Origin of the sequence: Streptomyces sp. NPDC005263, assembly GCF_042872365.1 — a bacterium.
GTDB lineage: Bacteria > Actinomycetota > Actinomycetes > Streptomycetales > Streptomycetaceae > Streptomyces.
Genome location: NZ_JBIAKJ010000011.1, coordinates 168,910 through 226,580, shown reverse-complemented (window position 1 = coordinate 226,580; position 57,671 = coordinate 168,910). Strand labels below are relative to the sequence as shown.

The window sequence follows — 57,671 nt, the reverse complement described above, 5'->3', positions numbered from 1 at the left end:
GACATACTGGAACAGGACGTAGACCACGGCCACGACCAGCACGAGTGAGATCAACGCCCTCACCCATGCGTTCCCCGGCAGATGCCGCCAGATCCAGCCGTACATGCCGTCCCTTCCGTCGCACCACGGCACCAGACTCACGCCGTACCGCACCAGACTAACGGCGTAGAGCCCGAGGTTTCCCTGCCTCCACAGGCTGTGTGGAGTCCAGATGCGCCCAGACAATCAGCCGATGGCTGTGCCCCCACTCCGGATCGCAAGTGGTCAGCGTGAGGTAACGGCCCGGACGCGTATACCCCGACTTACGTGGCACAGGGTCGATCACCTCGATGTCCGAGGGAACGGTTTTGTAAGGACCTTTGTCGATCCGATACGTGAACCAGGTCGACCCGTCCGTGAGCACCACCGCGTCACCGCGGCGCAGCTCGGGAAAGTCCTTGAAAGGATCGCCGTACGTGCGCCGATGGCCGGCGACCGCGAAGTTGCCCTTCTGCCCCAGTCGCGCGGTGTTCGCGTAGTGACCGAGCCCCTTCTTCAGGGTGCCGGTGGCGGTGTTCTCCAGGACCGGCTTGTTCCACGTGAAACCAAGCCGCGGGATGTACATGATCGCGAAGGGCTTCCCGCCCTTGTACGACGTCGGCGGCGCAGCGGGCTCCAAGGCGCCGGATCCCCCAGATGCACCGGGGGTGGCTGCCGTGCCGGTCGGGGTGGCCGTGTGAGGCGACGTCGTCGCCGTGGGACGCACGCTGCCCCGCGACCACTGCTCCTGCAACTGGTCGATCTGGTCGTCCATGACGTGATCGGCCTTCACGCCGGTCCAGAACAGCACATAGGCGACGAACAGCACGATCAGTGCGCCAAGGGTGATACAGAGCTCGCTGAGGGTCCTGACGATCACCCGCACCGACACAGAGCCCCCCGGCGGCTACTCCACAGGCTTCGCGTACTGCAGATCCACTGTGCCCGAGTAGCCGGGCAGAGTCACCCGTCCGTCCTCTTCGACTTTCCATCCGAGCCCGTAGACGTTGACGTACACCATGTAGTTCTGGATCGCCGCTGACGCGGTCAGCGCCTTCTGCAGCTTCTCCGGGTCACCGACCGCCGTGATCTTGTACGGCGGCGAGTAGACGCGGCCCTGGAGGATCAGGGTGTTGCCCACGCAGCGCACGGCACTGGTGGAGATCAACCGTTGGTCCATGACCTTGATGCCCTGGGCGCCGCCCTGCCACAGGGCGTTCACCACCGCCTGGAGGTCCTGCTGGTGGATGACCAGGTAGTCGGGCTGCGGCTCGGGATAGCCCGGGAGTTTGGCGGTGGCGTCCGGCGGGGCGTCATTGAGGGTGACCGAGAGCGCCTTTCCCGTCAGTTTCTCGGTGCCCGCGCCCTTCTCCAGGGCGGACAGCTTGTCGTCCTGGGCCTTGGTGCTGCCGTCGTCCCGCTCGGCGAGCGACTCGATGTCGTTACGCAAGGCCGCGTTGGACTCGTCGAGCTTGCCGTTCTTGCCGCTGCGCTCATGGATGAGGTCCGACAGCTTCAGCAAGGACGTGTCCGTCCGGATATTGGTGCCCTTGGCCGTGTTGAAACTGGTGAAGAAAATGAGCCCGGCGAGAGCGAAGACGCCCGCCGTGAGCACCCGCACCGGCCGGAAACCTCGTCTCCGGGCAGGACTGGATCCCGTCCCGGGGAAGTCGGCAGAATTGCTCAACGTACCCTTATCTCCTTCGGCACCGCGGAAGCACTACGCTAACGGACGCCCGGGGGAGCACTCGGTGTCCCCTTGTACGCTGCCTCGGAGCCAGCCCCGTACCCTGCGCGGCCACGCAGCGCATCGACAGGAGAGACCCTCGTGCCGAAGTCACGTATCCGCAAGAAGGCCGACTACACGCCGCCGCCGGCGAAGCAGGCGACCGCCATCAAGCTGACCAACCGGGCCTGGGTGGCGCCGGTGATGCTGGCCATGTTCCTCATCGGCCTGGCCTGGATCGTCGTCTTCTATGTGACCGACGGTTCGCTGCCCATCGACCAGCTCGGCAACTGGAACATCGTGGTGGGCTTCGGGTTCATCGCCGCAGGATTCGGCGTCTCGACCCAGTGGAAGTAGCGGCCACAGGCAGGTGAACGCACCTCTGCCCAGGGCTATCCACTGAGTTATCCACAGCCACTGTCCACACGGTGGGGAAAAGAAAAGACGATCTGTGGATAACTCATCGGGTGTTGACGCCGGTGTGACTGACTGACCGGTAATCGAAAACGTGTTCACACCCCGCTGACCTGCAGAAACATGGGTCAACTGCAGAGGATGCGCGCGTTCTTGCACGGTATGCACAAGATCCGACACTCACTGTGGACAACCGGCGCTCAGCTGCCTGGAAGGTCGGCTCAGGTGAGCTGGGCCGACCTCAGCACGGTCATGACCACGATCACGGCCAGGACCAGCGCGCAGGTGCCGTACTGGACCAGGGCGCGGCGCTCGCGCGGGGTGTTGATCATGGCGTAGCCCGTGATGACACCGGCGACGAGGCCACCGATGTGGGCCTGCCAGGAGATGTTGAAGGCAGGGTTGAAGGTGAAGATCAGGTTGATCACCAGCAGGGCGATGATCGGCCGCATGTCGTAGTTGCGCCGCCGTACGAGAACGGCGGTGGCACCGAAGAGGCCGAAGATGGCGCCGGAGGCGCCGAGTGTGGCCGTGCTGGGGGACGCGAGCAGATAGGCGAGGGCGCTGCCCGCGAGGCCCGAGATGAAGTAGACCGCGAGATAGCGGGCCCTGCCGAGGGCTGCTTCCAGGGGGCCGCCGAGCCACCACAGGCTGAGCATGTTGAACCCGATGTGCCAGTACTCCTGGTGCGTGAACATCGAGGTCACCAGTCGGTACCACTCGCCGTCGGCGACGCCCATGGTCGGCGTGTACGGTGCCGGAGGCCACGCGCCGACGAGCACCAGGTGGTTCAGCAGCGACGGGGAGATCTGGACGGCGATGAACACCGCGAGGTTGATGCCGATCAGGATTTTGGTGAACAGGCGGGGGTCGGCCGCGACGGTGCCACCGGCGAGGGTGCGGGGCTGGGAGGCCGCCGGGGCGTGTCCTGTGCCGGAGCCGTTGCGGACGCAGTCGGGGCACTGGAAGCCGACGGAGGCGCTGACCATGCACTCCGGGCAGATCGGTCGCTCGCAGCGAGTGCAGCGGATGCCGGTCTCACGGTTCGGGTGCCGGTAGCAGCCGGGCGTGCTCTGCGCGCCTTGTGAACTGCTTGCCGCCTGGTCCATGACATCCCCTAAGTCGTCGTCCGCACATGCACCACCCCGCCCATCCTTACGGATGAGCGGGGCGATTGGTTCCCTTCGCGCAGGCCGGGGAGGTGTGGGCCGGCCGCGCGGGTCCCGAGGTCTCAGCCCTGGCGGGTCTCGACGACGACCGACTCGATGACGACGTCCTGGACCGGGCGGTCGTTGGGGCGGGTCGTCGCGACGGCGGCGATGGCGTCGACGACCTTCTGGCCGGCCGGGTCGGTGATCTCGCCGAAGATGGTGTGCTTGCGGTTCAACCATGCCGTGGGGGAGACGGTGATGAAGAACTGCGAGCCGTTGGTGCCCGGGCCGGCGTTGGCCATGGCCAGCAGGTACGGCTTGTTGAAGGAGAGGTCGGGGTGGAACTCGTCCTCGAACTCGTATCCCGGGCCGCCGATGCCGGTGCCCAGGGGGTCACCGCCCTGGATCATGAAGCCGCTGATGACGCGGTGGAAGATCGTGCCGTCGTAGAGCTTCTTGGTGGACTTCTCTCCGGTGGCCGGGTGGGTCCACTCGCGCTCGCCCTGGGCGAGCTCGACGAAGTTCCGGACCGTTTTCGGGGCGTGGTTCGGCAGGAGCCGGACCTCGATGTCGCCGTGGTTCGTCTTCAGGGTGGCGTAGAGCTGCTCGGCCACGATCTGCCTTCCGTTGTCTTCCTGTGCCCCACCGATCCTTGCATGGTTCGCGCCTTGCGTCGCCTGGCACCCGCCCGTGCGTCCGGCTTCGGCGGTTTCGCTTACAGAAATCCGGTCAAGTGGTTACGGGGCGGGGGCGGCGCGTGGCGATCCGTGGCATTGTCGGCATTGTCGGTGACACGTTCTTGTTGTCTGTATTCGTCCTCTAGTACGCGTGATCAGCTCTTGAGTGCTTCTTGATCGGGTTTGGCACGAAGTCGGCGGCCATGACCCGGATGCCTGCCCTCACATGACCAGGCTCGTCCGAACATGCATGATCCGTAAAAGGGTGGAAAGTCGAAATACCGTACGCCACCGAGGAGGAGGATCCCGTGACCCGCATCGACAGCGTGCGCGCCGCGACCGGCTCGGCGAAGGACAGCGTGCTGCACGCCGCGGAAGTGGTGGCGCCCTACGCCGACACGGCCAAGGACAGGACCGCGCACTACGCCCACGAGGCACGCGTACGGCTCGCGCCGAAGGTGACGCAGGCCGCCGAACAGGCTCGCGTCCAGTACGACGCTCATCTCGCGCCGCGTCTGGACCAGGCCCGCTCGCAGGCTCTCGCCCATGTCCCGCCGAAGGTCGACCAGGCCGCCCACGAGGCTGCCACACGTACCCGGAAGGTCGCCAAGCAGGCCGCCGACTACTCCCTGCCGAAGATCGGGCTGGCGGTGGCCGCGGCGGGGCCGGTCCGGAACGAGGCTGCCGCACGCAGTACCGCCGCACTGGCCGCCCTGCGCGGTCAGGTCTCGCCGAAGCAGATTCAGAAGCTGGTCCGCAAGCAGGAGCGGCGTGCGCGGGCAGGACGGCTCGCCAAGGCGCTGGCTGTCGCGGGCCTCGTGGCGGGCGGCGCCTTCGCCGCCTGGAAGTGGTGGGACAAGCAGGCCAACCCTGACTGGTTGGTCGAGCCGCCCGCCGCGACGGAGGTCCCCGAAGCGTCCCGGCTGACCTCGGTGGACGGTAGCGGCAAGTCCGTACTCGACCCCGAGGTGCAGGCCAAGGAGGCTGAGGAGAGCGCCGACCGCGACGAAGGGCAGTGACGATTTCACCGTCGCCCGTGCCGTGGGGCAGGAGACCGTGTGGTCTCCTGCCCCACGGCACGTTGTGCCGGGCGGGCGGTTTCACGTGAAACACGAGCCGTTTTCGGCGGCCGACCGACGTGCCACGAGCACCCCACACCGCGCGCAAAAGACCCCTCCAACCACGTTCCCGCAGGTTGGAGGGATCTTGTTGTGGAGCCTAGGGGAGTCGAACCCCTGACATCTGCCATGCAAAGACAGCGCTCTACCAACTGAGCTAAGGCCCCAAAGGTGAACAACCACCGGAACAATCACGTACCGGTAGGTGCCGCAGACCAGAGTACCGGGTCACCCCCGTGATTCCACAAAAGGATTGGGGTCCCGGCGAACAAACACTCTCCGTAAGATGCTCCGCGTGGTTCGCTACCGCGAACCACGGTTTTTGGGGAAGCGATGGGGAGACGCAATGGACGCCGCACAGCAGGAAGCGACCGCGAGAGCGCGGGAACTGCAGCGGAACTGGTACGGGGAGCCGCTGGGGGCACTCTTCCGTAAGCTCATCGACGATCTTGGCCTCAACCAGGCTCGTCTCGCGGGGGTACTGGGACTGTCAGCGCCGATGCTGTCTCAGCTGATGAGCGGTCAGCGGGCGAAGATCGGCAATCCCGCGGTGGTCCAGCGGGTGCAGCTGCTGCAGGACCTGGCGGGGCAGGTCGCGGACGGCAGCGTCAGTGCGGCCGAGGCGACCGAGCGCATGGAAGAGATCAAGAAGTCGCAGGGGGGCTCGGTGCTCAACAACACCACACAGACGACGAGCAGTTCGGGGGCGCCCACGGTCAAGCGGGTGGTCCGCGAGATCCAGTCGCTGCTGCGCTCGGTGGCAGCCGCGGGAGACATCATCGAGGCGGCTGACACCCTCACCTCGACCCACCCGGAGCTGGCAGAGTTCCTCCGGGTGTACGGCGCCGGCCGCACCTCCGACGCTGTCACGCACTACCAGTCCCACCAGAGCTGAGCCCGCGGCCCGGTCGCCGAAGGGGGTTCGGCGGCCGGGCCGACGGCCCAGGAGGCACGAGAGGGTCGTGTCCGTCGGGGGAGACGCGTGGGGGCGTGTCATTCACTGAAGACGGCATGGAGGGGTCGTATCGCTCATCGAGGGGGAAGCAAGGGGAGGTAAGGGGGATCCGAAGGGGGAGGAGCGACGCACGGCCATGGGTGAGGTCTTCGCCGGACGGTACGAACTGGTCGATCCGATCGGACGCGGAGGGGTCGGCGCGGTGTGGCGCGCCTGGGACCATCGCCGCCGACGGTATGTGGCCGCCAAGGTCCTGCAACAGCGGGACGCGCACGCCCTGTTGCGCTTCGTGCGTGAACAGGCGCTCAGGATCGACCACCCCCATGTGCTCGCGCCCGCCAGCTGGGCGGCCGATGACGACAAGGTCCTGTTCACCATGGACCTGGTCGCGGGCGGCTCTTTGGTCCACCTCGTCGGTGACTACGGTCCGCTGCCTCCGTCCTTCGTCTGTACTCTGCTCGACCAGCTCCTGGCTGGACTTGCCGCGGTGCACGCGGAAGGCGTGGTCCACCGCGACGTCAAGCCCGCGAACATCCTGCTCGAGGCCACCGGCACGAGTCGTCCCCGACTGCGTCTGTCGGACTTCGGTATCGCGATGCGCCTGGGCGAACCCCGTCTGACGGAGACCAACCTTGTGGTCGGGACGCCCGGTTACATCGCACCCGAGCAGATGCTGGGCGCGGACCCGGACTTCCCCGCGGATCTGTTCGCGGTCGGACTGGTCGCCCTGTATCTCCTGGAGGGCGCCAAGCCGGACGCCAAGGCCCTCGTGGAGTATTTCGCTGTCCATGGCACCCCGAGCGCACCCAAGAGCGTCCCAGAGCCGCTCTGGCAGGTCGTCGCCTCGATGCTGCAACCGGATCCCCAGGCTCGTTTCCGCACGGCCACGGGGGCGCGTAAGGCGCTCGCGTCCGCCGCTGAGCTCCTGCCGGAGCCGGGCTCCGACGACGAACAGATCGAGATCTTCGATCAACTCGGCTCTCTGCCAACGGGTTTCGCCCCTGAGGGCCCTCTCAAACAGGCACCGGGCGTGGACACGGCCAGCACAGGCTCAAGGACCGTCGGCACCGACGCGGGCAACGCTCACGGCCTCGGCCGTACCGCCGCCCCGGAGTCGGACGCCGGCGCGAAGCCGCTCACCATGTCGGACACCGGCAGCTTCCATCTGCCCCCGCCTCAGCCCACGACGACCTCCTCCCGAACAGGCGCCCCACCGGCTCCACAACCGCACCCCGCGCCCCCTCAACCCCAGTCCCACCCCCGCGCTCACCCACAGGCACAGGCACAGGCACAGGCACAGGCACAGGCACACCAGAATCAACCGGAGCAGTCCGCCGGCCACTCCCCCCACGACCGGACCCACCTGCTCTCCTCCCCCCGACCGCCTGCTCCCCGGTATCCTGCCCACTCGCCAACAACAGCTCTGCACCAGCGCGTTGACGTCTCCACTGTCGCGTACACCGCTCAGGCCGAGCAGGTTCCCCCTGCTGCGCGGGACAGCGCGCACGTCACGCAACCGCGTCATCGAGCCGCCCGCCGCCGCTCCGGCCCGTCGGCCAAGGTGGCGATCCCGCTCCTGCTTCTCGCGCTGGCCTGTTACGCCGCGGGTTTCTGGGCCCTCACCCGTCTCTGATCCGGTGTCCCGCGACGCTGAGCCCGGGCCCGAGCTCCGTCCGACCTGCGGGGCCGCAAACGCCCTGCGGGAGGGGACTGAGACCCGGCCTACTGGACTCCAGCTCTCCGGCGCCCCAGCAGCGTCCACACCCCGAGCCCCATCAGCAGCGCGGTCCCCGTGCCGATCCCACCCGCCGCGAGGAGCCTCATCGCGGTGTCGTCGTCCGTCGAGGTCGGGCCGTCCGCGGCCGCCGTCTCCCGGTCTCGTGCCGTGACGCCGAAGACGCCCCGTGGATCGGGCTCCCCCGCGTATCCGGGGCCGGCCGTCGACGTGCCCGTAACCCGCACCCGCAGGGTCAGGTCGTAGGGCCCCTCGCCGAATCTGTCGGCCACCTGCTCCGAGAGGTGCACGGCGAGGTAGTACGAGCCCGCGAACCGCATCCCGCTGACCCGGTCGGAGACGTCGTACCGGTTGGCGTACTCGACCGGCGGCAACGGTTCGAGCTCCGCCGCGCGCTGGCTGCCGTCGTAGACCACGCTCGCGTCGTCGACGAGACCGCGCACGGGGTTGTAGAGGGACACCACCAGCGCCCTGGCCACCAGGCCGTTGTCGGCGTCGGAACTGCCCAGCTCGGCGGTGGTGTACAGCTGCTGCCCCCAGTCCACGGGCACCGCGTAGAACAACGTCTCCCCGGGCAGGATGTCGTCGCGCCAGACTCCCTGTCCCACGGGTGTCGCCCCGGCGAAGCCCGAGGAGCCCCGCCGCGACGTGGCCTCGCCGGTCACAGGGGTGGGCGGGGCGGAGTTCCAGTCCTCGGGTGCACTCGTCGCACCGTCGTTCTTCAGGGCGGGCTCCGAGGCCGTGGCGAGTTCCAGTCCCCAGGTGTCCGACGAGGACCCCGCTCGGTGAACGCGCTCGACGAGGACGTAGTACGCCCCGGCCTCCTCGCACCGGGACCCGGCGCGCGAGGTGTCCCGTGCGCCCAGGGCGGTGAGGGGGCGGGGCCGACGGTCGGTGCCGACGCTGGCGGTGTCGATGGAACAGAAGTGGCTGTCGGCGTCCTGCACCGACACCTTGATGCCGTCCGTCGCGGAGACCGTCGTACCGGAGCCGGGGACGGCGGTGACCGACACGTACACGGTCGAGGCGGCGTCGAGGTCGAGGCGGTAGTAGACCTTGCCGTCGACGGGGAGGGAGCTCCGGTACGTCGAACCGGGAGCCAGGGCGGTGGCGTTGCCGGTGTCGGACGAGCCGGCGACGGACCGGTCGTTCGGGTCGAAGCCGTAGGAGTCCCATGGTCCGGCCGCATGCGCGGGCAGTGCGGACACCACCGCGGTCAGGCACAGTGCCGCACCCGCGGCGGCAGCCGTCCTGAGGACGGCGATCACTCGCCGGGCAGCCGCGTGCGGAGGCGCCGGCGGACGACCGTCACTGTGCCGTCTCCACCCCGTACGCCGCCCCATGACGCGCCACCCCACTCGTCGTTGCCCGGGCCCTTAGACCGTGTGACCGTCGCCCATCCTGCCCCTTCGGACGGCACACCATCCGCTTAATCCGTACGGGCGTCCGAAACAACCCGGCGGCGGCGTGCGCGGTGGCGCGCCGAGCACTGCCACAGGATTCGAGCCCGCGCAACACAAAACCCCGACCGCGATCGCGGCCGGGGTCTCTGTTCAGAATCGGTCGGTACTCACGAACCCGTGGGCACGGAGTCAGTCGCCTCCGTCCACAGATCCTGCTCGGCGCGATCCGCCTGGATCTGGCGGTACACGAGGAGCCCGCCGATGGCGGCCAGTGCGACCAGGAGAAGCTTCTTCACCGCGCGACCTCGTCTTTCCTTGACGTAGGGGACCTCTGGCGCCCGACTATACACACCGACCGAGACCGATCGGTGACCTGCGTGGGGCCTCAACTCCCGTGCGGAACATGCCAGTACAACTGGACCATCACCCTCCGATCAGAGGGTGATCACATCCGTACAGACGGTGACTAATCGGTGTTTTCTGTCCGTATCGCCGCTTTCTGGTCCTTCTTGCACCCATCCGAGTGGTGTTCATCCGAAGATCGACGCGCCACGGGCGTCAGTCCACCACTTCTTCGCCCCCATACACATCATGAGGGAAGTACGCAAATCGCCCAACCCGAAAGTGAGGGGCCATGGCCCAGAACAAGGTCATGAACCTGTGGACCGCCTTCGTCACCGCCTTGCTCGCACTGTGCGCCGCGCTCGGACTCATCACGACCACCGCCGCCGCGGCCGTACCGCAGACCGAGCCGACCCGCAACAGCACGACGGAGCGGGCGACGCCCTCGGTGATGACTCCCGGGTACGTGCCCTGGTCCTACGCCAAGGATCTGCCCCCCACGATGAAACAGCGCATCCGAGCCGAGGCCCACGGCAAGACTCCCAGTTGCCGCCACCGGCCCCTCACGGACATCGACGCGGCGGTTTCGGCGGGCGGCGCGACACCTGATACGGCGGCGGACGCCACCGACACAACCTGCGAGTCCGTCGCCACCCCGGACGAGCCCGCCACACCCCTCCAGCGCTGACAGCGCGGAGAGCGCTCGAATACCGACACCACTGACAGCTCTGGCAGCTCTGACATCACCGTCCGCGCGGTACCCGACGTACTCCGCGGCCCCCAGCAGCTGTGTCATGCCTTCTCTCACGTCCCTGACGGCACGGCGATCTTGCGTACACGCCCTGGAGAAGGAACCCGAGACCCCCAGCCGGACATGGCTGGGGGTCTTTCTCTTTCCTGAGCCGATCCTCGGACTCCCCCGAGGAACCCCTTCGCTGAGCCTGCCGACACGGCGGTCCTGACGGCACGGCGGTCGGTGTCAGCCGTACACGTCGAAGGCCCCCAACCGTGATCGGTTGGGGGCCTTCGTGCTGGTGGGGCTAACAGGATTTGAACCTGTGGCCTCATCCTTATCAGGGATGCGCTCTAACCAACTGAGCTATAGCCCCGCCGCGCTCTGCGGTGTGTGTCCCGCGCGCTGACCCCTGAAGATTAGCGCACGACGTGGGCAGTCCCAAAATCGGTTCCCGGGGGACGGTCACCGAAGGTCGGGGGTGTGGTCACTCGTCCTCGGCCAGCGTCAGCTCGACGCCCCCGACGAAGCCGGCGGAGAGGTTGTAGATGAACGCGCCGAGCGTCGCCAGTGCCGTCGCGAGAACGACGTCGATGACCGCGATGATCGCCGCGAACAGCAGGACGTTGGGCAACGACAGGAATGACTGCAGGTCGAAGCCGTTCGACTCGTTCGAGCCTGTCGCCTCCGAGATCGTGCCGCCGACCGTCGAGAACACGCCCATCGCGTCCATGACCATCCACAGCACCGCGGCCGCCACGATCGTGCAGATGCCCAGCGCGATGGAGAGCAGGAAGCTGACCTTCATCACCGACCACGGGTCGGCCTTGGCCACCCGCAGACGGGCCTTGCGGGTACGGGGCATGGTGCTCGCGCCGGTGCGCGGGCGTCGTACCCCGGCGGCCTGCGCCTGCGTCGCGTAGGCCTGCGGCGGGCGGTACGGCTCACCGGGCTGCTGCGGCTGCCGTTCCCCCGGCAGCGGAGAGGCCGCGGCCGGTGGCTGGACCGGCGGCTGAGCCTGGGTGCCCGGAGCGGCCGGGGCCTGGCTCGCGGCGGTGGTCTGCCGCTGGGCCTGCGGACCTCGGGTGTCCGTCACAGTTCCCCCCTGGGATCCATGCGTGTCGGGCGAGCGCGACTCGGTCGCGGGAGACTTGATCGCCTGCAGGTTGGTCGTATGCGGGTCTGTCGCGCGTGCGTCCGCCGTGCGCGCATCCCCCATGCGCGGATTCGCCGTGCGCGATTCTGCCGCGTTCGCGGCGGAGCCACGGCCTCCGCCGCCCGTCTCCGAACCGGTGGAAGAACCGGTAGAGGCTTTGGACGATCCGGCGCCCGTGGCTCCGCTCACGATGACTCTCTCCTCGTGCTACTCGGTCGAGGGCACCCCGCCCTCGTCCGTGCCGGTGGTCGCGGCATCTTCGACGGTCTCGTCGACGACGATGTCGCCGTCGACCTCCTCCGCCTCGCGTCCCGCCTCGGCGTTACGTGCGATGCCGACTACGGCATCGCGCTTGCCCAGGTTGATCAGTTGGACGCCCATGGTGTCACGGCCCGTCTCCCTGACTTCGCTGACTCGCGTACGAATCACACCGCCGGACAGCGTGATGGCGAGGATCTCGTCGGCCTCCTCGACCACCAGCGCACCGACGAGCGATCCACGATCCTCAACGATCTTGGCGGCCTTGATGCCGAGGCCGCCGCGACCCTGGACGCGGTACTCGTCGACGGCGGTCCGCTTCGCATACCCGCCGTCCGTAGCAGTGAACACGAACGTACCGGGTCGAACAACATTCATCGAGAGCAGTTGATCGCCCTCGCGGAAACTCATGCCCTTGACACCCGAGGTGGCACGGCCCATGGGGCGCAGTGCTTCGTCCGTTGCCGTGAACCGGATCGACTGTGCCTTTTTGCTGATCAGCAGCAGATCGTCCTCGGCCGAGACCAGTTCCGCTCCGATCAGTTCGTCGTCCGAACCGTCCTCCGTCTCACGGAGGTTGATCGCGATGACGCCACCAGCGCGCGGTGAATCGTAATCTTTCAGAGGCGTCTTCTTCACCAGACCGCCCTTGGTGGCCAGCACCAGGTACGGGGCCACCTCGTACGTCCGGATCGCGAGGATCTCGGCGATCGCCTCGTCCGGCTGGAAGGCCAGCAGGTTGGCGACATGCTGGCCACGCGCGTCCCGCCCGGCGTCCGGCAGTTCGTACGCCTTGGCCCGGTACACCCGGCCCTTGTTGGTGAAGAACAGCAGCCAGTGGTGCGTGGTCGAGACGAAGAAGTGGTCGACGATGTCGTCTTCCTTGAGCTTCGCGCCTCGTACGCCCTTGCCGCCCCGCTTCTGGGCCCGGTAGTCGTCCGTCTTGGTGCGCTTGACGTAGCCGCCGCGCGTGACGGTGACGACGATGTCCTCCTCGGCGATCAGGTCCTCGATGGACATGTCGCCGTCGTAGGGCATCAGCATCGTCTTGCGGTCGTCGCCGTACTTCTCGACGATCGCGGCGAGTTCCTCGCTGACGATGCCGCGCTGGCGGACCGGGGACGCGAGGATCTGGTTGTACTCGTTGATCTTCGCCTGGAGTTCGTCGTGCTCCTGGACGATCTTCTGACGCTCCAGGGCGGCCAGTCGACGCAGCTGCATCTCGAGGATGGCGTTGGCCTGGATCTCGTCGATCTCCAGGAGGTCCATCAGGCCCGTGCGCGCGATCTCGACCGTGTCGCTGGCCCGGATCAGCGCGATGACCTCGTCGATGGCGTCCAGGGCCTTCAGCAGACCGCGCAGGATGTGCGCCCGCTCCTCGGCCTTGCGCAGCCGGAAACGCGTCCGGCGGACGATGACCTCGATCTGGTGCGTCACCCAGTGGCGGATGAACGCGTCGAGCGACAGGGTGCGCGGAACGCCGTCGACCAGCGCCAGCATGTTGGCGCCGAAGTTGGACTGCAGGTCGGTGTGCTTGTACAGGTTGTTCAGCACGACCTTGGCGACCGCGTCCCGCTTGAGCACGATGACGAGACGCTGTCCCGTACGGGAGCTGGTCTCGTCCCGGACGTCCGCGATGCCGCCGATCTTGCCGTCCTTCACCAGGTCGGCGATCTTCTGCGCGAGGTTGTCGGGGTTGGTCTGGTACGGCAGTTCCGTGACCACCAGGCACTGGCGGTTCTGGATCTCCTCGACCTCGACGACGGCGCGCATGGTGATCGAGCCGCGGCCCGTGCGGTAGGCCTCCTCGATGCCCTTGCGGCCCACCACCAGCGCACCGGTGGGGAAGTCGGGGCCCTTGATGCGCTCGATCAGCGCGTCCAGGAGCTCCTCGTGCGAGGCCTCCGGGTTCTCCAGGTACCACTGGGCGCCGGCCGCCACCTCGCGCAGGTTGTGCGGCGGGATGTTGGTCGCCATGCCGACCGCGATACCGGCGGAGCCGTTGATCAGCAGGTTCGGGAAGCGGGCCGGCAGGACCGTCGGCTCCTGGGAGCGGCCGTCGTAGTTGTCCGTGAAGTCGACGGTCTCCTCGTCGATGTCACGGACCATCTCCATGGACAGCGGCGCCATCTTGCACTCGGTGTAGCGCATGGCCGCCGCCGGGTCGTTGCCCGGGGAGCCGAAGTTGCCGTTGGAGTCCACCAGCGGCATCCGCATCGACCACGGCTGCGCGAGGCGGACCAGCGCGTCGTAGATCGAGGAGTCGCCGTGCGGGTGGTAGTTGCCCATGACGTCGCCGACGACACGGGCGCACTTGTAGAAGCCGCGCTCGGGACGGTAGCCGCCGTCGTACATGGCGTACAGGACGCGGCGGTGGACGGGCTTGAGGCCGTCCCGGACGTCGGGCAGCGCACGCGAGACGATGACGGACATCGCGTAGTCGAGGTACGAACGCTGCATCTCCGTCTCGAGCCCGACGGGCTCGACACGCTGGGCGATGACGCCGCCCTCTTCTGAGGTGACGGGAGTGTTCTCGTCGGCCATTGCTGGTGGGGATCCTTCCTGGTGCGGTCAGCTGAGACCGACTCAGATGTCGAGGAAGCGGACGTCCTTGGCGTTGCGCTGGATGAACTGGCGGCGCGCCTCGACGTCCTCGCCCATGAGGACCGAGAACAGGTCGTCGGCCTGGGCGGCGTCGTCGAGGGTGACCTGGCCGAGGACGCGGTGCTCCTGGTCCATGGTCGTGATGCGCAGTTCCTCGGCGTTCATCTCGCCGAGACCCTTGAAGCGCTGGATCGAGTCCTCGCGGATGCGCTTGCCGCGCTGGCGGCCCATCTCGATCAGGGCGTCGCGCTCCCGGTCGGAGTACGCGTACTCGGCGTCCTCCCGGCCCCACTTGATCTTGTAGAGCGGGGGGCGGGAGAGGAACACGTGACCGGCCTCGACCAGCGGCCGCATGAAGCGGAACAGGAAGGTCAGCAGCAGGGTGTTGATGTGCTGGCCGTCGACGTCGGCGTCCGCCATCAGGATGATCTTGTGATAGCGCAGCCTCTCGATGTCGAAGTCCTCGTGGACTCCGGTACCGAAGGCGGAGATCAGCGCCTGGATCTCCTGGTTCTGCAGGATCTTGTCGATCCGCGCCTTCTCCACGTTGAGGATCTTGCCGCGGATCGGGAGGATCGCCTGGTACTGCGGGTTGCGGCCGGACTTGGCCGAGCCGCCGGCGGAGTCTCCCTCGACGATGAAGATCTCGCACTTGATGGGGTCGTTCGACTGGCAGTCGGAGAGCTTGCCCGGCAGCGACGCCGACTCCAGCAGGCCCTTGCGACGGGTGAGGTCACGGGCCTTGCGGGCCGCCACGCGCGCGGTGGCCGCCTGGATGCCCTTGCGGACGATGTCCGCGGCCTCGACCGGGTTGCGGTCCAGCCAGTCGTTGAGGTGCTCGTAGACCGCCTTCTGGACGAAGGTCTTCGCCTCCGTGTTGCCCAGCTTGGTCTTGGTCTGGCCCTCGAACTGCGGTTCGCTGAGCTTCACCGAGATGATCGCGGTCAGACCCTCGCGGATGTCGTCACCCGTGAGGTTGTCGTCCTTCTCACGCAGCAGCTTCTTCTCGCGCGCGTACTTGTTGATCAGGTTGGTGAGCGCCGAGCGGAAGCCCTCTTCGTGCGTACCGCCCTCGTGCGTGTGGATGATGTTGGCGAAGGAGTACACACCCTCGCTGTAACCGCTGTTCCACTGCATGGCGACTTCGAGGGACAGGCTCTTGTCCTTGTCCTCGGCCTCGAGGTCGATCACCGTCGGGTGCACCGCTTCGCCCTTGCGGGAGTTGAGGTACTTCACGAAGTCGACGATGCCGCCTTCGTAGTGGTACGTGACGGTCTTGACCTCGTCCTTCTCGTCCGCGCCTGCCTCGTCCGCCCCGGCGGTGGCCTTCGCCGACTCGCGCTCGTCGGTGAGTTTGATCGTCAAACCCTTGTTGAGGAACGCCATTTCCTGGAAACGCCGCGAGAGCGTCTCGAAGGAGTAGTCCGTGGTCTCGAAGATGTCCGCGTCGGCCCAGAAGGTGACCGACGTACCGGTCTTCTCGATGGCCTCGTGCTTGACGAGCGGCGCGGTGGGGACGCCCATCTTGTAGTCCTGCGTCCAGCGGTGGCCGTCGGTCCTGACCTCCACGGCGACCTTCGCGGACAGCGCGTTCACGACGGAGACACCCACGCCGTGCAGACCGCCGGAGACCGCGTAGCCGCCGCCGCCGAACTTGCCGCCCGCGTGCAGCACGGTCAGCACGACCTCGAGGGCCGGTTTGCCCTCGGAGGCGACGATGCCGACCGGGATGCCACGGCCGTTGTCGACGACGCGGACGCCGCCGTCGGCGAGGATCGTGACGTCGATGGTGTCCGCGTGGCCGGCCAGCGCCTCGTCGACCGAGTTGTCGACGACCTCGTACACAAGGTGGTGCAGGCCGCGCTCACCGGTCGAGCCGATGTACATACCGGGTCGCTTGCGGACCGCGTCCAGACCCTCGAGGACGGTGATGGCGCTGGCGTCGTACGAGGCGGTGACCTCGCCGTTCGAGGCGGTGACCTCGACCTTCGAGGTGCTGGCCTCGCCGTTCGCGCCGGCGTCGGTGGACGGGATGTTCTCGTTGGGGTTGCCGGAATCGGCCACGAAGCGCCCTTTCTGGCACAGCACGAGCCAGGCTCGTCGGCGGGTTGCCGGAGCGGCTGCGGCATGTTGCGTTGGTAAGCCTTGATCAGCGTTGCTCAGCTTGTCCCGGACGGTCCCCACGTTTGGGGCGGGATTAGCTCCCAGTCTACCGGTAGCGCCGACACTGATGGGGGTTTGCCGGTACCTGAGTCCTCATGTGGCGCCCTGAACCGGCGTCTTCCGGGTCCCCATATACGGAGCGGGGCTCCAAGAGGCTCACAGCGGCACTCAGCGCTTCCGGCTGTCAACCCTTTGCTACTTGGGAGTCAGGTCGATGTTCGCAACCGCGTTCGGTTACCCGGCGGGCGCTCCGACGACGCCGCCAATCACCGCAGATGTGAGGCAGGTCACCCGTAGGTGTCGCCGGGACCGGTGCTTCCTGGGGCCCGCAAGGGGCCGTAGCGGCGCGGGGGGCCACCGGGACCGTTCACCTTGATCAACTTCACCGCGCCATGGCCGAGATCCTCGTTGAGGCGGGCGACCAGCGTCGGCGCGAGCAGACGCAGGTTCGTCGCCCAGGCCGTGGAGTCACAGCGCACGACAAGGGTCCGCTCGTCCTCGTCGTACTTCTCCGGCACACAGTGCTTGGCGACGTCCTCGCCGACGATCTGCGGCCAGCGGCCCATCACACCGCCCACCGCGGCCGGCGCCTCCCAACCCCGCTCGGTGATCAGCCGGTTGATGGCGGCACCGAAGGCCATGGGGTCGCGCCGGTCGGCACGCGCGCCGGAGCGCAGCCCGCCCCGCCGCGCCTGCTTCTTCTGCTGAGCCGCGTCGCCACGCGCGCGTGCCTGCTCCTTCGCCGCCCTGAGCGCCACGCGTGCGAGGTCGACCCCGGAGGGCTGTGGCCCCTTGCCCTCGCTCTGGCCGGGGACCTCGGCCGCGGGGCGCGCGGACCGGGACAGCGGCTCGTCGGCGCTCATACGCGCTCCACCGCCCCGTCCGACACGGCAAACCGCGTCCCCGCCAGGACGTGCGGCACGTCGTCGTCGACCGCCGCCGTCACCAGGACCTGCTCGCCGGGCGCGACCAGTTCGGCCAGGCGTTCGCGACGGCGGGTGTCCAGCTCGGCGAAGACGTCGTCGAGGACCAGCACCGGCTCGTTGCCCTCGGCCCTCAGGAGGTCGTACGACGCCAGGCGCAGCGCCAGCGCGTAGGACCACGACTCACCGTGCGAGGCGTACCCCTTGGCCGGCAACTGACCGAGTTTCAGAAGCAGATCGTCCCGATGCGGCCCCACGAGGGTGACACCCCGCTCGATCTCCTGCTTGCGGGCCTCGGCGAGCGCCGCCATCAACTGCTCGTACAGGTCTTCCCGCGTATGGGCCTCACCCGGCGCCGACGGCTTGTAGTCGAGGGCCACCGGGCCGCCGCCGGGTGCCAGCTGCTCGTACGCCTTGTCGGCGAGCGGCTGGATCGCGGCGATCAGATCCAGCCGCTGGGCGAGCAGTTCGGCGCCCACCCGGGCGAGGTGCTGGTCCCAGACGTCGAGCGTGGACAGGTCCATGGAGCGGCCGCCGTGCCGCCGGGCGAGCGCGGCGGACTTCAGCAGGGTGTTGCGCTGCTTGAGAACGCGCTCGTAATCGGAACGGACGCCGGCGATGCGCGGGGAGCGGGCGGTGATCAACTCGTCGAGGAAGCGGCGGCGCTCACCGGGGTCGCCCTTGACCAGGGCGAGGTCCTCGGGCGCGAACAGCACGGTCCGCACGATCCCGAGCACATCACGCGGCCGGACCTGCGAGGACCTGTTGATACGGGCACGGTTGGCCTTGCCGGGGTTGAGCTCCAGCTCGACCAGCTGCTGCCGTTCGCCCTGCTTGACCTGGGCACGGACGACCGCGCGGTCGGCGCCCATGCGGACCAGCGGGGCGTCGGAGGAGACGCGGTGGCTGCCCAGGGTGGCGAGGTAGCCCACCGCCTCGACCAGGTTCGTCTTGCCCTGCCCGTTCGGGCCGACGAAGGCGGTGACGCCCGGGTCGAGCGGGACCTCGACCCGGGCGTACGAGCGGAAGTCGGCCAGCGACAGATGCGTGACGTGCATGGTCGTCCACCGACCTCCCCCGGGATTGTGGACCGCTGAGCGGCCCTGTGGATCACTTCGGATTACTTCGTCTCGACCGCGTGGCCACCGAACTGGTTACGCAGCGCGGCGATCATCTTCATCTGCGGAGAGTCCTCCTGGCGCGAGGAGAACCGCGCGAAGAGGGAGGCCGTGATCGCGGGCAGCGGCACGGCGTTGTCGATGGCGGCTTCCACAGTCCAGCGGCCTTCACCGGAGTCCTGTGCGAAACCCCGCAGCCTGTCCAGGTGCTCGTCCTCGTCGAGGGCGTTCACCGCGAGGTCCAGCAGCCAGGAACGGATGACCGTGCCCTCCTGCCAGGAGCGGAAGACCTCCCGGACGTCGGTCACGGAGTGGACCTTCTCCAGCAGTTCCCAGCCCTCGGCGTAGGCCTGCATCATCGCGTACTCGATGCCGTTGTGGACCATCTTCGCGAAGTGGCCCGCGCCGACCTTGCCGGCGTGCACCGCGCCGACGTCGCCCTCGGGCTTCAGGGCGTCGAAGATCGGCTGCACCTTGGCGACGTTCTGCACGTCACCGCCGTACATCAGCGCGTAGCCGTTCTCCAGCCCCCAGACGCCGCCGGAGACGCCGCAGTCGACGAAGCCGATGCCCTTGGCCGCCAGCTCCTCGGCGTGCTTCTCGTCGTCCGTCCAGCGGGAGTTCCCGCCGTCCACGACGACATCCCCCGGCTCCAGCAGCTCGGCGAGCTCGTCGACGGTCGTCTGGGTCGGGCCGCCGGCCGGGACCATCACCCAGATCACACGCGGGCCCTCGAGCTTTCCCACAAGCTCCGAGAGGCTGTGGACATCGGCGAGGTCCGGGTTGCGGTCGTATCCGATGACGGTGTGACCTGCGCGGCGTATCCGCTCGCGCATGTTGCCGCCCATCTTGCCGAGGCCGACGAGACCGAGCTCCATCAGTGGTTCCTTAGGTTTTGCGAGTGGCGTGACGGCACATACGTGCCGCGGCACGTTCGTACCTGCGTCCGAGCCTAAACCCGGACGCTCGCTCACATCTGTGGGCATACGCGCTCATACGTACGCCCCGACCTGCGGGTTCTCCGACGGGCGTGATCAGCCGCTCAGGCGCACCGGCATGATCAGGTACTTGTAGGCCTCGTCCGCCTCGGCGTCCAGGGCGGGCTTGCCGCTCAGCAGCGCGGGCTTCGTGGACGTCGTGAAGGAGAGCTGGGCCACCGGGGAGTCGATGGCGCTCAGGCCGTCCAGCAGGAAGGTCGGGTTGAAGGCGATGGAGACGTCGTCGCCCTCCAGCTGGGCGTCGACACGCTCCACAGCCTGTGCGTCGTCGCTGGAGCCCGCCTCCAGGATCAGCACGCCCTGCTCGAAGCTGAGCCGCACCGGCGTGTTCCGCTCGGCGACCAGGGCGACACGCTTGACGGCCTCCACGAAGGGGGCGGTCTCGATCACGGCGACGGAGTTGAACTCCGTCGGGAACAGCGAACGGTACTTCGGGAGGTCGCCCTCCAGCAGGCGGGTCGTCGTGCGACGGCCGGCGCCCTCGAAACCGATCAGGCCCTCGCCCGCGCCGGAACCGGACAGCGCCAGGATGACGCTGTCGCCGCTCGTGAGGGCCTTGGCGGTGTCCAGGAGCGTCTTGGCGGGCACCAGGGCCACCGCGGAGGCCTCCGGGTTCTCCGGCTTCCACAGGAACTCGCGGACGGCGAAGCGGTAGCGGTCGGTGGACGCCAGCGTGACCGTGTCGCCCTCGATCTCGATGCGCACACCGGTGAGGACGGGCAGCGTGTCGTCGCGTCCGGCGGCGATGGCGACCTGGGCCGCGGCGGCGGCGAAGACCTCACCGGGGACGGTGCCCGTGGCGTTCGGCATCTGCGGCAGGGCCGGGTACTCCTCCACAGGCAGGGTGTGGAGTGTGAATCGCGAGGAGCCGCAGACCACCGTCGCCCGTACACCGTCTGTGGAAATCTCCACCGGGCGGTTGGGGAGGGCGCGGGAGATGTCGGCCAGCAGTCGGCCCGAGACGAGGACCGTGCCCTCCTCGTCGACCTCCGCCTCCACGGAGACCCGCGCCGAGACCTCGTAGTCGAAGCTGGACAGGCTCAGCTGGCCGTCCTCGGCCTTCAGCAGAAGGCCGGCGAGGACAGGCGCCGGCGGACGGGCCGGGAGGCTGCGAGCCGCCCAGGCGACTGCCTCCGCGAGTACGTCGCGTTCCACCCGGATCTTCACTGTTGCCGCCTCCTGCTGTTGCCGGCGCTTCTCGCCCTGCCTGGCTTCGTCGTCTGTCGCGGTGTCGTCGGTCCCTGTGACGGGAAGGACACCGGGGAACAGTCTGACGCACGGCACTGACAGTAGGTGCCTCTCGGGGTCAAGTCGTGACGAGGGGCAGTCGGGAGCCGGACAGCGAGTTGTGCACAGGACCCCCTTCGAAACGGATTCCCAGCTCTCTCTAGTTGGGAGTAGTAGTAGGGGCTGTGGATACCGTGGATAACCTCGTTTATGCAGGTCAGCCGGGAAATTTTGTCCACGGGCCCTGTGGGCGGAGACGGTGGACAACCGGGCCTGTCTGTGGAGAACGAAAAGTTCTGCACACTCCATGCACAGCCTGAGGGGAGTTCTCCCCAGCGCCGTCCCCAGCTTTACCCGGCTTTCCCACAGCCCAACCCGGCACCTTCGTGTGACGCCTTTCACTCGACTCGGTGATCAGGCGCGTCGCGTTGCCGAACAGTGGACAGTCATGTGGAGAAGCACCGGATCACTGGGGACAACCGTCCTCAGCCTGTGGGTTGTCGGTGGACAACTCGATGCACAGCCTGTGGATCACTACTTTGTCCACAGCCTGTGGAGATCGTTCGTCCACCAATCCACAACCACCTGACCTGGTCCGATGGTCTGCCGACGGACACCGCTGTGGACACGATCTGGACAACTCCCCAGTCCCCAGGGTGTGGACGCGAAAAAGTCGCCAGATCTGTGGAGGGAGACCGTAACCCGGCAGGTAATCGAACAGAGGGCGAGAGCGCGACATGACGAAGGGCGTCCCCGGAAGAGTCCGGGGACGCCCTCAGCGACGGTCTCGGCGGCGGTCAGCCGTTCTTGATGCGGTTCGTCAGCTCGGTCACCTGGTTGTAGATGGAGCGCCGCTCGGCCATCAGATTGCGGATCTTGCGGTCCGCGTGCATGACGGTCGTGTGGTCGCGGCCGCCGAACAGCGCGCCGATCTTCGGCAGGGAGAGGTCGGTGAGCTCTCGGCACAGGTACATGGCGATCTGGCGGGCCGTGACGAGCGCGCGGCCGCGCGAGGTGCCGCACAGGTCCTCGACGGTGAGCCCGAAGTAGTCGGCGGTCGCGCTCATGATCGCCGTGGAGGTGATCTCGGGGGCCGAGTCCTCGCCGCCGGGGATCAGGTCCTTGAGGACGATCTCCGTGAGGCCGAGGTCCACCGGCTGCCGGTTGAGGGACGCGAAGGCCGTCACCCGGATCAGCGCGCCCTCCAGCTCGCGGATGTTGCGCGAGATCCGGGACGCGATGAACTCCAGAACCTCGGGCGGGGCGTTGAGCTGCTCCTGGACCGCCTTCTTGCGCAGGATCGCGATGCGGGTCTCCAGCTCGGGCGGCTGGACGTCGGTGATCAGGCCCCACTCGAAACGGTTCCGCAGCCTGTCCTCCAGGGTCACCAGCTGCTTGGGCGGCCGGTCGCTGGAGAGCACGATCTGCTTGTTGGCGTTGTGGAGCGTGTTGAAGGTGTGGAAGAACTCCTCCTGCGTCGACTCCTTGTCCGCCAGGAACTGGATGTCGTCGACGAGCAGGATGTCCATCTCGCGGTAGCGCTTGCGGAAGCTGTCGCCCTTGCCGTCGCGGATCGAGTTGATGAACTCGTTGGTGAACTCCTCCGAGCTCACATAGCGGACCCGGGTGCCCGGGTAGAGGCTGCGCGCGTAGTGCCCGATGGCGTGCAGCAGGTGCGTTTTGCCGAGACCGGACTCCCCGTAGATGAAGAGCGGGTTGTACGCCTTGGCCGGCGCCTCGGCGACGGCCACCGCTGCCGCGTGTGCGAAGCGGTTGGAGGCGCCGATGACGAACGTGTCGAAGAGGTACTTCGGATTCAGGCGCGCGGTCGGCTCGCCGGGGCCGGTCGCCGGCGCGGGCTGCGCGGCCAGCGGGCCGGGAGCGCCGTTGGCGGGCAGCGAGGAACCGACCGGGCCGCCGCGGTGGACGCGTCCGGAGCCGGACGGGCCGTCCGACCGGTCCCGGCGGCCGTCGCGGGGGTCGTAGTCGCCGCGCGGTTGGTCGTACTCCGACCGCTGGTCGTAGTCGGGGCGCTGGTCGTAGTCCGGGCGCTGCCCGTCGTACGCGGAGCGCTCCGTGGGCTGCTGGCGGTAGTCCTGGGGGTACGAGTCCTGTGACGGGGGTCGGTAGGCGTCCTGCGGCGGGGGCCCGTAGGAGTCCTGCGGCGGCGACGCGTACGGGTCGCGCTCCGGGAAGCCGAGCCGCTGCTGCTGCCAGCTGTACTCGTCCTGCGGCGGGCGCGGCCAGGCGCCGGGCTCGGGACGCTGGTACTCGGAGGGGTAGGCGGGGCGGGCGGTCGGGAGCTGGTCCGGCCGGGGAGAGTGGGGCGAGTGGGAGGTGCGGTCGCGGTCGGCCTGCGGTCCGGGGCGCTGCTCGGAGCGGCCCGGCATGTGGTCGTCGGCGCGGTGGCGGCCGTATCCGCCCTCGTACGGGGCGGCGGGGGGCTCGGGGTCCTCGTAGCGCGACGGGGGCCGGGCGGGCGCCGCCGGTGTGGGCGCGGGCTCGCCCGCGGAGTCGTCGACGGTGATCGCGATCCGGATCGGTCGGCCGCACTCGCGGCTCAGCGTCTCACTGACCACGGGCGCGAGGCGCCCTTCGAGCACGCCTTTCGCAAATTCGTTCGGTACGGCGAGCAGGGCGGTGTCCGCCACCAGGGCCAGGGGCTGGCAGCGCCGGATCCAGTGTTCGTCCTTGGTCTCGACACCCTGCCCTCTGCCCTCGCCGAGGAGTTGTTCCAGTACTCGTGGCCACACTGCGGCAAGATCGGCAGGTACATCAGCCACAGGGCACGCTCTCTCATGGGTCCCACGAACGTGTGGTTCGGGACGGGTCGGGATTCAAATGGGGTGGGGCAGAGACAAGGGAACGAATCGGAGTTCAGTCACGGTAGTCAGGGCGACGGGTACGGTTCAAGTTGTTGTCCCCAGGCTGTGGATAGTGTCTCCCGGCGCCCCCTGGTTTGACCGGATGGCGTAGCCGCGCGTACCGTAACCAGGTCGAGTTGTCGATGGCTGCTGCCGCCTGCCTCCGATGGGCACAGATCATTTGGGTGATCGGTCAGCGGTGCACTCGGGCGTAACGCGAGCTACTCGTGGGCGCACGGTGACAGCCAGGACGGCACCCCGAAAACCCCGATTTATCTCTGGAGCCCCCGAGTGAGCAAGCGCACCTTCCAGCCGAACAACCGTCGTCGCGCCAAGACCCACGGCTTCCGCCTGCGGATGCGCACCCGTGCCGGCCGCGCGATTCTCGCGAACCGCCGCAGCAAGGGTCGCGCCAGCCTGTCCGCCTGATCCCGATCAGGTCATGACGTCGTGCTGCCTACCGAGCATCGGCTGAGGCGGCGCGAGGACTTCGCGACCGCGGTACGGCGGGGTCGTCGGGCTGGACGCCCGACTCTCGTCGTCCACTTTCGTAGCGGTGCCACGGACCCGCACGCGCCTGGGGAGAGCGCTTCCCCGACGCGTGCGGGTTTCGTCGTCAGCAAGGCCGTGGGCGGTGCGGTGGTGCGTAACAAGGTGAAGCGCAGGCTTCGTCATCTGATGCGCGATCGAGTCGCCCTGCTGCCCCCCGGTAGCCTGGTAGTCGTACGAGCGTTGCCCGGCGCGGGTGACGCCGACCACGCACTACTGGCCCGAGACCTGGACGCCGCCATCGAGCGGCTGCTGGGAGGGGGCGCGCGATGAAGTACCCGCTGCTGGCACTGATCAAGCTGTACCAGTGGACCATCAGTCCGTTGCTCGGGCCGGTGTGCAAGTACTACCCGTCGTGCTCCCACTACGGCTACCAGGCCATCGACCGCCATGGTGCGGTCAAGGGCACGGCACTCACGGCCTGGCGCATCCTGCGATGCAATCCGTGGTCGCTGGGCGGTGTGGACCATGTCCCGCCGCGCAAGCGTCCGCGGTGGCACGAAATGCTGCGTAACGCCTGGCGTGCACGCAAGGGCGGGCCCTCCTCCGCCGAACCGGCCACCGAGGGGCAGGCTCCCGCGAGCCCGGCCGCAGAGACCCCGTCCCATGCCCAAGGAGCATGATTAGTGGACACGATTGCCAGCTTCTTCAGCTTCATCACGACACCTGTCTCCTGGGTCATCGTCCAGTTCCACACGGTGTACGGGTCCATTTTCGGCCCTGACACAGGGTGGGCCTGGGGCCTGTCCATCGTGTCGCTGGTGATCCTGATCCGCATCTGCCTGATCCCGCTCTTCGTGAAGCAGATCAAGGCGACCCGGGCCATGCAGACGCTGCAGCCCGAGATGAAGAAGATCCAGGAGCGCTACAAGAACGACAAGCAGCGTCAGTCCGAAGAGATGATGAAGCTGTACAAGGAGACGGGCACCAACCCGCTCTCCTCGTGCCTTCCCATCTTGGCGCAGTCCCCGTTCTTCTTCGCCCTGTACCACGTGCTCAACGGCATCGCGAACAACGACACCATCGGTGTCATCAACACGAGCCTGCTGCAGAGCGCTCAGAAGGCGCACATCTTCGGTGCACCGCTGGCCGCGAAGTTCACCGACAGCGCGGCGGATGTCGCTGCGCTCGACGCGTCGCTGACCACGGTCCGCATCGTGACCGCGGTCATGATCGTCATGATGTCGGCGTCGCAGTTCTACACACAGCGTCAGCTGATGACGAAGAACGTCGACACCACGGTGAAGACGCCGTTCATGCAGCAGCAGAAGATGCTGATGTACGTCTTCCCGGTCATGTTCGCCGTCTTCGGCATCAACTTCCCGGTCGGTGTTCTCGTCTACTGGCTGACCACCAACGTGTGGACCATGGGCCAGCAGATGTACGTCATCCACAACAACCCGACCCCGGGTTCCAAGGCCCAGGCCTCGTACCTGGAGCGTCTCTACAAGCACGTCACGCACCACGGCAAGACGCGCAGCCGGGGTGAGAGGGCCATCGTCAAGGCCATCGTGTCCAAGGGGCGCGACCGCAACGAGTTCGAGCGCAAGTTCATCAACGGCCTGAACAAGGCGGGCTTCACGGCTCAGGCGGACGGCACGGTGGTGAGGGGCGTGGCCCAGGCCGAGGCCGACCAGGTCGAGGACGGCACGTCGACGAGCGCCGCCGCTCCCAAGAGGCAGCAGCCGAAGCGGCAGAGCAAGTCCCAGCGCCAGTCCGGAGCCGCGAAGGCAGCCGGCGAGACCACGTCGCTGAGCAAGTCCGACGAACCCGAGGACACCAAGCCCGCCGCCAAGAACGCCCCGCAGAAGCCTGGTGGCGGCACCCGCAGCAAGGCCCAGTCCGGACAGCGCAAGGGCCCGCAGCGGCCCAAGTCCCCGTCCAAGAAGTAAGAAGGAGTCCATCCCGTGACGGAAGGCACCACCTCCGCCGCTGCCGAGGGTGCAGACACCCTGACCCGCCTGGAGCAGGAGGGCGAGATCGCGGCGGACTACCTTGAGGGTCTGCTGGACATCGCCGATCTCGACGGCGACATCGACATGGACGTCGAGGCCGACCGAGCCGCTGTCTCGATCATCAGCGACACGAGTGGCCGTGACCTGCAGAAGCTGGTGGGTCGTGACGGCGAGGTGCTGGAAGCCCTGCAGGAGCTCACGCGCCTGGCCGTGCACCGGGAGACCGGTGACCGGAGCCGGCTGATGCTGGACATCGCGGGCTACCGTGCCATGAAGCGCGCCGAGCTGTCCGAGCTGGGCGCCAAGGCCGCCGCCGAGGTCCGGAGCTCGGGCGAGGCCGTGAAGATGAAGCCGATGACGCCGTTCGAGCGCAAGGTCGTGCATGACGCGGTCAAGGCCGCCGGCCTGCGTAGCGAGTCAGAGGGTGAGGAGCCACAGCGCTTCGTCGTTGTGCTTCCCGCCTGATCGGTCCGTACGTTTTTCCGGCCCCGTCTGTTGCGCAGGCGGGGCCGAACTTTGTCAGCCTGATAGTTCTGGTGGTTCTGGAGTCGGCGCCGGTGCGCCGTGCCGTACGGAAGGACGGTTCCCCGTGACGGAGGCAGCGGAGCTTCCCCCCGCGCCCGAGCAGGCGCGCGAGGTCTTCGGTGATCGCTTCGCAGACGCGGTCCGCTACGCGGAACTGCTCGCCGAGGCGGGTGTGCAGCGCGGTCTCATCGGGCCGCGTGAGGTGCCCCGCCTGTGGGAGCGGCATCTGCTGAACTGCGCGGTGCTCTCGGAGGTCGTACCCGAGGGCGTAACCGTGTGCGATGTCGGCTCTGGCGCCGGACTGCCCGGGATTCCCCTGGCGCTGGTCCGGGAGGACCTGAAGATCACACTCCTGGAGCCGTTGCTGCGGCGCACCAACTTTCTGACCGAGGTCGTCGAGCTGCTGGGACTGGACCATGTGACGGTCCTCCGCGGGCGGGCCGAAGAGGTCATGGGCACCATCACGCCTGTCCATGTGGTGACGGCACGGGCCGTGGCCCCCTTGGACCGTCTCGCGACCTGGGGCATTCCGCTGCTGCGCCCGTACGGCGAGATGCTCGCGCTGAAGGGCGACACTGCCGAGGAGGAGCTGAAGAGCGCGTCGACGGCTCTGAGTAAGCTGGGTGCCGTCGAGACGTCGATCCTGCATGTCGGGGAGGGCACGGTCGATCCGCTGTCCACGGTGGTGCGCGTGGAGGTCGGCGAGAGCCCGGGGGGTGTGCGGTTCGCGGCCAAGCGAGCCAAAGCGGCCCGCACGGGACGAGCGCGTCGGCGTCGCGGGTAACTGCTGGGGGTTGTGAGCACGGATCCGTCCTGGCGGCGAGACGTGTACTCCACACAAGCTGCCAAACCTTCGCATGCGGAGTGTCGCGGCAGTTCGGCCCTCTTCGCTGTGCATCGTGTTTCACGTGAAACGTCGCTCACTGCTGCACGGCATCATCAGTCGGGGCCGGGCCGCGGCCGAACCCCGCGACCGAAAGCCTCTCGGTTCACTCCGAGAGGGTGTGGAGTTGTCCACAGAGGTGGATTTCTCCACAGAACAACAGGCCTCACTGGTTCACGACCCGGGAGACATGGGAGGCTCTGTTCATTGCGAGCCTGAAGTCGAGGAGAGTGAATCCTTGCGGTCCAACGCCAACATTGCGGGACCGATGACCGATCCGGTCCCCGGTCCCCGTACCGAGTCGTTGGGGGAAGATGTTTCACGTGAAACACCGCCTCCGATGGACGACACTCCGATCGGTCGTGCTGCCCAATTGGCAGTAGAGGCTCTGGGCCGCGCCGGCGAGGGTCTGCCGCGTCCTGAGCAGACCAGAGTCATGGTGGTCGCCAACCAGAAGGGTGGGGTGGGCAAGACGACCACGACCGTCAATCTTGCCGCTTCGTTGGCTCTGCACGGTGGCCGTGTGCTCGTGGTCGACCTCGACCCACAGGGCAACGCCTCCACCGCGTTGGGTATCGACCACCATGCCGAAGTCCCGTCCATTTACGACGTGCTGGTCGACAGCAGGCCACTCTCCGACGTCGTCCAGCCGGTCCCTGATGTCGAGGGGCTCTTCTGCGCACCCGCCACCATCGATCTCGCCGGTGCGGAGATCGAGCTGGTGTCTCTGGTTGCCCGTGAGAGTCGGCTGCAGCGAGCGATCCAGGCGTATGAGCAGCCGTTGGACTACATCCTCATCGACTGCCCGCCCTCGCTCGGTCTGCTCACCGTCAACGCGCTGGTCGCGGGCCAGGAGGTCCTCATCCCGATCCAGTGCGAGTACTACGCACTGGAGGGCCTGGGTCAACTTCTGCGCAACGTCGACCTGGTGCGGGGGCACCTCAACCCCGCCCTGCATGTGTCGACCATTCTGCTCACCATGTACGACGGCCGGACGCGCCTCGCGTCACAGGTCGCGGACGAGGTGCGCACCCACTTCGGCGACGAGGTGCTGCGGACGAGCATTCCCCGCTCGGTCCGTATCTCCGAGGCGCCGAGCTACGGGCAGACGGTCCTGACCTACGATCCAGGATCGAGTGGTGCCCTGTCTTATCTTGAGGCGGCACGAGAAATCGCGCTGAAGGGTGTCGGTGTCTCCTACGACGCGACACACGCGCACATCGGCGCACAGAACGACCCGAGCATGGTGGAGGGGATCCAGTGAGCGAGCGACGGAGGGGGTTGGGCCGTGGTCTCGGCGCACTGATCCCTGCTGCACCGACAGAGAAGCAGGTGGCTCAGGCTGCGATGGGGAGCGCCGCTTCGACATCCCCGGCGGCGGTGCCGGTACTGACCACAGACCGCGGGGTGGCCGCAGCCAAGGTGGCCACGCTGCCGACTGCGTCACAGGAAACTGAGGACTCATCGGCGAGCGCTGCCGCGGAGTTGCCGACGGCTCCCGTGGGCGCTCACTTTGCGGAGCTTCCCCTCGACTTCATCACGCCGAACCCGCGACAGCCGCGTGAGGTCTTCGACGAGGACGCGCTTCAGGAGCTGGTCACCTCCATCAAGGAGGTCGGTCTCCTCCAGCCTGTCGTCGTACGACAGCTCGGTCCCGTGCGTTACGAGCTCATCATGGGCGAGCGGCGCTGGCGGGCCTGCCGTGAGGCGGGGCTGGAAGCGATCCCGGCGATCGTCCGGGCCACCGACGACGAGAAGCTTCTCCTGGACGCCCTCCTGGAGAACCTGCACCGGGCGCAGCTGAACCCGCTGGAGGAGGCCGCCGCCTACGACCAGCTGCTGAAGGATTTCCACTGCACGCACGACCAGCTGGCGGACCGCATCGGTCGCTCCCGCCCGCAGGTCTCCAACACGCTGCGTCTGCTGAAGCTCTCCTCGGCGGTCCAGAAGCGGGTGGCTGCCGGAGTGCTGTCGGCGGGACATGCCAGGGCGCTGCTCTCCGTCGAGGACTCGGAGGAGCAGGATCGGCTGGCCCACCGAATCGTTGCCGAGGGACTCTCGGTGCGAGCTGTCGAGGAGATCGTGACCTTGATGGGCTCGCGGCCGCAGAAGGCCCAGAGGTCCAAGGGGCCGCGGGCCGGTGCCCTGGTCTCGCCGGCGCTGTCCGACCTTGCGACCCGCCTCTCGGATCGCTTCGAGACGCGGGTGAAGGTCGACCTCGGCCAGAAGAAGGGGAAGATCACCGTGGAGTTCGCCTCCATGGAGGACCTGGAGCGGATCCTCAGCAGCCTTGCTCCTGGAGAAGGACCGGTTCTTCAGAAGAGCCTTCTGGACGGTGACTCCGAGGACTCGGAGGACTGATTCTCAGGCCGCGGAGTGAGAATGCGCGGTCGACAGGGCGGGTTGTGTCCATGTGTACGGGACACGGCCCGCCCTTTGCTTTCAGGCGGTATCGGTGAAATCGCATCGTCGATACGATGCGTTCGGGTATGGCCCATCCGCCCGGCAGCACCTCTGAGGGGAGAGACCGGGGTTATGCGAACGGTCAGCCGAACCGGACTAATGAGCGCGGGCCTTGGGCTGGGCGCGGTCGGCGGCTTCGTCGGCAGCCTGCTCAGGGAACGGAGCGCTCTGACTGCCGCCCGCGACGCGGCGGGTGAAGGAAGCGAGGAACAGCCTTTATGGGGCGCCGGCTCGTACCGCTCACGCTGGACAACCTTCAGGACCTCCCCAAGCGCTGTCGCGCGTGTGTCTTCTGGGAGTTGGATCCAGTCAGTGGCCAAGCAGCGATAAAGGCGGGAACGCCCGCCCTGGAGAAGGAAGCCTGGATCTCCGCCGTCCTGCTGGACTGGGGTTCCTGCGGAAGAGTCGTGTATGTGGACGACGTGCCGGTGGGCTTCGTGCTCTACGCCCCTCCGGCCTATGTCCCCCGAGCGACAGCGTTCCCCACGAGTCCGGTCTCGCCCGACGCGGTGCAGCTGATGACGTCGTTCATCATGCCGGGGTACCAGGGGCAGGGCCTTGGGCGTGTGATGGTGCAGACGGTGGCCAAGGACCTGTTGCGGCGGGGCTTCAAGGCGATTGAGGCGTTCGGCGACGCGCGTTGGAAGGAACCGGCCTGTCTGTTGCCTGCAGACCATCTTCTGGCGGTGGGCTTCAAAACAGTTCGGCCGCATCCCACGTACCCACGCCTGCGACTGGAGTTGCGGACCACCCTCTCCTGGAAAGAGGACGTGGAGATGGCACTGGACCGGTTGCTGGGGGCAGTTCAGAAGGAACCGGCACTGCGCCCGCTCTAACACGATGGGGCCGGCCCTGCCGGGCCGGCCCCATCGTGTTTCACGTGAAACTTCACTCGGCGATGAAGTCCTCAAGGTCGCGGACGATCGCGGCCTTCGGCTTGGCACCGACGATGGTCTTGGCGACCTCGCCACCCTGGTAGACGTTCAGCGTCGGAATGGACATGACGCCGTACTTGGCGGCCGTACCCGGGTTCTCGTCGATGTTCAGCTTGACGACCTCGATCTTGTCGCCGTACTCGGTGGCGATCGCCTCGAGGGACGGCGCGATCTGGCGGCACGGACCGCACCAGGCGGCCCAGAAGTCCACCAGAACAGGCTTGTCGCTCTTGAGGACGTCCTGCTCGAAGGAGTCGTCGGTCACATTCTTCAGGGTGCCGGCCACGGCGGGCTCCTTAACTGGTTGTGCGTGGGGTGGGTTGGGTCAGACGGAGGTCTTCTCGGGCTCGGCCTTCTCTTCGTCCGCGAGGGCGGCGAGGTACCGCTCGGCGTCGAGGGCGGCCGAGCAGCCGGTGCCGGCGGCGGTGATGGCCTGACGGTAGGTGTGGTCGACGACGTCGCCTGCGCCGAAGACACCGGTCAGGTTCGTCCGAGTGGAGGGCGCCTCTACCTTCAGGTAACCCTCCTCGTCCAGCTCCAGCTGTCCCTTGAAGAGTTCGGTGCGCGGGTCGTGGCCGATCGCGATGAACAGGCCGGTCACCGCGAGGTCCGAGAGTTCGCCGGTCTTGAGGTTGCGCAGCTTCAGACTGGCCAGCTTCTGGTCGCCCTGTACCTCGGCGACCTCGCTGTCCCACACGAACTTGATCTTCGGGTCCGCGAAGGCGCGTTCCTGCATCGCCTTGGAGGCGCGCAGGGTGTCCCGGCGGTGGACGATGGTCACGGACTTGGCGAAGCGTGAGAGGAAAGTGGCTTCCTCCATCGCGGTGTCGCCGCCACCGATCACGGCGATGTCCTGGTCCTTGAAGAAGAAGCCGTCACACGTGGCGCACCACGAGACACCTCGACCCGACAGAGCGTCCTCGTTCGGTAGACCGAGCTTGCGGTGCTGCGAACCAGTGGTGACGATGACGGCCTTGGCCTTGTGAACGGTGCCGGCCGTGTCGGTGACGGTTTTGATGTCACCACTCAGGTCGACGGCGACGATGTCGTCCGGGATGAGCTCGGCGCCGAAGCGCTCGGCCTGGGCACGCATGTTGTCCATGAGCTCGGGACCCATGACGCCGTCCTGGAAGCCCGGGAAGTTCTCCACCTCAGTGGTGTTCATCAGCGCACCACCCGCGGTGACGGCGCCCTCGAACACCAGCGGCTTCAGCGACGCGCGCGCGGTGTAGAGCGCCGCCGTGTAGCCGGCCGGCCCGGAGCCGATGATGATCACGTTACGGACGTCGGTCACGGCTTGATTCCTCGTCTCTGGACAGCGTCGTAGAACCGGGGGAGCTCCTCTCAGAACTCTCACCCCACCCAACGGATCCTAAGGGTCGCGCATTCCCGCTGTGTCCGGGCACACGGAGAGACGTCACCGCTCGGGGTGCCACGGGAGCCGAAGGGCGAAGCGTGTGCCCTCACGGCGGAGTGCGGGACTCGCTCCGGAGGGCGCTCAGGACCGCGCGTAGGACTGCTTCAGCAGAACCTTGGCCTTGCCGACGGAAGGGTCTGCCACGCAGGCTGTGTCCATGATGTAGGCCATCACGTGGGAGGTGTCGGACGTGTCGGGGAGCACCACGAGCAGGGCGTCCGTTCCCTTGTAGGTCCCAGGCTCGCTCGCGAGTGCCGAGTCGCTGCGGCCGATGCCCTTCTGGACGCAGCCGGGCACCGGGATCGGGTCCCGAAGGATCTTGGGCTCGTTGCCCGGGACGGACTCCGAGCCGCGGGTGTGCGGCGAGCGGGATCCGCTCCCTCCGCTCCGGCTCGTGGCGAGCAGATCGGTGACCTGCTTCTCCAGCTTGCCCTCCGCGAAGGTGTCGGCAGAGGTGGAGTGCTGCCCACCCGCCTCGGGGCCGGACGGCTTGCCGTCGTTCATGGACGACAGCAGCACGGAGCCGAATCCCAGGGCGGCGGCCGTGAACACGGCCCCGAGAACGACACCCCTGCGTCGGCCGCCCATCTGACGCTTACGCCCCGGTCCGGTCGTCGATACATGGGCGCGGCCCGAGGGACGGTCGGCTGCCGCCGATGTTTCACGTGAAACACGCGAGCTGCCGTCCGCCGTGGAGGAGTCGGACTGGATTGTCGCGGCAACGGGCGGCTGCGAGTCCACGGCTTCGGGCGCCGTGGCGTGCAACAGGGCCTCCGCGGCGAGGGCCGCGTCGATCCGGCTGGTGACGTCTGCGGGCATGCGTGGGGGACCCGGCAGGGTTCCGAGCAACCCGCGGATCTCCTCCAGCGAGGCGTAGACGTCCGCGCAGAGTTCACACTCGTCCAGATGCCGTCGTACGTCCGCGGCCTGTGACGGTTCGAGCAGGCCCTCGGTGAGGTCGGAGATCTCCGCGACGTCCGGGTGCCCGGCCGTCTCTGTCGTGGATGTCACGCTCGCCCACCTCCGCCCTTCACCGCGGCTGAATCGCTTGGCCCTGCGTCCGGGGGACCTGTCTCACGTGGTCCCGCTGCGGGTGGGACGGATGTCCCCTGCGTCCGGTTCCGCCCCGCGCCTGCTTGTCTGCCGTCGCCGGTGTTGTCCGGCCGCAGATGGGTGAGGAGGGGGAGGAGCCTGGCTCGGCCTCGGGCGCAGCGGCTCTTCACCGTCCCGGTCGGCACATCGAGCATGCGGGCGGCTTCCGCGACCGGATAGCCCTGCATGTCCACGAGGACGAGCGCGGCGCGCTGGTCTGGCGGAAGGGTGCCCAGTGCCTCCACCAGCTGACGGTGGAGATCCTTGCGCTCTGCGGGTGCCGAGGCCGACTCGTGCGGCTCCAGCAGCTGCTCCATGCGCTCGGTGTCATCGACCGGCGACGTCTTGCGTGAGGCCGCCTTACGAGCACGGTCCAGACACGCGTTCACCGTGATCCGGTGCAGCCAGGTCGTGACGGCCGACTGGCCCCGGAAGGTGTGGGCGGCCCGGTACGCCGACACGAGGGCGTCCTGGACGGCGTCAGCGGCCTCCTCGCGGTCCCCCAGTGTCCGCAGGGCGACAGCCCAGAGCCGGTCGCGGTGCCGCCGCACGATCTCGCCGAACGCCTCCGGATCGCCTTCTACGTGGAGGGCCAGGAGGTCCTGATCGCTCGTGTCGCCGTACGCGGTGTCATCTGCCATCGGGCCCCCTTCCCCTTGGCTACTGCTCAGCCAGTGAACTTCACGTCGGTAATGGCCTGCTTGTAGCCGGGATCGCTGTACGCGCTCGGATCCGCTGCCGAGTACGGCACAGCGGTGAGCCAGACGAGCACGTACTGCGTCTTCACCGGCTTGGTGACCTTCACCGTGGCCGTCGTACCGTTCGTGCTGACGTGGCCGATCTCCTTCATCGAGTCCAGCGAGGGCGGCGTCAGCGAGTCGGCAGCGTACAGCTTGGCCGTCGTGTGATTGCCGGAGTAGCGCAGCCCGATGCTGGCGCCGGAGAGCTCCTGCGCCGAACCCAGGTCGTAGACGATGCCCACACCTGGCTTGTAGGGCTCGAGGGGCGGCCCCTGCAGGAAGGTGCTCGTCTTCCAGTACGTCGACGCCTTGCCGTCGAAGGTCTTGTCCACGTCGCCCGGGTGCTGGGCGTCGCCCTTCGCCACGAACTCGCTGGCGCGCTCGATGCTCAGTGTCTTGACCGGCTTGGGAGCGGTGCTGTTCTTGTCGTTTCCGTCGGTCGTCTGCGTGTTGCCGGTGTCGTCGGGCTTGTCGCTCTGGCCCATCAGCGCGTCCGCCAGCTGCCAACTGCCCAGGCCCAGTGCGGCGATGAGGAGGGCCGAGACAGCCCACTTCAACGCCCTGCCGGTACGGGTCTGCAGCGGGGGCGGTGGCGCGGGGACCGGCTGGGTGGCGCCCATGTGCGCGGACGGACGGCCGTATGTGCCCTGCTGGTACGTCGTGCGCTGGTAGTCAGGCGGGGAGGTGAACGTGGGCTCCGGAGGCCGGATGCGGGGCATCTCGGCGATCGCCTTGACCAGTTCCTCGGGCGTGGTGCACGGGGACTCGTGGCGGGAGGCGGTGGCGCCGTCGTTGGCCAGCGCCCGCATGGAGAGCTCGGACAGGCCGCGGTGGACACCCGCGCGCACCTGGTCGGGGGCGATCAGCCCGATGTCCTTGGGCAGGCCGGACAGACCGTAGGCGTCGCTCTCGTACGGCCACCGCTGGGTGAGCGCCGCGTACAGCAGGGCACCGATCGCCTCCGTGTCGGTGCGCTGTGGGGTGTCGGAACTGATGCCGCGCAGCGCCGCGTTCACGGCGAGGCCGCGGATGCGCCATTGACCGGTCGAGGTGCGCAGGACGGCGTTCGGGTTCAGCCGAAGGTGCGCCAGGCCCTCGCGGTGGGCGGCGGCCATGGCCGAGGAGATCTGGCTGACCATCTGGGAGGCTTCGTACACCTCCAGCGGGCCGGCGGCCAGCAGCGTGGACAGCTCGGTGGCGTCGGGCAGCCATTCGTGGACGACATAGACGAGGTCGTTCTCCTCGACGGCGTCGAGGACCTGGACGAAGCGTGGATCGCCCAGCAGCGCGGAGGAACGTGCCGCGGCCAGCACCGAGCGGGCCCGTGAGTGGTCCGCGGGCAAGAGGTGGACGCCGACGGCACGCCGCAGCTTTTCGTCCACGGCACGCCAACTGCTGAATCCGTCCAGACGGGTGACGCACTCCTCCAGGCGGTAGCGTCTGGCGAGCTTGTGGCCGCTGTGCAGCTCCGGCGATGAGGCCTTCTTCGGACTCTCGGTCCCGCCACTCCCCTGTGCCTCGACGTCTTCCGTGTCCCGCTCCCGGTTATTGGCCACCCCGTCGGCCGTGGACTGGTCCGCCTTGGCGGTCAGCGGCTCGTCACCGCTGTTGTCTGCCACGTCGACGGCAGCCGTGCTCCGTTCCGCCACCGTCGTCCCTGCCTCCCCATCCATTGCGCGTCGTGTGACGCCGAAACCAATTGTGCCCACAGTCCGCTGCCATGCACGACACACGGTGGCGGACGATGGTTGTGCGCGAACTCCTGCGTCAGCGCCCCAGACGGCCTCGCACCATCCCGACCAGAGAATTCAGCTCCTCGATGCGCATGCGGCGAGCGGCGACGAAGAAGACCCCGAGCAACACCGCGCCACCTGCGATCAGGGCCGCGAAGGAGCCGAGGACGCCCTGCCCGAGCGAATGGGCGATGCCGTAGCAGGCAGCGCCGCTGAGCAGGGCAGCCGGCACCGAGGCGATGCCCAGTCTGGCGTACGTGCGCAGCACGCGGTTGCCGTCCAGGTCGCCACCCAGCCGCTTCCGGAGTCGGTTCCAGGCGACGCCGACACCGATCGCGTAGGCGAGACCGTACGAGGCGGACATGCCCACCACGGCCCAGCGGGGCGGCAGTACGAGGTAACACAGTGCGGAGGCGGTCGCGTTGACCACGGCGACGATCACCGTGTTGTAGAAGGGAGTACGGGTGTCCTCGTAGGCGTAGAACGCGCGCAGGACGACGTACTGCACCGAGTACGGGATCAGGCCGAGGGCGAAGGCCATCAGCATGTACCCCATGTTCGTGGCCTCGCTGACGCCTGAGGAACCGAAGATCAGCGTGCACATCGGGATGCCGAGTGCGAGGAAGCCGAAAGCGATCGGAACGATGGCGACGGCCGTGGTCCGCAGGCCCTGGGAGATGTCGTCGCGGACGGCACCGGGGTCGTCCTCCGCCGCGGAGCGGGAGATGCGGGGCAGCAGGGCGGCCATCAGGGACACGGTGATGATGGCCTGCGGCAGGCCCCAGATCAGCTGGGCGTTGGCGTAGGCGGCGAAGCCGGTGCCGTCGACCGGGGAGTCGGCGCCCGCGGCGGTGGACAGCTGGGAGACGACGATCGCGCCGGCCTGGTTGGCGAGGACGAACAGGACGGTCCACTTGGCGAGCGTGACGGCCTTGCCGAGGCCGTGGCCCTTCCAGTCGAAGCGCAGTCGCAGCCGGAAGCCGGTCTCACGCAGGTACGGGATCATCGCCAGTGCCTGCACCACGAGACCGAGCAGGACGCCGATGCCGAGGAGCCGCTGGCCCTCCGGCGGAATGGTCGTGACCTTCATGCCGGAGTCGGCCGCGGTGCCGTAGACCCACATGAACATGCCCAGCGTCACGATGATGACGATGTTGTTCAGGACGGGCGTCCACATCATCGCGCCGAACTTCCCGCGGGCGTTGAGGATCTGTCCCATCACCACGTGGACGCCCATGAAGAAGATCGAGGGCAGGAAGTAGCTGACGAAGGTGACGCCGACCTCGTTGGCCGCCGGGTCACTGGCCACCGAGTCGGACAGCAGCCGGATCAGCAACGGCGCGCCGAGGACCGCGAGGACGGTCAGTGCGCCGAGGGCCACCATCACGAGGGTCAGCAGCCGGTTGGCGTACGCCTCACCGCCGTCCTCGTCCTCCTTCATGGCGCGCACCAGCTGTGGCACGAAGACGGAGTTGAGGCCGCCGCCGACGGTCAGGATGTAGATCATCGTGGGCAGCTGGTAGGCCACCTGGAAGGTGTCGCCCAGCATGCCGACGCCGAGGGCGGAGACGATCAGCGCGGAGCGGATGAAGCCGGTGAGGCGGGAGACCATCGTGCCCGCCGCCATGACGGCGCTCGACTTCAGCAGTCCCGTGGCCCGGCCGCTCTTCTTCGCCGCGGGAGCGGCGGAAGCCGGTGCGGGCGCTGATGCGGGCGCAGGGGCCGCCGGAGCGGGCACCTCAGGGGCGGGCGGGGTGGGTGCTGCCTGGTACTGGCCCTGGGGTGTCGTTGCCGGGTACTGGCCGAGGACGGGCGGTGTCGCCGCTGGGTACTGGCCCGCGTGCGGAGCCGGGGACGGGCCGGGCACCGGCGGGGGCTCGTACGGCGACGGGCCGCCGCCCTGCTGCTGGTCGCGGAAGAGGTGCGCGAAGGCATCCGGCTCGTGGCGCTCCTGGCCGGCCTGGCTCACCAGGTCGTCGACACCCACGAACTGGGTGGTGCGGGGGTCGTCGCCGTACGGCAGGTACTGGGTCGGCCCCTCCGGCTCGGGCGCTGGGGTCTGCGCCCACACGTTCGGGTCAGGGGCGTACGGCGACTGGGGAGGCTGGGCGTACAGGGGCTGCTGCGGCTGGTACGTGCCCGGGTCCGGCGGGGGGTGGGCGGCACGGTCGTAGAGCGCCTCGGCGACCGGATCCTGGGCGTAGATGTCCTGCGCTCGGTAGGGGTCCTGGTCGTAGGCGTCCTGGAGGTACATGTCGGCGGGGGACTGCGGCGGGACCTGGCCGTCCTGGGGCGGCGGGCCCTCGGGGTGGCCCGAGCCGCCCGCGGCCTGGCCGCGGTCACCGTCGTACGGCGCGTTCATGGTTACCCCACCTCATCGTCCCGGGCCCACCGGCCACGACATCCTCAACGGTCCACTCTCTCACTCGCGCCGGAAGGGTCGGCGCTTTCCGCTGCGGTGTCCGGTGCCGGGTCACTCGGCTGCTGCGGGTCGTCTGCCCGGGTCTGAGTGCCGGACTCTCCCTTGAGACGGTCATCGCCGCCGTCGGGGTTCTCCGGGACGTCGACGGCCTCACCCGTCTCGTCGGGGCCGTCCTCCTCGGTCTCACGGGCGGCCGCGCGCTTGCGCTGGGTGTACATCCGGAAGCCGGCGAGAACGAGCAGGAGGAAACCGCCGCCGATGACCAGCATCACCGTGGCGGTGAACTCCGTGACCTTCACATCGAACCTGACGGGGGCGCCGTACATCTGCCCGTCCTCCGTGTACAGCTGGGCGACCACCGTTGCCTGACCGTTGGCCTTGGCCGTTGTGGCGAACTTCACCGTCTGGCTGTGGCCGCCGGAGACCTCGACCTGCTGCTCGGAGTAGGAGTCGTCGCCGATCTCAAGGCGCTTGGGGCTCAGTGAGGTGAGCCGCAGCACGAGGTGGTCGGCGCCCTGCACCAGGTTGTTCTGCACGGTCACCGGGATAGTGGCGCTGCGTCCGGAGAGCTTGGTCTCGGACTTTTCGATCAGCTTGACCTGATCGGTCAGCTCGTCCACGTACGCCTGGACGTCACCCCGGAAGGAACTCGCCTCGGTGTTCCGGGCGCGCCAGGACGTGGACATCTCTCGGTTCACGGCCCGCCCGAAGGGGGTCACCACCCGGGACTGGTCGCTGAGGATCACCTTGAAATTGTCGAGCTTGTTTTGGGTGGTCGCGATCTCCATGAAGGCCGACCTCGGCAGCTCCTGCTTGCGCAGCGAGGAGGGGTACCTGGACGTCGACGGCACGGTCGTGGTGGCCTCCGGGTCCGGCTTGGCGGCGGCCGCCGCGGTGAGATCCTGAGGCTCGGACCAGTTGCTGCTCTGCAGGGCGGTCAGCGCCTCAGCCATCGCCTGGGCCTGCGGCGCGGACGGCATGCGCTGGGGGGCGACGACGACGCTGCGCTGCTCGTGCGTCTGCAGATCGAGGGCGAGACTCTGAGCGAGGAAATTCTGCACGGCGAGCGTGGAGGCGGAGGCCTTCGTCAGGTCGCCCTGGAACGCTGTCGACAGCCGCGCGTCCGCGACGACCGCCGTGGTGCCGCCGCCGATCGGGCGGGCGGCCGAGGGGGTGTACGACAGGTTTCCCGTTTCTTGCAGGCTGTCGCTGCGGGCGATCACCTTGTCGGCGCCGGCGGAGGTGGCGACCTTCACGATCGACGGGTCCACCGCGCCCTCCACCGGCCAGGCGAAGTCGGTGCTGGGTGTCACATGGAGCACGGTCCGCACCGTGGTGGCGGCGACATCGGTGGCCTCGTTGAGATGGCTGAGGGAGCCGGTGACGCTGGTGCCGTTGTGTGCGAGGGAGGCGAGATCGGGGTCGGCGAAGGGGAGGGCGACGACCTCCTTGGCCGCCACGGCTTCCTGGAGCTCGGCGAGCCACTGCTTCGCGACCGCCTGATAGGTGCCTGCCCGGGTCGTGTCACCCGACCTGACCCGGTAGGGGCGGGTCATCGCGTCGACGGAGGCGAGCAGGTCCGGGTCGATCACCCAGGTGACGTCGAGATCCTTGCCCAGCGACAGGAGCTGATCGAGGCGGCCGCCCGGGGAGATCTCCTTGGCGAGGTCGTCGTTGAGGAAGACCGGCGTCTGCTGCTCGTTCGACCCCGTCTCCGCAGTCATGTGAGTGGTGGAGATCAAGGGCCACAGATACGTCGTCTTCGTCCTGGCGTCGGCCTCGTCGGACTGCCACGGCAGGAGCGTCCGCTCCGTGCCGAGCACCCGATCCCAGCGCTGCGCGGACGTCTCTCCGGAGAGCGAGACGGCGAATGGGTAGACGCCGCTGTCGCCGAGGTCCAGTTCGTCGACCGGAACCGAGATGGAGAAGGGCTCGGCGACGCCCGGCGTCAGTGTGGAGAACTTCTCGATGTACTTGCCGCCGATCTCCGGGCCGGTGGCGGCCTGGACGTCGCTGCTGTTCTTGGCGACGTTGTCGATGGCCGAGCGGGTGGTCAGCTCGGGTCCCACCCGTAGTCCCACGTGGGCGTCCGTGACGGCCTGCTTGCCGGTGTTGGTCACCGTGCCCGACACCGTGACCGTGTCGCCGTCCGTGGGGACGCTGGGAGTGAGTGTGTCGAGGGACACGGATACGGTGCCCGAGTCGGCGGCCCGCGCGGGCGTGGCGGCGGGCAGCTGCAACAGTCCGGCCAGCAGGGGCGCCCCGGCGAGCAGAGCTCCGGTGCGCCGCAGCCAGCGGCGGGCAGGTGAGGCACTGGCCCCCTGGAAGTCTGCCGCCTCGGCCACGCGCTCGCCCGTCCCTCGTCGTCGTCAGTGGTCGTCGGAATGTGCGTCCACGCATGGTAACGATGCGCGCTGAGGGGAAGTGCCGCGGACTGCTCCACAAGATCGGCCAAGCACGCCGTGCTGTCCCTAATGTGCACGTATCAATGGGGTCGCTTCCGTGTAGTTCGAGGGCAGGCCCTGCGCTGGGTCGGGTGGAGGGTCTGTGCGCATTTAATGGAGGCGCTCGCGGTCGCCCGGGCCACGTACCCTTTTCTGTTGTGCCGAATGCCAACGAAGACACCTCCAGTGCCCTGAGTCAGGTGCAGCACCGCGCGGTGAGTGAACTGCTGCGGGTCGCCCCTGTCGCCGACGATCTCGCCCGCCGCTTCCAGGAGGCCGGGTTCTCGCTCGCCCTGGTCGGCGGCTCGGTCCGGGACGCGTTGCTCGGCCGGCTCGGCAACGACCTGGACTTCACGACTGACGCCCGCCCCGACGACGTACTGAAGATCGTGCGGCCGTGGGCGGACGCCGTGTGGGAGGTCGGGATCGCCTTCGGCACGGTCGGGGCGCAGAAGGACGGCTACCAGATCGAGGTGACCACGTACCGGTCGGAGGCGTACGACCGAACCTCACGCAAGCCGGAGGTGAGGTACGGCGACTCCATCGAGGAAGATCTGGTCCGTCGCGACTTCACTGTGAACGCGATGGCCGTCGCGCTGCCGGAGAAGAGGTTCATCGATCCTCACGGAGGGCGGGACGACCTCGCGGCGCGGGTGCTGCGCACTCCGGGCACGCCCGAGGAGTCCTTCTCGGACGACCCGCTGCGGATGATGCGGGCCGCACGTTTCGCGGCGCAGCTCGACTTCGAGGTCGCCCCTGAGGTCGTCACGGCCATGAAGGAGATGGCCGGGCGCATCGAGATCGTCTCGGCCGAGCGGGTCAGGGACGAACTGAACAAGTTGATCCTGTCCACGCACCCGCGCAAGGGCCTGACGCTGCTGGTGGATACCGGGCTTGCCCACCACGTGCTGCCCGAGCTTCCGGCGCTGCGCCTGGAGAGCGATGAGCATCACCGGCACAAGGACGTCTACGAGCACACGTTGATCGTCCTGGAGCAGGCCATCGCTCTGGAAGAGAACGGCGCCGACCTGACCCTCCGGCTGGCCGCACTGCTGCACGACATCGGCAAGCCGCGAACCCGTCGCTTCGAGAAGGACGGCAGGGTTTCCTTCCACCATCACGAGGTGGTGGGGGCGAAGATGACCAAGAAGCGCATGACCGCGCTGAAGTACTCCAACGACCTGGTGAAGGAGGTCTCGCGTCTCGTTGAACTTCACCTGCGCTTCCATGGCTATGGCACCGGTGAATGGACGGACTCCGCGGTCCGCCGCTATGTCCGTGACGCCGGCCCCCTGCTCGACCGCCTCCACAAACTGACCCGCTCGGACTGCACGACGCGCAACAAGCGCAAGGCCGCCGCGCTCTCGCGGGCTTATGACGGCCTGGAGGAGCGGATCACCCAGCTACAGGAGCAGGAGGAGCTGGACGCGATCCGTCCGGACCTCGACGGCAACCAGATCATGGAGATCCTGGGCATCAGCCCGGGCCCGGCCATCGGCCGCGCGTACCAGCACATGCTGGAGCTCCGGCTGGAGAACGGGCCCCTGAAGCACGACGAGGCGGTGGCCGCGCTCAAGGAGTGGTGGGCCGCACAGAGCTGAGGCCGTGAAACGGGTCATGTTTCACGTGAAACATGACCCGCGGCTTGCTAGGGCGGCGAGCTCGACCGCGCCGAGGGGCCCTGTTTCACGTGAAACAACGCTCCGACCATCCCGTAGACGACGGCGACCGTGACCACCAGCGGCGCCGAACGGCCATCTGGCGGGAGCATCAGAGCGGCGACGCCCGCGGCGCCCACGAAGGCGACGTTGAAGAGCACGTCGTAGACGGAAAAGATCCTGCCCCGAAAGCCGTCGTCCACCGAGGACTGCACGATCGTGTCCGTTGCGATCTTCGCGCCCTGGGTGATCAGCCCTAGGACGAATGCTGCGACGAGCATGGGGGCTGTGGCGAAAGGGAGGCCGAGCGCGGGCTCCAGAACTGCGGCAGCAGCGGCACAGATGACGATCCATCGCGCGGGCCCGTACCGGCCCGCCGCCCAGGGCGTCACGACCGCGGCGGCGAAGAAACCGGCGCCGGAGAAACCCAGGGCCAGCCCCAGTAGGGCGAGACCGTCTTCGGGATCGGACGTCAGGGTGTATCGGCAGAGCATCAGCACCATGACCAGCAGGGCGCCGTAGCAGAACCGCATCAACGACATCGTGCCGAGCGCCCATGCAGCCTGCCTGCGCTCGGGAGCGGCGAGATGGTGCACTGCTGCCGCCAGGTCACGGGCGGTGCCGGTGAGAGCTGTCGACAGGCGAGGTTGTACCAACTCTCGGTCGGGCCCCAGCAGTTCCGGTGCCATGCGTAACGAGGCGAGAGCTCCGCACAGATACAGCCCGGCTCCCAGAAGCACCACCGCCGCGTCGGAATCCGCGACCGCCAGCCGTACGACGAAGGCGAGACCGCCGCCAGCGGTCGCGGCGAGCGTTCCGGCGGTCGGGGAGAGGGAGTTGGCGATCACCAGTCGCTCGGGGTCCACGACCCGGGGCAGCGCGGCGGACAGGCCGGCCAGGACGAAGCGGTTCACGGCGGTGACACACAGCGCGGAGACGTAGAAGAGCCAGTCGGGAACATCGCTGACGATCAGGACGGCTGTGGCCGATGCCATCAGGGCGCGCACCAGGTTGCCGTACAGAAAGACCTGGCGGCGGCGCCAGCGGTCCAGGAGGACGCCGGCGAAGGGGCCCACCAGGGAGTACGGGAGCAGCAGGATCGCCATCGCGGAGGCGATGGCGGTGGCTGAGGTCTGCTTCTCCGGTGAGAAGACGACGTAGGCGGCGAGTGCGATCTGGTAGACACCGTCGGCGCCCTGGGAGAGCAGGCGCACGACGAGCAGACGTCGGAAGTTCCGGAGGCGGAGCAGGACGCGCAGATCACGCACGACGGGCATGGGGCACAGCCTCACATACGGAGAGGGTCCCCCGGGCAGTACCCACCCGGGGGACCCTCAACAGCTCTGGCAGGAGCGGTTTCAGCTGTCTCGCCGGCGCGCGGTGCTTGTCTCGCTTGCGCGCAGCGCCTTGTCTCGCTAGCGCTCGACTTCGCCCTTGATGAACTTCTCCACGTTGTCGTAGGCCTCGTCGTCGAAGTACTGGACCGGCGGGGACTTCATGAAGTACGAGGACGCCGAGAGGATCGGGCCGCCGATGCCACGGTCCTTGGCGATCTTCGCGGCGCGCAGCGCGTCGATGATGACGCCGGCGGAGTTCGGGGAGTCCCAGACCTCGAGCTTGTACTCCAGGTTCAGCGGGACGTCACCGAAGGCACGGCCCTCGAGACGGACGTAAGCCCACTTGCGGTCGTCGAGCCAGGCCACGTAGTCCGAGGGACCGATGTGGACGTTCTTCTCGCCCAGGTCGCGGTCGGGGATCTGCGAGGTGACGGCCTGCGTCTTCGAGATCTTCTTGGACTCCAGGCGGTCGCGCTCCAGCATGTTCTTGAAGTCCATGTTGCCGCCGACGTTGAGCTGCATGGTGCGCTCAAGACGGACACCGCGGTCCTCGAACAGCTTCGCCATCACACGGTGCGTGATCGTGGCGCCGACCTGCGACTTGATGTCGTCGCCGACGATCGGGACACCCGCCTCGGTGAACTTGTCCGCCCATTCCTTGGTGCCGGCGATGAAGACGGGAAGGGCGTTGACGAAGGCGACCTTGGCGTCGATGGCGCACTGGGCGTAGAACTTCGCCGCGTCCTCGGAGCCGACAGGCAGGTAGCAGACGAGGACGTCGACTTCCCTGTCCTTGAGGACCTGGACGATGTCGACCGGGGCCTCGGCGGACTCCTCGATGGTCTCGCGGTAGTACTTGCCGAGGCCGTCGAGGGTGTGGCCACGCTGAACCGTGATGCCCTTGTTCGGGACGTCGCAGATCTTGATGGTGTTGTTCTCGCTGGCCCCGATGGCGTCCGAGAGGTCGAGGCCGACCTTCTTCGCGTCGACATCGAACGCGGCGACGAACTGGACGTCACCGACGTGGTAGTCGCCGAACTGGACGTGCATCAGGCCGGGGACCTTCGACGCCGGGTCGGCGTCCTTGTAGTACTCGACTCCCTGCACCAGCGACGCGGCACAGTTGCCCACGCCGACGATGGCTACGCGCACCGAACCCATTCCGGTTGCTCCCTGTGTGTACGAGTGGGGCCCTGGCAGGGGCCTCACATGGTGGTGTCGCCGGGCGTATCCGGACCGGGGGTGTCCCCCGTCCGGGGCAGAACGCCCGGCGCTCCCTCTGTGGTGTCACGAGCGGGCTCTCCATGGCCGGGACCCTTGAGGTCCCGGCCCGCCCGCTCGCTCTCGATGAGCTCGTTCAGCCAGCGCACTTCGCGCTCCACGGACTCCATCCCGTGGCGCTGCAGCTCAAGCGTGTAGTCGTCGAGGCGATCCCGGGTGCGCGCCAGCGAGGCGCTCATCTTCTCCAGGCGTTCCTCGAGCCGACTGCGACGGCCCTCAAGGACGCGCATGCGCACGTCACGAGAGGTCTGCCCGAAGAAGGCGAAGCGAGCAGCGAAGTGCTCGTCCTCGTACGCGTCGGGCCCGGTCTGCGAGAGGAGCTCCTCGAAGTGCTCCTTACCTTCCGCCGTCAACCGATAGACGATTTTCGCCCGACGCCCTGCGAGTGGTGCGGCGAGGGCGTCCTCGGAGGTGTGCCCCGGCTCCTCGATCAACCAGCCGTTGGCGACCAGGGTCTTGAGACAGGGGTACAGGGTTCCGTAGCTGAACGCGCGGAACACCCCGAGCGAGGTGTTGAGTCGCTTGCGCAGCTCATAGCCGTGCATCGGGGACTCGCGGAGCAGGCCGAGTACGGCGAACTCGAGGATCCCGGAACGCCGGCTCATGGTCGCCTCCTCCCTGTCGCGGTCGGGCCGTGACGGACTTTATGCCGAGCTGATGTATCGACTCGATACATCACGACGATAGAACGGCCTTACGGATGCGACAAGTGGGGGGATGGTGAACGGGATCACATCACTGCTTCACGGGGAGTGAGTTGCCTGAATTCGGGTGGACTTCGGAGCCTGGCGGGTTTTTAGGGTGCGTAGTCTGTGCGCCATGCACATCACCGGGAACCAAGTGACGTCTGGGGGGCGTCGTTGTCCTCGGTGCAGTACGGGTGAATGCGAGACCGACCACATCCGTACTTCGGGGGGACCGGAAACCAGCTGCCGTTTCCAGGCGCGCAAGAGTGCGCCTGCCCGAGGAGTAGTCGTTCGATGAGCGAGCACCGTCGCAAACCGCCGCAGCCGCAGGGAGGCGGACGTGCCGCGGCCCGACGCGGCCAGTCCGGCTCGTCCCCAGGCCGCCGCGCGGCACCGCGAGGCGCCACCGGATCTCAGTCCGGCTCCTATGGGACCAGTGCCCACGAGTCGGATCCCAATGGTCCGGGAGGCGAGCGTCCGTACGGCGGTCGCGCCGAGTCCCGTCGGGCCACACAGAGAAGTGGTGGCGGCCGGCGCAGAGCGGCCGAACCCGGCGGACGCGGCGGCCCCAACGGGCCCGGTCGTGGCCGCGCTGCCGCTTCCGACAGAAAGCGGATCATCGACTACCCGCGCGCCGGCAAGTACGGCGCGGCGCGCTGGGTGCCGTCGTGGAAGCTGGTCACCGGGCTGTTCATCGGGTTCTTCGGCAGCATGGTGGCCGTCGCGGGCCTGGCGTACGCCATGGTCACGGTCCCGAACCTGGCCGACACCGCGAGGGCCCAGAACAACGTCTACTACTGGTCCGACAAGTCCGAGATGGTCGCGACGGGCGGTGAGACGAACCGTCAGGAGATCAACCTCGCGCAGATCCCCAAGGCGATGCAGAACGCCGTGATCTCGCAGGAGAACAAGACCTTCTACACCGACAGCGGCATCGACCCCAAGGGCATCGCCCGCGCCGTGCTCAACATGGCCAGGGGCGGTGAGACGCAGGGTGGCTCCACCATCACCCAGCAGTACGTGAAGAACGCGATGCTCGATGACCAGTCGCAGACCCTCTCGCGTAAGTTCAAGGAGATCTTCGTCTCGATCAAGGTGGGCTCCACCGTGCCGAAGGACAAGATCATGGAGGGCTACCTGAACTCCGCGTACTACGGTCGCGGGGCCTACGGCATTCAGGCGGCCGCGCGAGCCTACTTCGACAAGGACGCCGCCAAGCTGAACCCGGGCGAGTGCGCCTTCCTGTCGGCGATGCTCAAGGGCGCCACGTACTACGACCCCGCGGGTGCGACCAGCTTCGACCCGGCCGCCACCGACACGGCCAACAGCAAGCGGGCCCTGCGGCAGATGCAGAACACCCTCGACAAGATGGTCCAGTACGGCCATCTGGACGCCGCGACGCGCGCCAAGTACACCTCCCTCCCCGACTGGAAGAACCCCCGCTCGAACAACGCGCTGAGTGGCCAGGTGGGCTACCTGGTCGACCTGGCCAACGCCTCACTGGTCAGGAACAGCGCCAAGACGGGAATCACCGAGCGGAGGCTGCGGGAGGGCGGCCTGTCGATCTACACGACCTTCGACAAGAAGAAGGTCAACGAGCTCAAGGCCGCGGTCGAGAACGTTCAGAAGAAGAACATCAAGCCCAAGGAGCGCCCGGACACGGACAAATATGTCCAGTTCGGTGGCGCTTCCGTGGACCCGGAGACCGGCGCCATCAAGGCCATCTACGGCGGTGAGGACGCCACCAAGCACTTCACCAACAACGCCGATGTGACCGGTGCCCAGGTCGGCTCGACATTCAAGCCGTTCGTGCTCGCGGCGGCGATGAAGTGGGGTGTCCGGGACAAGGATCTCCCGGAGAACCAGGCCCAGGACGAGCGGACCAAGGTCAACCCGCAGAGCCTCTACAGCGGCCAGAACGATCTCAAGATCAAGAACTACGACGGATCGATCTGGAAGAACGAGGACGGCAACGAGTGGCTCCAGGAGAACGACGGCAAGCAGTCGTACGGCTCTCCCCCGGGCTACAAGATCAACCTCCGTGAGGCCATGAGGGAGTCAGTGAACTCCGCCTTCGTGCAGTTGGGCATGGACGTCGGGCTGGACAAGGTGAAGGAGTCGGCGGAGGACGCGGGTCTCCTGCCGGGCAGCCTGACCGGCACCGGCTACCCGTCCTTCTCCATCGGCATCTCCGACCCGAGCGCGATCCGTATGGCGGGTGCGTACTCCACCTTCGCGGCCAGTGGAAAGCAGCGCGAGCCCTTCTCCGTCCTGAGGGTCACGGGCAAGGACGGCGCGGTCTACACGCACCAGGACGAGACGAAGCAAGCGTTCGAGCCGGAAGTCGCCGACAACGTGACGGACGTGCTCAAGACCGTGGTCAAGTCCGGCACGGGTACCAACGCTCAGCTGAGCGACCGTCAGGTGGCGGGCAAGACCGGTACCACCGACGGCAACAAGTCCGCCTGGTTCGTGGGCTACACCCCGCAGTTGTCCACGTCGATCAGCATGTTCCGCTACGACGACAACGAGAAGAGCAAGAACCGCACGTTCCTGAAGATGTACGGCACGGGTGGCCAGGAGAAGATCCACGGCGCCTCGTTCCCGTCCGAGATCTGGCACGACTACATGGAGCAGGCGCTGAAGGGCACACCGCCGCTGCCCTTCCCGACGCCGACGCCCATCGGCGAGGTCATCAACGACCTCCCGAGCCCCACTCCGACCCCCACCGTCAGCGACACCCCGACGGCGAGCCCGACACCGAGTCCGACGCCCAGTGAGTCGGAAGCCTCCCCGACGCCGACGGCCAGCGAGTCCTGCCAGTTCGAATTTCAGTGCACCGGCGAGACCAGCGGCCCGGACACCGGTGGCACCGACGGGGGCGTGACGTCCTCACCCACGGCCACGGAGTCGCAGGGCAACACCAGGGGCAACGGAAACGGAGGCGGCCTCTTCGGAGGCCCGGCGGGCTGATCCCGGCCCGACCGGAGTACGGCCTCCGTCCGGGTAGGTGAAGTCAAGGGTGGCCGCCACGCGTTCAACGCGTGGCGGCCACCCTTGACTCATTTGCAGGTGAAGTACCTTGACTGCGCTCTTACCTGATCTTAGTATTTTGTTCGAATATTTGCTCTGGGCCACGTACGGCCTTCTGAAAGGACTGCAATCTTGCGCGCACTGAAGCGCTCTCTCGTCGTGCTGCCCATCGCGGCCGCGCTGACGTTGGTGGGTACCGCTGCCCAGGCGTTCGACTGGGACTCGATCGGCTGGGATGCGGGTGCAAATTCGAACGGATCGCGGACGTTCTTCGAGGACGACGGGGAGCACCTGTACATCCTCGACAACAACAAGGACGGACACTCGGCGGTCTCGGAGATCGAATACGGCTCCCGTCACCTCACGTACTGGAACGCCGGCGGTGTCAACACCACGCGTGACGTGAACCTCGACATCGCCGAGGGCACCTACGTCAGCTACAACGCCTGCTACGGCGAGTACGACGGCTACAAGATCCTCGGCTGCGGCTACTGGGTGGGCGACTCGGCCTGAGCAGGCGCTGTGGGGGTGCGGGCCATGGGGGCCCGCACCCTTTTCGTGCGCCGGTTCGTGCGCCGGTTCGTGCGGCAGGAGAATGTGCCTCGGACAGCCGAGGACGGGATGTGCCTCGGATGGCCGGATGGAAACGAAGGATGCGTCAGTTGAAGCACACAGCCCGCCGCCGAGCCGTGTCCGGCGCGGTCCTCGCGGCCTGCCTCGCAGCTACGGCAGCCTGCTCGGGCTCGGGCTCCGGGGCGGGCGAGCCCGCGGTGGCCACCTCCCCAGCCGCGAGTCCCAAGGCCCCGCTGCCCAGTCAGGTGGGCAAGAGTCTGCCCGCCGCGCTCGAGGCGGCCGTACAGGCGCGTTTTGGGTACGGGCTCAGTGAAGCGAACGGCGGCGGCCAGCTCGAGCGCGTCACCCCGCAGCAGTGGAAGGTCTGCTTCCAGAAGGCCGGCCCGCTCAGCGACTCGGTGATCTTCGGCGTGGTCCGTACGCATGAGACGTGCCCGGACCGCTGGATCGACAAGCTGGCGTCACCGACAAGCTGATGTGACAGCCAAGCCGACCGGCCGGACGAGCCGACCGGGTGGGTGCGAGCCCACCGGCTGGACGAGCCCACCAGCCGGGCAAGCTGCCCGCACACACCCCTGCCGTGGCCGGCACGCGCGCGCACGACGTCGTGGAACAGGACGGGCCGGACATCCCTCCCCGACCCCGCACCGGTCCTCAGGCGCATACGGCAGGATGTGCGACATGCCCAGCGCAGAATCGACGCAAGCGAGCGTGCACGAGCCGGAGCCGGTACGGCCGACGAAGGAGGACGCGGTCGCCGCGGCCGGGAGTGAGCTGATCGGTGGCCCCCTCGGTCGGCGCGCTCTGCTCGGTGCGTCCTGGTGGACTCCCGTCCGGGTGATCGCGCTGGTGGCGATCGGCGTGTTCGTCCTCGGCCTGGTCCAGAAGGCACCCTGCTACAACGGTGCCTGGTTCTTCGGCGCCAGTTCGCAGTACACGCACGCCTGCTACTCCGACATCCCGCACCTGTACCAGGGGCGTGGTTTCGCCGACGGGCTCGTCCCCTACTTCGACAAGCTGCCCGGCGACATGCAGTACCTCGAATACCCGGTGCTCACCGGTGTGTTCATGGAGGTCGCCTCGTGGCTCACACCCGGCAGCGGCACCATCCAGGACCAGGAGCAGTGGTACTGGATGGTCAACGCCGGGATGCTGCTGGCGTGCGCCGCCGTCATCGCCGTATGCGTGACCCGTACGCATGCCCGGCGCCCCTGGGACGGCCTGCTGGTCGCCCTGGCGCCGGCCTTCGCCCTCACCGCCACCATCAACTGGGACCTCCTGGCGGTCGCTCTGACGGCCGCCGCGATGCTGATGTGGTCACGGGGCCGCTCCCTCGCCTTCGGTGTCCTGCTGGGGCTCGCCACGGCCGCCAAGCTCTATCCGTTCCTGCTGCTCGGGCCCCTGCTCCTGCTGTGCTGGCGCGCGGGCAAGTGGCGGCAGTTCGGCACGGCCCTGGCGGGGGCGGTGGTCTCCTGGCTGGTGGTGAACCTGCCGGTGATGCTCTTCGCCTTCGACGGCTGGTCGAAGTTCTACACGTTCAGCCAGGAGCGGGGCGTGGACTTCGGTTCCTTCTGGCTGATCTGGGCGCAGAACTCGAACGACCCGCCCAGCACCGAATCCGTCAACACCATGGCCACACTGCTGATGCTGCTGTGCTGCGCCGGCGTCGCGGCCCTGGCCCTGACCGCTCCGCGCCGTCCGCGCTTCGCCCAGCTGGCCTTCCTGATCATCGCGGCCTTCATCCTCACCAACAAGGTGTACTCACCGCAGTACGTCCTGTGGCTGGTGCCGCTGGCCGCCCTGGCCCGGCCGAAGTGGCGCGACTTCCTGATCTGGCAGGCCTGCGAGGTGGCCTACTTCCTGGGGATCTGGATGTACCTCGCGTACACCAGCAGCGGAGACGCTCACAAGGGCCTGCCGACCGACGGCTACCACTGGGCCATCGCGCTGCACCTGCTGGGCACGCTGTACCTGTGTGTGATGGTCGTGCGCGACATCCTCATGCCCGAGCGGGACGTGGTGCGCCTGGCCGGTGACGACGACCCCTCGGGCGGTGTCCTCGACGGTGCGGAGGACGTCTTCGTCCTGGGTCCTTCCGCGCATCCGCCGCGGCACGCGGCCCACTTCGACGGGCCTCAGGTGGAATGGGGCAGCGCAGCCGGGTCGCCCACGCCGCCTTCGCCGGACAGTTCGCCCTGAGCGAACGCCGTGCGGGCGGGCTGGGACCGCCCCTACGCAAGGCCGTACACGAACCTCCGTGTACGGCCTTCCGGTTGTCCGGGAGCGCTCAGCGGTCGACGATCCGGTCGAACTGCGTGGTGGTGTGCCGCAGGTGGGCCACGAGCTCATCGCCTACCTTCGGCTCCGAGGCGTCGGTGGGCACGAACAGGATCGATACCTGCATGTGCGGAGGCTCGGCGAACCAGCGCTGCTTGCCGGCCCAGACGAACGGAGAAAGGTTCCGGTTGACGGTCGCGAGGCCGGCGCGGGCGACGCCCTTGGCCCGCGGCATCACGCCGTGCAGCGCCTTGGGGGCTTCCAGCCCCACGCCGTGCGACGTTCCGCCCGCCACGACAACCAGGAAGCCGTCGGAGGCGGCCTTCTGCTGCCGGTAGCCGAAGCGGTCGCCCTTGGCCACGCGCGTGACGTCCAGGACGGCACCGCGGTACTCGGTGGCCTCGTGGTCGCCCAGCCACAGGCGGGTACCGATACGGGCGCGGAAGCGGGTCTGCGGGAACTGCTGCTGGAGCCGGGCGAGGTCCTCGGCCTTGAGGTGGCTGACGAACATCGTGTGCAGCGGCAGCCGGGCCGCGCGCAGCCGGTCCATCCAGCCGATGACCTCCTCGACGGCGTCCGAGCCGTCGGTGCGGTCCAGCGGCAGGTGGATGGCGAAGCCCTCCAGGCGGACGTTCTCTATGGCGGAGTGCAGCTGGGGCAGGTCCTGCTCGCTGATGCCATGGCGCTTCATCGAGGACATCACCTCGATGACCACCCGCGCGCCCACGAGGCCGTAGACCCCGTCGATGGAGGACACCGAGCGGATGACCCGGTCGGGCAGCGGCACCGGCTCCTCGCCGCGCCGGTACGGCGTCAGCACCAGCAGGTCACCGCCGAACCAGTCCCTGATCCGGGCGGCCTCGTACGTCGTGCCCACGGCGAGGACGTCGGAGCCCAGGCGTGTGGCCTCCTCCGCCAGTCGCTCGTGACCGAAGCCGTAGCCGTTGCCCTTGCAGACGGGTACGAGCCCCGGGAACTGCTCCTGCACGTGCTTGTGGTGCGCCCGCCAGCGCGCGGTGTCGACGTAGAGCGTGAGCGCCATGGCCGGACCTGGAACCTTTCTCGGGGCTGCGGTGTATCAGAGCTGCGGTGTATCAGAGGTATGGAAGGTGTGGAAGCGAGGAACGCGAGGTCAGCGGCGCGACATGTAGATGTCGAGCGCCTTGTGGAGCAGCTTGTTCAGCGGGAAGTCCCACTCGCCGAGGTACTCCGCGGCCTGGCCGCCCGTACCCACCTTGAACTGGATCAGACCGAACAGGTGGTCGGTCTCGTCCAGCGAGTCGGAGATGCCCCGCAGGTCGTAGACGGTCGCACCGAGCGCGTAGGCGTCGCGGAGCATCCGCCACTGCATCGCGTTCGAGGGCCGGACCTCCCGACCGATGTTGTCGGAGGCGCCGTAGGAGTACCAGACGTGCCCGCCGACGATCAGCATCGTCGCCGCCGACAGGTTCACGCCGTTGTGCCGGGCGAAGTACAGCCGCATCCGGTTGGGGTCCTCGCTGTTGAGGGCCGTCCACATGCGCTGGAAGTACGACAGCGGGCGCGGCCGGAAGTGGTCGCGCACAGCGGTGATCTCGTACAGCCGCTGCCATTCCTCCAGGTCCTGGTAGCCGCCCTGGACGACCTCGACACCCGCCTTCTCGGCCTTCTTGATGTTGCGGCGCCACAACTGGTTGAAGTTCTTGTGGACCTCTTCCAGGGAGCGGTTCGCCAGCGGGACCTGATAGACGTAGCGGGGCTGTACGTCTCCGAAGCCTGCGCCCCCGTCCTCACCCTGCTGCCAGCCCATACGGCGCAGTTTGTCCGCCACCTCGAAGGCGCGCGGCTCGATGAAGTCGGCCTCGATGTCCCGCAGTCGCTTCACATCAGGGCTCTGGATGCCGGCCTTGATGGAGGTGGCCTCCCAGCGCCGGATGATGACCGGCGGGCCCATCTTCACGGAGAACGCGCCCTGTTGCTTGAGGTGCGCCAGCATCGGTTCCAGCCACTCGGTCAGATTTGGCGCGAACCAGTTGATGACCGGGCCCTCGGGCAGGTAGGCGAGATAGCGCTTGATCTTGGGCAGCTGCCGGTAGAGGACGAGCCCCGCGCCGACGATCTCGCCGGTGCGGTCGTCGAACCAGCCGAGGCTCTCGGAGCGCCACTCCGCCTTGACATCTGCCCAGGCCGGAACCTGCATGTGGCTCGCCGACGGCAGGCTCTGGATGTATGCCAGATGCTGCTCGCGGCTGATCGTCCTCAGGGTCAGGCTCATTCGGGGCGCTCCTCGGGCTGGTGTGTCCCCATGGATACAGGGGCTCCGGCTCTCGCGGCGAAGCCTACTGCGCCTTGAGAGCGCCCTGACTGGGCATACGGCACCTTCGCCCGGGGCTGAGAGCTACCAGGGCGGAGCGCGGTGCCGTATGAGGGATGTGGGGTGTGCCGTCCGTGGCGTCAGAAGACCCCGCCGAAGAGACCACCGTGCGCCATGCCGAGGAAGAAGCCGACGCCCGACGCGCCCAGGCCGAGGATCAGCCCGAAGCGTTCCCGGGTCGTCACCGAGATCCACTGACCGTACGCGCCGGTGAGGATGCCGACCAGGCCGGTCCAGGAGCTCAGCAGGTGCAGGTCGTCGTCGATCACCGCCGTGAGGAACGACGTGATGCCCAGCACCAGGGTCACCGCGAGCAGCGTGTCCTGGAGCGGGTGGGGCTTGCCGTCCGTGGCGAACAGCCCTCCGACGGTGTTGGGTCGCAATGCCTGTGCCATAGGGGCACCTCCTGCGAAAGCGGCGCATCGTAGCGCCATTCACACCCGATGTGTACAGATTGGCGGTCCCCGCGGCCGGATTTCAACCGGAAGCCGGTGTGCGGGTAGTCTGTAACGTCTGCACCGATGTCTGCCCGCGTCACGGCTGAGGAACCCCTTCGAGGACCCCTCGATTGTCAGTGGCGGCGGATACCGTTGCGTACGCATCACAACCCTCCTGCCACGGAACGACCGTGGCCGCTGAGTCCAAAGGAGGTGGGTTCCACATGCGTCACTACGAGGTGATGGTCATCCTCGACCCCGATCTGGAGGAGCGCGCTGTCGCCCCCCTGATCGAGAACTTCCTCTCCGTCGTCCGTGAGGGCAACGGAAAGGTCGAGAAGGTCGACACCTGGGGCCGTCGTCGTCTCTCGTACGAGATCAAGAAGAAGCCTGAGGGCATCTACTCGGTCATCGACCTGCAGGCCGAGCCTGCGGTCGTCAAGGAGCTCGACCGCCAGATGAACCTGAACGAGTCGGTCCTCCGGACCAAGGTCCTCCGCCCCGAGACCCACTGAGCTCTCCCGCTCAGTCGGTACCGGGATTCGAGTAGCAGCACTAGCAGCCAGCAGCAAACCCGCCGAGAGGTTCCCCCATGGCAGGCGAGACCGTCATCACGGTCGTCGGCAATCTTGTCGACGACCCCGAGCTGCGCTTCACCCCCTCTGGTGCGGCGGTCGCGAAGTTCCGTGTCGCGTCCACTCCCCGCACCTTCGACCGTCAGACCAACGAGTGGAAGGACGGCGAGAGCCTGTTCCTGACCTGCTCGGTCTGGCGTCAGGCGGCGGAGAACGTCGCCGAGTCGCTCCAGCGAGGCATGCGCGTCATCGTGCAGGGCCGGCTGAAGCAGCGGTCCTACGAGGACCGCGAGGGCGTCAAGCGCACGGTCTACGAACTGGACGTCGAGGAAGTCGGCGCCAGCCTGCGCAATGCCACGGCCAAGGTCACCAAGACCGCCGGCCGCGGTGGGCAGGGTCAGGGCGGTTACGGCGGCGGTGGCGGCGGCGCCCAGGGTGGTGGCAGCTGGGGCGGAGGCTCCGGCGGCGGCCAGCAGGGTGGCGGCGCGGCTCCCGCCGACGACCCGTGGGCGACCGGCGCTCCTGCCGGTGGCAACCAGGGCGGCGGTGGCGGCGGCTGGGGTGGAAACTCCGGCGGCAGCGGCGGCGGCTACTCGGACGAGCCCCCCTTCTAGGCCCTCGGGCCCAGGGTGGGTCGTACCCACACTTCTTGATCACACAGGAGATACACCATGGCGAAGCCGCCTGTGCGCAAGCCGAAGAAGAAGGTCTGCGCTTTCTGCAAGGACAAGGTCACGTACGTGGACTACAAGGACACGAACATGCTGCGGAAGTTCATTTCCGACCGCGGCAAGATCCGTGCCCGCCGCGTGACCGGCAACTGCACGCAGCACCAGCGTGACGTCGCCACGGCCGTGAAGAACAGCCGTGAGATGGCGCTGCTGCCCTACACCTCCACCGCGCGATAAGGGAAGGGTGACTGACAGATGAAGATCATCCTCACCCACGAGGTCTCCGGCCTCGGTGCCGCGGGCGACGTCGTCGACGTCAAGGACGGTTACGCTCGCAACTACCTGATCCCGCGGAAGTTCGCTATCCGCTGGACCAAGGGTGGCGAGAAGGACGTCGAGCAGATTCGTCGCGCTCGCAAGATCCACGAGATCCACACCATCGAGCAGGCCAACTCCGTGAAGGCCCAGCTCGAGGGTGTCAAGGTCCGTCTGGCCGTCCGCTCCGGCGACGCCGGTCGTCTCTTCGGTTCCGTCACTCCGGCCGACATCGCTTCCGCGATCAAGGCTTCCGGTGGCCCCGAGGTCGACAAGCGCCGCATTGAGCTGGGCACGCCGATCAAGACGCTGGGCGCCCACGAGACGTCGGTGCGTCTGCACCCCGAGGTTGCCGCCAAGGTCAACATCGAGGTCGTCGCGGCCTGATCGCCGCATGTCGGCTGAACAGCCGAGAAGGGGTCGCATCCGTCAGGGTGCGACCCCTTCTGCATGCCGAGGTGTCCGGTCCTGGCCTACGCGCACGTCATGTTTCCCGTGAAACGGTCAGCGCACGGCACCCGTCACCAGCCAGCGCCCTGAGCGGGAACGAAGCCAGAGGGTCAGCATCCGGACCGTCATCATCAGCGTCATCGCTCCCCAGATTGCTGTGAGGCCGCCGCCCACGGTAGGGACGAGCAGGGCCACGGGGGTGAAGACCACCAGGGTGAGAACCATCGCCCACGCGAGGTACGGCCCATCGCCCGCTCCCATCAGGACCCCGTCGAGGACGAAGACGATCCCGCAGATCGGCTGGGAGAGCGCCACCATGAGAAGGGCCGGCAGCGCCGCGTCCGTGACGATCGGGTCACTGGTGAACAGCGGCAGGAAGAGCGGTCGCGCGATGACCACAAGCAGACCGAGCACGACGCCGGCCGCGATGCCCCACTCCACCATGCGGCGGCAGACGGCCCGGGCACCCTGGGGGTCGTCGGCGCCCAGATAACGCCCGATGATGGCCTGCCCAGCGATCGCGATCGCGTCGAGGGCGAAGGCCATCAGACTCCACAGGGACAGGATGATCTGGTGTGCCGCGATATCGGCGTCGCCGAGGCGGGCCGCGACAGCCGTGGCGATCATCAGGATCGATCGCAGGGAAAGCGTGCGAACCAGCAAGGGGACACCGGCTTGAGCGGAGGCGCGGATCCCGGCGGCGTCGGGGCGGAGGGAGGCTCCGTGCTGATGGGCGCCGCGGACGACGACCACCAGATAGGCGGCGGCCATGCCGCACTGGGCGATGACGGTGCCCCATGCGGAACCCGCGATGCCGAGGTCGGCACCGTAGACGAGACCCACGTTGAGGGCGGCGTTGGCAAGGAAACCCGCGACGGCGACGTACAGAGGTGTCCGTGTGTCCTGCAGTCCGCGCAGGACACCGGTCGCGGCCAGGACAACCAGCATGGCCGGTATACCGAAGGACGAGATCCGCAGGTAGGTCGTCGCGTACGGGGCCGCGGTGTCGGAGGCGCCGAAGAGTTCCACGATCGCCGGTGCCGCGGGCAGCACGACCGCGATGACCATGGCACCGAGCAGCAGCGCGAGCCAGATGCCGTCCATGCCCTGGCGGATCGCGGCTGCGAGATCGCCCGCGCCGACGCGCCGGGCGACGGCGGCCGTGGTGGCGTAGGCGAGGAAGACGAAGATGCTGACAGCTGTCGTGAGGAGAGCGGAGGCCACACCGAGTCCGGCGAGTTGTGCCGTGCCCAGGTGGCCGACGATGGCGCTGTCGGCAAGGAC

The 57,671-nt window shown here is 67.8% G+C and carries 52 protein-coding genes and 2 tRNA genes (2 of these 54 only partly in view); 23 read left to right on the top strand and 31 right to left on the bottom strand.

Annotated features, from left to right (window positions below):
* The 3 genes in view from ACFYRY_RS37320 to ACFYRY_RS37310 are tightly spaced (at most 52 nt apart) and all read right to left on the bottom strand, a layout consistent with a single transcriptional unit that may run on beyond the window.
* A protein-coding gene (locus tag ACFYRY_RS37320) for a hypothetical protein (protein WP_389156125.1) crosses the window boundary here: on the bottom strand, positions 1–105 show its 5' portion. 57 nt of this gene lie to the left of the window's left edge; the window shows 105 of its 162 coding nt (coding positions 1–105); it begins with the start codon at positions 103–105; the stop codon falls past the left edge of the window.
* A 52-nt stretch (positions 106–157) separates the two neighbouring features.
* The gene (locus ACFYRY_RS37315; protein ID WP_389156122.1) at positions 158–904 is read right to left on the bottom strand and encodes a class E sortase; all 747 of its coding nucleotides are present in this window, start codon (positions 902–904) and stop codon (positions 158–160) included.
* Positions 905–925: 21 nt separating this feature from the next.
* Positions 926–1,705 carry a DUF881 domain-containing protein gene (locus ACFYRY_RS37310; protein WP_389156120.1) on the bottom strand — a complete coding sequence of 260 codons (780 nt, stop codon included), beginning with the start codon at positions 1,703–1,705 and terminating at the stop codon, positions 926–928.
* A gap of 141 nt (positions 1,706–1,846) precedes the next feature.
* On the opposite strand from ACFYRY_RS37310, the gene crgA reads away from it, so the two are divergent.
* On the top strand, positions 1,847–2,101 hold the full coding sequence (crgA, locus tag ACFYRY_RS37305; protein ID WP_030665812.1) for a cell division protein CrgA: 255 nt from the start codon (positions 1,847–1,849) through the stop codon (positions 2,099–2,101).
* A 278-nt stretch (positions 2,102–2,379) separates the two neighbouring features.
* Here the strand turns inward: crgA and ACFYRY_RS37300 are convergent, their stop codons facing one another.
* Together ACFYRY_RS37300 and ACFYRY_RS37295 are read right to left on the bottom strand one after the other, a co-directional pair.
* Positions 2,380–3,267, bottom strand: coding sequence for a rhomboid family intramembrane serine protease (locus ACFYRY_RS37300; RefSeq protein WP_389156117.1), 888 nt, complete (start codon positions 3,265–3,267; stop codon positions 2,380–2,382).
* Positions 3,268–3,389: 122 nt separating this feature from the next.
* Complete coding sequence (locus ACFYRY_RS37295) at positions 3,390–3,923, bottom strand: peptidylprolyl isomerase (protein WP_356764820.1); 534 nt, start codon at positions 3,921–3,923, stop codon at positions 3,390–3,392.
* Positions 3,924–4,294: 371 nt separating this feature from the next.
* On the opposite strand from ACFYRY_RS37295, the gene ACFYRY_RS37290 reads away from it, so the two are divergent.
* The gene (locus ACFYRY_RS37290; RefSeq protein WP_389156114.1) at positions 4,295–5,005 is read left to right on the top strand and encodes a DUF5324 family protein; all 711 of its coding nucleotides are present in this window, start codon (positions 4,295–4,297) and stop codon (positions 5,003–5,005) included.
* Positions 5,006–5,198: 193 nt separating this feature from the next.
* Here the strand turns inward: ACFYRY_RS37290 and ACFYRY_RS37285 are convergent.
* Positions 5,199–5,271 (bottom strand) — tRNA-Ala (locus ACFYRY_RS37285).
* A 179-nt stretch (positions 5,272–5,450) separates the two neighbouring features.
* Here ACFYRY_RS37285 and ACFYRY_RS37280 point away from each other — a divergent pair.
* Both ACFYRY_RS37280 and ACFYRY_RS37275 read left to right on the top strand, forming a co-directional pair.
* Positions 5,451–5,999 (top strand): helix-turn-helix domain-containing protein, encoded by a 549-nt coding sequence (locus ACFYRY_RS37280; RefSeq protein ID WP_389156111.1) that lies wholly within the window; start codon positions 5,451–5,453, stop codon positions 5,997–5,999.
* A gap of 196 nt (positions 6,000–6,195) precedes the next feature.
* A complete protein-coding gene (locus ACFYRY_RS37275; RefSeq protein WP_389156108.1) occupies positions 6,196–7,692 on the top strand; it encodes a serine/threonine-protein kinase in 1,497 nt (498 codons plus the stop codon).
* Between the two features lie 89 nt (positions 7,693–7,781).
* On the opposite strand, the gene ACFYRY_RS37270 is transcribed toward ACFYRY_RS37275, so the two are convergent.
* Complete coding sequence (locus ACFYRY_RS37270) at positions 7,782–9,062, bottom strand: hypothetical protein (RefSeq protein WP_389156105.1); 1,281 nt, start codon at positions 9,060–9,062, stop codon at positions 7,782–7,784.
* Between the two features lie 302 nt (positions 9,063–9,364).
* Complete coding sequence (locus ACFYRY_RS37265) at positions 9,365–9,493, bottom strand: DLW-39 family protein (protein ID WP_003999697.1); 129 nt, start codon at positions 9,491–9,493, stop codon at positions 9,365–9,367.
* A gap of 338 nt (positions 9,494–9,831) precedes the next feature.
* Between ACFYRY_RS37265 and ACFYRY_RS37260 the strand changes: the two genes are divergently transcribed.
* Positions 9,832–10,227 carry a DUF6344 domain-containing protein gene (locus ACFYRY_RS37260; protein WP_389156102.1) on the top strand — a complete coding sequence of 132 codons (396 nt, stop codon included), beginning with the start codon at positions 9,832–9,834 and terminating at the stop codon, positions 10,225–10,227.
* A 344-nt stretch (positions 10,228–10,571) separates the two neighbouring features.
* Here the strand turns inward: ACFYRY_RS37260 and ACFYRY_RS37255 are convergent.
* The 9 genes from ACFYRY_RS37255 to dnaA all read right to left on the bottom strand — a co-directional run bounded on the left by ACFYRY_RS37255 (position 10,572) and on the right by dnaA (position 23,502).
* Positions 10,572–10,648 (bottom strand) — tRNA-Ile (locus tag ACFYRY_RS37255).
* Positions 10,649–10,759: 111 nt separating this feature from the next.
* On the bottom strand, positions 10,760–11,617 hold the full coding sequence (locus tag ACFYRY_RS37250) for a DUF3566 domain-containing protein (protein WP_389156099.1): 858 nt from the start codon (positions 11,615–11,617) through the stop codon (positions 10,760–10,762).
* 18 nt (positions 11,618–11,635) lie between these two features.
* On the bottom strand, positions 11,636–14,230 hold the full coding sequence (gene gyrA / locus ACFYRY_RS37245; protein WP_389156097.1) for a DNA gyrase subunit A: 2,595 nt from the start codon (positions 14,228–14,230) through the stop codon (positions 11,636–11,638).
* A gap of 42 nt (positions 14,231–14,272) precedes the next feature.
* On the bottom strand, positions 14,273–16,378 hold the full coding sequence (gene gyrB, locus ACFYRY_RS37240; RefSeq protein WP_389156095.1) for a DNA topoisomerase (ATP-hydrolyzing) subunit B: 2,106 nt from the start codon (positions 16,376–16,378) through the stop codon (positions 14,273–14,275).
* A 362-nt stretch (positions 16,379–16,740) separates the two neighbouring features.
* A complete protein-coding gene (locus ACFYRY_RS37235) occupies positions 16,741–17,316 on the bottom strand; it encodes a DUF721 domain-containing protein (protein WP_389156092.1) in 576 nt (191 codons plus the stop codon).
* On the bottom strand, positions 17,313–18,434 hold the full coding sequence (recF, locus tag ACFYRY_RS37230; protein ID WP_389156089.1) for a DNA replication/repair protein RecF: 1,122 nt from the start codon (positions 18,432–18,434) through the stop codon (positions 17,313–17,315). The genes ACFYRY_RS37235 and recF overlap by 4 nt, the downstream gene beginning before the upstream one ends.
* 62 nt (positions 18,435–18,496) lie before the next feature.
* Positions 18,497–19,372 carry a phosphogluconate dehydrogenase (NAD(+)-dependent, decarboxylating) gene (gene gnd / locus ACFYRY_RS37225; protein ID WP_389156086.1) on the bottom strand — a complete coding sequence of 292 codons (876 nt, stop codon included), beginning with the start codon at positions 19,370–19,372 and terminating at the stop codon, positions 18,497–18,499.
* Positions 19,373–19,528: 156 nt separating this feature from the next.
* On the bottom strand, positions 19,529–20,659 hold the full coding sequence (gene dnaN / locus ACFYRY_RS37220) for a DNA polymerase III subunit beta (protein WP_389156083.1): 1,131 nt from the start codon (positions 20,657–20,659) through the stop codon (positions 19,529–19,531).
* Positions 20,660–21,516: 857 nt separating this feature from the next.
* Positions 21,517–23,502 carry a chromosomal replication initiator protein DnaA gene (gene dnaA, locus ACFYRY_RS37215; RefSeq protein WP_389156081.1) on the bottom strand — a complete coding sequence of 662 codons (1,986 nt, stop codon included), beginning with the start codon at positions 23,500–23,502 and terminating at the stop codon, positions 21,517–21,519.
* A gap of 372 nt (positions 23,503–23,874) precedes the next feature.
* Here dnaA and rpmH point away from each other — a divergent pair, with 372 nt between their 5' ends.
* The 9 genes from rpmH to ACFYRY_RS37170 all read left to right on the top strand — a co-directional run bounded on the left by rpmH (position 23,875) and on the right by ACFYRY_RS37170 (position 30,794).
* A complete protein-coding gene (rpmH, locus tag ACFYRY_RS37210; RefSeq protein WP_005482975.1) occupies positions 23,875–24,012 on the top strand; it encodes a 50S ribosomal protein L34 in 138 nt (45 codons plus the stop codon).
* 21 nt (positions 24,013–24,033) lie between these two features.
* Positions 24,034–24,405 carry a ribonuclease P protein component gene (gene rnpA / locus ACFYRY_RS37205; protein ID WP_356764792.1) on the top strand — a complete coding sequence of 124 codons (372 nt, stop codon included), beginning with the start codon at positions 24,034–24,036 and terminating at the stop codon, positions 24,403–24,405.
* Positions 24,402–24,755 carry a membrane protein insertion efficiency factor YidD gene (gene yidD, locus ACFYRY_RS37200; protein ID WP_389156078.1) on the top strand — a complete coding sequence of 118 codons (354 nt, stop codon included), beginning with the start codon at positions 24,402–24,404 and terminating at the stop codon, positions 24,753–24,755. The genes rnpA and yidD overlap by 4 nt, the downstream gene beginning before the upstream one ends.
* A 3-nt stretch (positions 24,756–24,758) precedes the next feature.
* Positions 24,759–26,024, top strand: coding sequence for a membrane protein insertase YidC (gene yidC / locus ACFYRY_RS37195; protein WP_389156075.1), 1,266 nt, complete (start codon positions 24,759–24,761; stop codon positions 26,022–26,024).
* Positions 26,025–26,039: 15 nt separating this feature from the next.
* Positions 26,040–26,552 (top strand): protein jag, encoded by a 513-nt coding sequence (locus tag ACFYRY_RS37190; protein ID WP_389156072.1) that lies wholly within the window; start codon positions 26,040–26,042, stop codon positions 26,550–26,552.
* Between the two features lie 124 nt (positions 26,553–26,676).
* Positions 26,677–27,396 (top strand): 16S rRNA (guanine(527)-N(7))-methyltransferase RsmG, encoded by a 720-nt coding sequence (gene rsmG, locus ACFYRY_RS37185; RefSeq protein ID WP_389156069.1) that lies wholly within the window; start codon positions 26,677–26,679, stop codon positions 27,394–27,396.
* Positions 27,397–27,685: 289 nt separating this feature from the next.
* Entirely contained in the window at positions 27,686–28,759 is a 1,074-nt protein-coding gene (locus ACFYRY_RS37180; RefSeq protein WP_389156259.1) for an AAA family ATPase, read from the top strand.
* A complete protein-coding gene (locus ACFYRY_RS37175; RefSeq protein ID WP_389156066.1) occupies positions 28,756–29,856 on the top strand; it encodes a ParB/RepB/Spo0J family partition protein in 1,101 nt (366 codons plus the stop codon). The genes ACFYRY_RS37180 and ACFYRY_RS37175 overlap by 4 nt, the downstream gene beginning before the upstream one ends.
* Before the next feature lie 320 nt (positions 29,857–30,176).
* A complete protein-coding gene (locus tag ACFYRY_RS37170) occupies positions 30,177–30,794 on the top strand; it encodes a GNAT family N-acetyltransferase (protein ID WP_389156063.1) in 618 nt (205 codons plus the stop codon).
* Between the two features lie 52 nt (positions 30,795–30,846).
* On the opposite strand, the gene trxA is transcribed toward ACFYRY_RS37170, so the two are convergent.
* The 7 genes from trxA to ACFYRY_RS37135 form a co-directional block, all read right to left on the bottom strand.
* Positions 30,847–31,179, bottom strand: a complete 333-nt coding sequence (gene trxA / locus ACFYRY_RS37165; RefSeq protein ID WP_119101956.1) for a thioredoxin — start codon at positions 31,177–31,179, stop codon at positions 30,847–30,849.
* A 39-nt stretch (positions 31,180–31,218) separates the two neighbouring features.
* Positions 31,219–32,187: a thioredoxin-disulfide reductase gene (gene trxB, locus ACFYRY_RS37160; protein ID WP_389156060.1), complete on the bottom strand. Its 969-nt coding sequence runs from the start codon at positions 32,185–32,187 to the stop codon at positions 31,219–31,221.
* A 204-nt stretch (positions 32,188–32,391) separates the two neighbouring features.
* Positions 32,392–33,321, bottom strand: coding sequence for an anti-sigma factor family protein (locus tag ACFYRY_RS37155; RefSeq protein WP_389156058.1), 930 nt, complete (start codon positions 33,319–33,321; stop codon positions 32,392–32,394).
* Positions 33,318–34,043 (bottom strand): RNA polymerase sigma factor SigM, encoded by a 726-nt coding sequence (gene sigM / locus ACFYRY_RS37150; RefSeq protein ID WP_389156055.1) that lies wholly within the window; start codon positions 34,041–34,043, stop codon positions 33,318–33,320. Before sigM ends, ACFYRY_RS37155 begins: the two co-directional genes overlap by 4 nt.
* Positions 34,044–34,069: 26 nt before the next feature.
* The gene (locus ACFYRY_RS37145) at positions 34,070–35,791 is read right to left on the bottom strand and encodes a protein kinase family protein (protein WP_389156052.1); all 1,722 of its coding nucleotides are present in this window, start codon (positions 35,789–35,791) and stop codon (positions 34,070–34,072) included.
* A 118-nt stretch (positions 35,792–35,909) separates the two neighbouring features.
* Positions 35,910–38,237, bottom strand: a complete 2,328-nt coding sequence (gene murJ, locus ACFYRY_RS37140; protein WP_389156049.1) for a murein biosynthesis integral membrane protein MurJ — start codon at positions 38,235–38,237, stop codon at positions 35,910–35,912.
* 44 nt (positions 38,238–38,281) lie between these two features.
* Positions 38,282–40,642: a DUF6049 family protein gene (locus ACFYRY_RS37135; RefSeq protein ID WP_389156046.1), complete on the bottom strand. Its 2,361-nt coding sequence runs from the start codon at positions 40,640–40,642 to the stop codon at positions 38,282–38,284.
* Positions 40,643–40,899: 257 nt separating this feature from the next.
* Here ACFYRY_RS37135 and ACFYRY_RS37130 point away from each other — a divergent pair, with 257 nt between their 5' ends.
* A complete protein-coding gene (locus ACFYRY_RS37130) occupies positions 40,900–42,342 on the top strand; it encodes a CCA tRNA nucleotidyltransferase (protein WP_389156043.1) in 1,443 nt (480 codons plus the stop codon).
* A 47-nt stretch (positions 42,343–42,389) separates the two neighbouring features.
* Here ACFYRY_RS37130 and ACFYRY_RS37125 read toward each other — a convergent pair whose 3' ends face one another.
* The 3 genes from ACFYRY_RS37125 to ACFYRY_RS37115 form a co-directional block, all read right to left on the bottom strand.
* Positions 42,390–43,676, bottom strand: a complete 1,287-nt coding sequence (locus tag ACFYRY_RS37125; protein WP_389156040.1) for an MFS transporter — start codon at positions 43,674–43,676, stop codon at positions 42,390–42,392.
* Between the two features lie 138 nt (positions 43,677–43,814).
* A complete protein-coding gene (locus ACFYRY_RS37120) occupies positions 43,815–44,897 on the bottom strand; it encodes an inositol-3-phosphate synthase (RefSeq protein WP_389156037.1) in 1,083 nt (360 codons plus the stop codon).
* 44 nt (positions 44,898–44,941) lie between these two features.
* A complete protein-coding gene (locus ACFYRY_RS37115; RefSeq protein WP_356764761.1) occupies positions 44,942–45,622 on the bottom strand; it encodes a PadR family transcriptional regulator in 681 nt (226 codons plus the stop codon).
* A gap of 375 nt (positions 45,623–45,997) precedes the next feature.
* Between ACFYRY_RS37115 and ACFYRY_RS37110 the strand changes: the two genes are divergently transcribed.
* The 4 genes from ACFYRY_RS37110 (at position 45,998) to ACFYRY_RS37095 (ending at position 51,508) form a co-directional block, all read left to right on the top strand.
* Positions 45,998–48,676, top strand: coding sequence for a transglycosylase domain-containing protein (locus ACFYRY_RS37110; RefSeq protein WP_389156034.1), 2,679 nt, complete (start codon positions 45,998–46,000; stop codon positions 48,674–48,676).
* A 192-nt stretch (positions 48,677–48,868) separates the two neighbouring features.
* Complete coding sequence (locus ACFYRY_RS37105; protein ID WP_389156031.1) at positions 48,869–49,249, top strand: hypothetical protein; 381 nt, start codon at positions 48,869–48,871, stop codon at positions 49,247–49,249.
* A 149-nt stretch (positions 49,250–49,398) separates the two neighbouring features.
* A complete protein-coding gene (locus ACFYRY_RS37100) occupies positions 49,399–49,785 on the top strand; it encodes a hypothetical protein (RefSeq protein ID WP_389156029.1) in 387 nt (128 codons plus the stop codon).
* A gap of 196 nt (positions 49,786–49,981) precedes the next feature.
* Positions 49,982–51,508 carry a glycosyltransferase family 87 protein gene (locus ACFYRY_RS37095; protein ID WP_389156026.1) on the top strand — a complete coding sequence of 509 codons (1,527 nt, stop codon included), beginning with the start codon at positions 49,982–49,984 and terminating at the stop codon, positions 51,506–51,508.
* Between the two features lie 88 nt (positions 51,509–51,596).
* On the opposite strand, the gene ACFYRY_RS37090 is transcribed toward ACFYRY_RS37095, so the two are convergent.
* From ACFYRY_RS37090 to ACFYRY_RS37080, 3 genes are all read right to left on the bottom strand, one after another.
* On the bottom strand, positions 51,597–52,628 hold the full coding sequence (locus ACFYRY_RS37090) for an alanine racemase (protein WP_389156024.1): 1,032 nt from the start codon (positions 52,626–52,628) through the stop codon (positions 51,597–51,599).
* A gap of 90 nt (positions 52,629–52,718) precedes the next feature.
* Positions 52,719–53,840: a peptidoglycan bridge formation glycyltransferase FemX gene (femX, locus tag ACFYRY_RS37085; RefSeq protein ID WP_389156021.1), complete on the bottom strand. Its 1,122-nt coding sequence runs from the start codon at positions 53,838–53,840 to the stop codon at positions 52,719–52,721.
* A 179-nt stretch (positions 53,841–54,019) separates the two neighbouring features.
* The gene (locus ACFYRY_RS37080; protein ID WP_389156018.1) at positions 54,020–54,334 is read right to left on the bottom strand and encodes a hypothetical protein; all 315 of its coding nucleotides are present in this window, start codon (positions 54,332–54,334) and stop codon (positions 54,020–54,022) included.
* 266 nt (positions 54,335–54,600) lie between these two features.
* Between ACFYRY_RS37080 and rpsF the strand changes: the two genes are divergently transcribed.
* The 4 genes from rpsF to rplI all read left to right on the top strand — a co-directional run bounded on the left by rpsF (position 54,601) and on the right by rplI (position 56,324).
* On the top strand, positions 54,601–54,891 hold the full coding sequence (gene rpsF / locus ACFYRY_RS37075; RefSeq protein ID WP_005482942.1) for a 30S ribosomal protein S6: 291 nt from the start codon (positions 54,601–54,603) through the stop codon (positions 54,889–54,891).
* 77 nt (positions 54,892–54,968) lie between these two features.
* Positions 54,969–55,565, top strand: a complete 597-nt coding sequence (locus tag ACFYRY_RS37070) for a single-stranded DNA-binding protein (protein ID WP_389156016.1) — start codon at positions 54,969–54,971, stop codon at positions 55,563–55,565.
* A gap of 57 nt (positions 55,566–55,622) precedes the next feature.
* On the top strand, positions 55,623–55,859 hold the full coding sequence (gene rpsR / locus ACFYRY_RS37065; protein ID WP_003949403.1) for a 30S ribosomal protein S18: 237 nt from the start codon (positions 55,623–55,625) through the stop codon (positions 55,857–55,859).
* An 18-nt stretch (positions 55,860–55,877) separates the two neighbouring features.
* Positions 55,878–56,324, top strand: a complete 447-nt coding sequence (gene rplI / locus ACFYRY_RS37060) for a 50S ribosomal protein L9 (RefSeq protein ID WP_389156013.1) — start codon at positions 55,878–55,880, stop codon at positions 56,322–56,324.
* A gap of 117 nt (positions 56,325–56,441) precedes the next feature.
* On the opposite strand, the gene ACFYRY_RS37055 is transcribed toward rplI, so the two are convergent.
* On the bottom strand, positions 56,442–57,671 hold the 3' portion of the coding sequence (locus ACFYRY_RS37055) for an MATE family efflux transporter (protein WP_389156010.1). Its footprint extends 108 nt past the window's final position; the window shows 1,230 of its 1,338 coding nt (coding positions 109–1,338); its start codon lies off the right edge, out of view; the stop codon is at positions 56,442–56,444.

Bases quoted from the DNA above. Each gene is read 5' to 3' on its own strand.
- ACFYRY_RS37235 (WP_389156092.1), bottom strand. From the start codon at position 17,316: ATGAGCGCCGACGAGCCGCTGTCCCGGTCCGCGCGCCCCGCGGCCGAG.
- ACFYRY_RS37260 (WP_389156102.1), top strand. From the start codon at position 9,832: ATGGCCCAGAACAAGGTCATGAACCTGTGGACCGCCTTCGTCACCGCC.
- sigM (WP_389156055.1), bottom strand. From the start codon at position 34,043: ATGGCAGATGACACCGCGTACGGCGACACGAGCGATCAGGACCTCCTG.
- ACFYRY_RS37180 (WP_389156259.1), top strand. From the start codon at position 27,686: ATGGGAGGCTCTGTTCATTGCGAGCCTGAAGTCGAGGAGAGTGAATCC.
- recF (WP_389156089.1), bottom strand. From the start codon at position 18,434: ATGCACGTCACGCATCTGTCGCTGGCCGACTTCCGCTCGTACGCCCGG.
- ACFYRY_RS37110 (WP_389156034.1), top strand. From the start codon at position 45,998: ATGAGCGAGCACCGTCGCAAACCGCCGCAGCCGCAGGGAGGCGGACGT.
- rpsR (WP_003949403.1), top strand. From the start codon at position 55,623: ATGGCGAAGCCGCCTGTGCGCAAGCCGAAGAAGAAGGTCTGCGCTTTC.
- yidD (WP_389156078.1), top strand. From the start codon at position 24,402: ATGAAGTACCCGCTGCTGGCACTGATCAAGCTGTACCAGTGGACCATC.
- ACFYRY_RS37170 (WP_389156063.1), top strand. From the start codon at position 30,177: ATGGGGCGCCGGCTCGTACCGCTCACGCTGGACAACCTTCAGGACCTC.
- ACFYRY_RS37120 (WP_389156037.1), bottom strand. From the start codon at position 44,897: ATGGGTTCGGTGCGCGTAGCCATCGTCGGCGTGGGCAACTGTGCCGCG.
- ACFYRY_RS37115 (WP_356764761.1), bottom strand. From the start codon at position 45,622: ATGAGCCGGCGTTCCGGGATCCTCGAGTTCGCCGTACTCGGCCTGCTC.
- ACFYRY_RS37080 (WP_389156018.1), bottom strand. From the start codon at position 54,334: ATGGCACAGGCATTGCGACCCAACACCGTCGGAGGGCTGTTCGCCACG.
- ACFYRY_RS37095 (WP_389156026.1), top strand. From the start codon at position 49,982: ATGTGCGACATGCCCAGCGCAGAATCGACGCAAGCGAGCGTGCACGAG.
- ACFYRY_RS37275 (WP_389156108.1), top strand. From the start codon at position 6,196: ATGGGTGAGGTCTTCGCCGGACGGTACGAACTGGTCGATCCGATCGGA.
- rplI (WP_389156013.1), top strand. From the start codon at position 55,878: ATGAAGATCATCCTCACCCACGAGGTCTCCGGCCTCGGTGCCGCGGGC.
- ACFYRY_RS37090 (WP_389156024.1), bottom strand. From the start codon at position 52,628: ATGGCGCTCACGCTCTACGTCGACACCGCGCGCTGGCGGGCGCACCAC.
- ACFYRY_RS37300 (WP_389156117.1), bottom strand. From the start codon at position 3,267: ATGGACCAGGCGGCAAGCAGTTCACAAGGCGCGCAGAGCACGCCCGGC.
- gnd (WP_389156086.1), bottom strand. From the start codon at position 19,372: ATGGAGCTCGGTCTCGTCGGCCTCGGCAAGATGGGCGGCAACATGCGC.
- femX (WP_389156021.1), bottom strand. From the start codon at position 53,840: ATGAGCCTGACCCTGAGGACGATCAGCCGCGAGCAGCATCTGGCATAC.
- rpsF (WP_005482942.1), top strand. From the start codon at position 54,601: ATGCGTCACTACGAGGTGATGGTCATCCTCGACCCCGATCTGGAGGAG.
- ACFYRY_RS37280 (WP_389156111.1), top strand. From the start codon at position 5,451: ATGGACGCCGCACAGCAGGAAGCGACCGCGAGAGCGCGGGAACTGCAG.
- ACFYRY_RS37070 (WP_389156016.1), top strand. From the start codon at position 54,969: ATGGCAGGCGAGACCGTCATCACGGTCGTCGGCAATCTTGTCGACGAC.
- murJ (WP_389156049.1), bottom strand. From the start codon at position 38,237: ATGAACGCGCCGTACGACGGTGACCGCGGCCAGGCCGCGGGCGGCTCG.
- ACFYRY_RS37125 (WP_389156040.1), bottom strand. From the start codon at position 43,676: ATGCCCGTCGTGCGTGATCTGCGCGTCCTGCTCCGCCTCCGGAACTTC.
- gyrA (WP_389156097.1), bottom strand. From the start codon at position 14,230: ATGGCCGACGAGAACACTCCCGTCACCTCAGAAGAGGGCGGCGTCATC.